The organism is Faecalibacterium prausnitzii, assembly GCF_003324185.1.
GTDB classification, from domain to species: domain Bacteria; phylum Bacillota; class Clostridia; order Oscillospirales; family Ruminococcaceae; genus Faecalibacterium; species Faecalibacterium prausnitzii.
The window spans coordinates 54612-110550 of record NZ_PXUP01000010.1; the positions used below are offsets into that span (position 1 = coordinate 54612).

A 55939-nucleotide genomic window follows, 5' to 3' on the forward strand; every position below is an offset into this window, starting at 1 on the left:
TTGACACCAAAAGAGAACCGGAAAAGTGCATTGCGCTCCGCGGGGTGACTTTTTGCTTGTTTTCAGCGTGCAAAGACGCTCCGCTGGGCCAGAGGTAGGGAGGGGTGTTCCGATTCCCCCCTCCCTACCTCTGGACTCCACCCACCCCGCAACGGGTCAAGGGCTGCACGCCCTTGACGATCCTAAAGAAGTGGGCTACACCGGAAAAAACTGAAGATTCACGCCTGTTCGGCGTGAAGATCTTTTAACCGTTTTTTCCGGCTCCGCCGATTTAAAGCCCCTCAGTCGCTGCGCGACAGCTCCCCCCGGGGGAGCGGGCACGCCCGGAAACTTTCCCGCCATGCCAAAGGCTCCCTCCCAGAGGGAGCTGTCAAAACCGACAGGTTTTGACTGAGGGAGTTCGTTCTAAACCCCTCCTGTGAAAATAGCGTTTGGAGCGCTCCGCAGAGCGCGACAAACGCGAAATTATAAATAATTCTTCCGCTGATGATGCGCAAAGCGAACGCGGAGCGCATTTTAAATCCTTAAATCGTCAAAATCAAAAGCATCCCTCAAAAGAGAAAGAGAGTATCATCCCTTATGAAAATTGCGTGTATTTCCCTTGGCTGTCCGAAAAATCAGGTGGATCTGGATGTGATGGTGCACATCCTGCTGTCTGCCGGGCACGAGACCGTGGCCGATCTGGCCGAAGCAGATGTCATTCTTGTGAACACCTGCGGCTTTATCGAGAGCGCCAAGACCGAAGCCATTGAAAACATTCTGGAAGCCTGCGCCTACAAGCAGCAGAACCCGAACCTGAAGGTCATCGTTACCGGGTGCTTGGCCGAGCGCTACCGCAGCCAGATCGAGGAAGAAATCCCCGAGGTGGACGCCGTTGTGGGCTGCGCTTCCAACAAGGCCATTGACACCATCGTGGAGCGGCTGTTCCACGGCGAGGATCATCTGGAAAGCTACGGTGCCAAAAAGGACTTCCCGCTGGGCGGCAAGCGTGTCATCGGCACGCCCGCCCACTATGCGTACTTAAAGATCGCCGAGGGCTGCAACAACCGCTGCCACTACTGCGCCATCCCGGGCATCCGCGGCCCGCTGCACAGCCGCGATATGGCCGACTGCGTTGCCGAAGCCCGCTGGCTGGCCGGTGAGGGCGTGAAGGAGCTTATTGTTGTGGCGCAGGACCCCACCGCCTACGGCGAGGACTGGGGCAAACCCGGCAGCATCTGTGAGCTGCTGGACAAGCTGAACAAGGTGCCGGGGCTGGAATGGATCCGCATCATGTACGCCTACCCGGAGCGCATCACCGATGAATTCATCGCCGCCATGAAGCGCAACGAGAAGGTGGTGCCCTACCTCGACCTGCCCATCCAGCACTGCAACGATACCATCCTCAAGAACATGAACCGCCGCTCCACCCGTGCGGAGCTGCTGGAGGTCATCGGCAAGCTGCGCCGCGAGATCCCCGGCATCACTCTGCGCACCACCCTGATCGCAGGCTTCCCCGGCGAGACCGAGGAGCAGTTCGAGGATCTGTGCAACTTTGTCAAAGAGGTGCAGTTCGACCGTCTGGGCTGCTTTGCCTACTCCGCTGAGGAGAACACCGTGGCAGCACGGATGGACGGTCAGATCGAGCAGGAAGTCAAGGACAAGCGCGCCGAGCTGGTAATGCAGATCCAGACCGGCATCATGGCGCAGAAGCAGGCCGAAAAGGTGGGCCAGACCGTGCACGTTCTGTGTGACGGCATCGACGAGGAAAACGGTCTGTACCTCTGCCGCACCACCGGCGATGCGCCGGAAGTGGACGGCTGCGTCTGCGTTTCCAGCGAGGAACCGCTGTACCCCGGCCAGTTCTATGATGTGCTGGTAGAGGACAGCGACCTTTACGATCTGTATGGTACAGTCGTAAAATAACGAATTGGAGGATAAAACCTATGAATCTGCCCAATAAACTTACCCTGACCCGCATCATTCTGGTGCCGGTGTTCATGATCTTTGTGTCCCTGACCAGTCTGGACAGCATCGTGGACGGCAATTTTAACGCCACCTTCTACCTGCTGGCCGGCATCGTGTTCGCTGCTGCCAGCTTTACCGATTATCTGGACGGCCATCTGGCACGCAAGTGGCACATGGTCACCGATTTCGGCAAGTTTGCCGACCCGCTGGCCGATAAGCTGCTGACCACCGTGGCCTTCATCTACATGCTGCGGGACGGTGTGTGCAGCCCCGTGGTACTGTGCATCATTCTGGCCCGCGAGTTTGCAGTGTCCGGTCTGCGCATGGTGGCCGCCGGCGCAAAGGACGGCAAGGTCATCGCTGCCAACATGTGGGGCAAGGTCAAGACCGTGCTGCAGATGCTGAGCATCATCTTCTACTTCTTCGGCACGGCGCTGAGCTACCGCGGTACGGTGGACAGTGTTTCCATCGTGGTGGTGGTCTCTATCGCCCTGTGCTGGCTGGTGGCCGCTGTGACCGCCATTTCCGGCATCAAGTACCTGTGGGATAACCGCAGCTTTATCAACACCGCCAAGTAAAAACGTGGAAAACCAAGGCCGCTGCACCTCACCGTGCAGCGGCCTTTTGCTTTGTAAGGAGAAAATGCAGCGGAAAATTCATCTGCAACGCCGCTGGGGGAAAGCTTCTGCTTGCTTTCAGCGTGCAAGGACGCTCCGCTGGGCCAGAGGCAGGGAGGGGTGTTCCGACTCCCCCCTCCCTACCTCTGGACTCCACCCACCCCGCAACGGGCCAAGGGCTGCACGCCCTTGACAATCCTAAAGAAGAAGTCGAAGCACAAAAAAGCTAGCGCTGCGCCAGTCGGCGCTATCGCTTTAACGCTTTTTTCGCTTCTCCATTTATAGCCCCTCAGTCGCTGCGCGACAGCTCCCCCCGGGGGAGCGGGCACGCCCGCCGCGCCGCGCTTTCGCAGAAAGCGGCGCGGCAGCTGCCGTTTTCCTCTACGCCCACTTCCGTGAAAATGCAATGCCGGAGCGTCCGCAGACGCTCCGGCATTGCTCTATTAAAAATAATTTTTCCGCTATTTATGCGCAGAGCAAAGCGGAGCGCATTGAAATCGTTCACGCCCCGGCAGGTGCATTGTCAGGAAAGCACGGCGCTTTCCTCCACCTTGTCCAGCACCGCCAACTGCAAGGCGTTCAGCATGCTGCGCTGTGCGCCGTAGGTGTCGGCGTAGGAGCTGTTAGCGCTGTCGATCTGCTCCTGTGTGGGGGTGATGTCCAGCTGCTCCGCAATGGCCTGAAAGACCAGATCCTGCTTGGCCAGATGCTCAAAGTAAGCGTCGGAATCCGCCAGCATCGCGTCGGCATCGGCGTAGCCCTTGGCCTGTGCGTAGGCGTCCAGCTCCATGCCGTACTGGGTAGCCAGCTGAGAGTGGTAGTTCAGGAACATACGGATGTAGTAGCTGGTGATCTGGGTGGGAATCTCCTTGAAGGTGGAGTTCGTGAGCAGATAGTCCATCGCGGCGTTGTCCAGATTGTTGGCGTACAGGGCGCTGTCAAAGTACTGGCGCAGGGCGTCTGCGGTGTGCAGGTCGTCGCTGGCGGCAAAATTGGTCTCCACCCACTCGTCGGTCAGGGTGGGGACAACGCTCTGGGTGATGGCGTTCAGGGTCACGCTGAACACGGCCTCCTTGCCGCTGAGGGTGATGGTGTTGCCCTCGGCATCGGTGGAGTCGCCGTAGCCCTCCGGGAAGGTGACGGTCACATCAAAGGTGTCACCGATGTTGTGGCCGATGATCTGATCCTCGAAGCCGTCAATAAAGGCGTGGCTGCCCAGCGTCAGGTCGTAGCCGGTGGCGGTGCCGCCGGTAAAGGCTACGCCATCCACCGCGCCGGAATAGTCGATGTTCACGGTGTCGCCGCTCTGGGCTGCCCGGTCGGTGATGTTCTGGGTGGTGGCGTACTGGTTCAGCAAAGTGTCGATCTGAGTCTGGATCTCTGTCTCGGTAGGCTCGATATCAGCCTTGGAAAGCGGCAGCGCGGATACATCCTCCGGCAGCGTCACATAGTCCAGTGCGCGGATGCCGGTCCAGTGGCCGTTATCGTCCAGCCCCTCAGAATAATCGAAGCTGGCGTAGTCGAAATCTGACACCTTGCCGTAGATGGACACGCTTGCGCCGGATGCGGCAGAGGATGCCGTGGTGCCGCTCTGCTTTTTGAGCAGCATAAAGCAGGCCGCAGCTACGCACAGCACAGCAGCCACCGCGCACAGCACACACAACAGGATCTTGGTAATGCGTTTCAAAAGAGATACCTCCTAAAAATAGCAGACCGTTTTCACGGAGAATGCAAATGTCATACCTTATTATTATAACGGAAAAATGCGAAAAGAAAAGATTTTTGCGAAAATTCCACAAATGCCGTCCGGCACAGGTATCACTTTTGCCCGCTTTGAGGCGGGAAATGCCGCAAAACCGGTGGAAATACCCGGACGGTTCTGTTACAATAAAACTGTATGAGCCTTTCCCTGCGGGGGAAAGCCTTTTGCTGAAATTGGAGGATAAAACCATGGATTACAATAAAGCAGCTCTGGAAATGCACGAGACCCACAAGGGAAAGGTGGGCATCGTGAGCAAGGTGGAGGTTGCCACCCGTGACGACCTGTCCACCGCCTACACCCCCGGTGTGGCAGAGCCCTGCCGCAAGATCAAGGAAAACCCCGAGGATGTGTATAAGTACACCTTCAAGGGCAACATGGTAGCCGTTGTCTCCAACGGCACCGCCGTGCTGGGCCTCGGCGACATCGGCCCGGAGGCCGGTCTGCCGGTCATGGAGGGCAAGGCCGTGCTGTTCAAGGAGTTCGGCGGCGTGGACGCCTTCCCCATCTGCATCGACGCCCACGATGCTGCCAGCGTCATCGCCGCCTGCAAGGCCATCGCACCCACCTTTGGCGGCATCAATCTGGAGGACATCAAGAGCCCGGAGTGCTTCGAGATCGAGGAGACCTTGGAGCGGGAGCTGGACATCCCTGTGTTCCACGACGACCAGCACGGCACCGCCATCGTGGTCACCGCTGCCCTCATCAACGCCCTGCGGGTGGTGAATAAAAAGATGGAGGACGTGCACATCGTCCTGAACGGCCCCGGCGCTGCCGGTACCGCCATCATCAAGATGCTCATGACCGCCGGTGCAAAGGACATCGTGGCGGTGGATCAGTTCGGCACCCTGTACAAGGGCTGCAACAGCGCCGAAGCGCACAAGAACTGGCTGGGCGAGGTGACCAACCCCCGCCAGATCAAGGGCGGCCTGAAGGAAGCGCTGGAGGGCGCTGACGTGTTCATCGGTGTGTCCCGCCCCGGCATCCTGACCACTGAGCTGTGCAAGACCATGAACAAGGACGCCATCGTCTTTGCCATGGCAAACCCCATCCCGGAGATCATGCCGGACGAGGCCAAGGCAGGCGGCGTGCGGGTGATGGCTACCGGCCGCAGCGACTTCCCCAATCAGGTCAACAATGTGCTGTGCTTCCCGGGCCTGTTCAAGGGCGCGCTCAGCGTCCGCGCCCGGGATATCAACAACGAGATGAAGCTGGCTGCTGCCTACGCCATTGCAGACCTCATCACCGATGCCGACCGCAGCGAGGAGAACATCATTCCCGGCGCGTTCGACCCCCGCGTGGCCGAGGCTGTGGCAAATGCCGTGGCAAAGGCTGCCCGCGAGACCGGCGTGGCACGGCTGTAAGCGGAGGATACAGGCATGAGAACGATCTCCGCACAGAGCATTACGGATACGGTGGCGCGGCTCTGCATTAAAGCCAACACTCAGCTGCCGCAGGACGTGCAGGCCGCGCTGGAAAAGGCCCGGGCAGAAGAGCCGTGGCCGCTGGCAAAGAACACATTAGACCTGTTGTGGTCGAACCTTGGCGCCGCAAAGGAGAAAGACCTGCCCATCTGTCAGGACACTGGCATGGCCTGCGTGTTCGTGGAGCTGGGCACGGATGTGCACATTGACGGCAGCTTTGAAGCCGCCATCCACGAGGGCGTGCGCCGGGGCTACACCGATGGCTACCTGCGCAAGAGCATCGTGGCCGACCCGCTGCGCCGGGGCAACACCGGCGATAACACCCCGGCGGCCATCACGGTGCATCTGGTGGACGGCGAGGGCTGCCGCATCACGGTAGCACCCAAGGGCTTTGGCAGCGAGAACATGAGCCGCATCCAGATGCTTAAACCCGCCGACGGCGTGGAGGGCTTTAAAAAGTTCGTGGTGGATACCGTGCGTCTGGCGGGCTCCAACCCCTGCCCGCCCATCGTGCTGGGCATCGGCGTGGGCGGCAGCTTTGACAAGGTGGCGTATCTTGCCAAAAAGGCGCTGCTGCGCCCGCTGGATGTCCCCAACCCCGACCCCTACTACGCCCAGCTGGAGCAGGAGCTGCTTACCGCCATCAATGCACTGGGCATCGGCCCGCAGGGCTTTGGCGGCAAGACCACCTGTCTTGGCCTTGCCATTGAGCAGATGCCCACCCATGTGGCGGGTCTGCCGGTGGCGGTGAACGTTTCCTGCCATGTGACCCGCCGCGCCAGCGCGGAGCTGTAAGGAGGGGAGAACGATGGAGTACAGACTGACTACCCCCTGCACTGCGCAGGAGCTTGCCCCGCTGAAAGCGGGGGATACCGTGCTGCTTTCCGGCGTGGTGTATACCGCCCGGGATCAGGCACACAAGCGGATGATGGAAGCACTGGACAAGGGCGAGACTCTGCCTTTTGATCTGGAAGGCAGCGCCATCTATTATGTAGGCCCCACCCCGGAGCGCCCGGGCGAAGTCATCGGCTCGGCAGGGCCTACCACCAGCGGGCGCATGGACGCCATGAGCCCCCGGCTGCTGGATCTTGGCAACAAGATCATGATCGGCAAGGGCAAGCGGGATGCCGCCGTCAAGGCGGCTGTGGTGCGCAACGGCGCGGTATATCTGGCGGCGCTGGGCGGTGCCGGTGCACTGATGGCCAAAAGCGTACAGACGCTGGAAGTGATCGCATGGCCGGACCTGGGCTGTGAGGCGGTGCGCCGCCTGACCGTGCAGGATATGCCCCTGACCGTTGTGCTGGACGCCCACGGCGGCGATCTGTACGAGGCAGGCCCTGCGGCCTATCTGGCCACACGGTAAGGCAAAAACGCCGAGAATTGCACCCTTTGCACAAAACAGGCGCGGTACAAAACCGGCAAAACAGCAGTTCTGTGCAGAAAAATATGGTTAGTTTAACAAAACTTGCTGCGAATTACTTGCATCAACCGCAAAAGTGTGATATCCTTTAACATACGACAGAGGGTACACATCCCCTGTCGGAAAAATCCCCCAGAGGGAATGAGGCAGGAGGCCGGACAAACCATGCAGATCCACCAATCCGCAGAAGATTATCTTGAAACGATCCTGATGCTGAGCCAGCGTATGGGCAAAGTGCGCTCCATTGACGTTGTCAATGAGCTGGGCTTTACCAAAGCCAGCGTGAGCATCGCCATGAAAAAGCTGCGGGAGAACGGCTATATCGCGGTGGACGGCGAAGGCAACCTGACCCTGCTGGAGCCCGGGCTGGAGATTGCTCAGCGCATTTACAGCCGCCACCAGCTGCTGACCCACTTCTTTGTGCAGCTGGGCGTGGACGAGCAGACCGCAGCCGAGGACGCCTGCAAGGCAGAGCACATCCTCAGCGAGCAGACGCTGGAAAAGATCCGCGAAAGCGCCCTGCGCAACGATGCCGCCCATCCGCAGGCAAAGTGATATGATTCCAAGAGACACCGGAACGCCGAAAGACGTTCCGGTGTCTTTTTTGTATGAAATTTTCGGTTTGTGTTGCATATCTGTTACGGATTTGGTACAATAAATCTGTGCGGAAAAGGAACGTTGGAAGAGCGAAAAAGGTGCGGGACGGCGCAAAGCCGCCCTAGGGTAAAGGAGAGCGTTGCGGCATGGATGCGATTGCCCATACTCAGGTCAGTGTGGTCTGTCTGGTCACGCTGGCGGTCTTGCTGCGGGCGCAGCAGAAAATGCGGGATAAAAGTCTGCCCGGGCGGCTGTTCACGGCGCTGCTGTGGTCTGCCGGGGCGCTGACGATCGTAGATCATGGCAGTGCGCTGGCGCAGCTGGGCGCGTGGCAGGATCTGGGCATCCCCCTGACCTACCGGCTGAACGCCGGGGGCAGTATTCTGTTTTATCTGCTGGCGGCGTGCTGCTGCCAGCTGGTGTTTTTGTATGTGGAGGCAGAGCTGGGGCGTACATGGATGGAGGACGGCCGCAGGCTGGCGCTCAGCGCCGCACCGGTGGCGTTGCTTTTGCTGGCGCTGCTGACAGCGCGGGACGAAAACGGCTTCTGCTATCTGGATGCAGAGGGGCTGCGGGGCAGCACCCTGTTCTGGGGGGCGAAGCTGGTGGGGCTTGCCTATCTGGCGGCGGCCTTTCTCCGCTGCAGCTGGACGCTGAGCAACTGGAAGCAGGAAACACCCAAAGAGGAACTGAAGACCCTGCTGCTGCTCGCGCTTGCGCCGGCGGCAGGCTTTTTGCTGCAAGGCTGGCTGCCCGGGCGCGGGCTGCTGTGCTGCGGCATTACGCTGGGGCTGGTGTGCGTGTATGTGCTGGTGTTGCAGACCAAGTTTACGGTGGATACCCTGACCGGCGTCAGCAACCGCATCGTGGCGCTGCGGTATCTGGAAAGCGAACTGCCCTACTACCGCCGTCACCCCAACCGCTCGCTGCACTTCCTCATGATGGACATGGATCACTTCAAGCACATCAACGATGAATACGGCCACCTGGAGGGCGATGCCGCACTGGTGCTGCTGGCGGGCATTTTAAAAAAGGTGTGCGCCAACTATAACGGCGTGCTGGCGCGCTACGGCGGCGATGAATTTTGCATCGCCTGCGGCTGCAACAGCGTGGAGGTGCGCACCCTGATCGCCTCCATCCAGCGGGAGCTGGACGCTGCCAACGCCGCCTCCGGAAAGCCCTACCAGATCGAGATCAGCATCGGCTGCGCCCGTCTTGAGCCGGACATTGCCACCGTGCACGACCTGATCGATAAAGCCGATCAGGAAATGTACCACCTCAAGACCCGCAAGCGCGGAGTTTCCTAAAACAAAGAAGGCACCTGCAACCCTTCCTGTCTGTGCATTGGCACCCGAAGGCGTTTGCGGGTGCTTTTTCTTTGACCTGTTGAGAGCCAAGAAGCAACCCCGCAGTGCGGATGTTTCCGCAGGAAACAGGCACTGCAAATGCCGTTTCCCTCTACGACCCCTCCTGTGAAAAAGCAATTTCGAAACGCCCGCAGGCGTTTCGAAATTGTAAATCAAAATAATTCTTCCGCTGAAAATGGCTAGAGCGTAGCGGAGGCCATTCAAAATCATCCCGCCCCGCGCTTTCTAAACGTTTTTTACCCTTCTGCCCTTGCATCCCGGGGTGGAACGCGGTATTCTTATAAAATAGACCGGAACCGCGACAGCACAGGGGAGGGAGACCACATGGACGCACAGGAGATCCGCACATTGCTGGGCAAGTCTATCTTTGAGCGGGCACAGAAGTACCGCAAGCGCATCCTGCAAAGCAGCTGCACCACCAACGAGGACGGGGTGCGGCACCTGACAGCGCTGGTGCAGGGCAGCGGTCCGGACTGCTATTATACGCAGGTCTGGCTGAGGGAAAACGGCAGCTTTGTCAGCGCCTCCTGCGACTGCCCCTATAACCAGAACGGCGACGGCACCTACTGTAAGCACATTGGCGCGCTGCTGCTGCAGGACGCGGAAAAGAACCCGCCTGCCCCGGAAAAAAAGCCGGAGAGCATCCCCGGGGTGCAGCGGGGCGTGGCAGGCTTGAGCACCGAGCCCCGCAAGGACAGTTACAGCGCCGGGCTGGATATGCTGTTCGGCCGCAAGTGGCGGGGCGAGGAGCCGGAGACCGACTATGAGGCCCAGCTGCTGCTGAAGCGCTACCAGCGGGAGGATGCGCAGCCCCAGCCCCAGAACGCCGCCCAGCGCACCGGCTTTGCTCTGCTGGAACCGGAGCTTACGCCGCACAATGGCCGTATCTGGCTGCGGCTGCGGGTCTCGGATGGCATCGGCAGGCGGCAGTATCTGGTAAAAAGCATCCCGCAGTTTCTGGATGCGATCGAGCGGGGCGAAAGCGTCAGCTACGGGAAATCGCTGGCCTTTGTGCACCGGTGGGACGCCTTTGCCCCGGATGCACAGCAGCTGCTGCGGCTGCTGCGCCGTCAGGTGAGCGCCCGGCAGGCGTTTGAAGCCGAGGGCACCATGCGCTCCGGCTGGGAGAAAGGCCCGGCGGGCAGTCTGCCGCTGACCGGCGAGGGGCTGGATGCCCTTGTAGAACTTTACGCCGCCGAGGGCGTCGTGGGCGGCTATACCCTTAAAGAGGGCTTGCCGGTCATCAGCCTGAAGGTGGAACGCCGCAAGGGCGGCGTGCAGCTGAGCTGCACCCCGGCGCTCAGCGGGGTGCAGGGGCTGGACTATGCCTATCTGCTGGGCGAAAGCACCCTCTGGCGGATGCAGCAGGAGGAATGCCGCCGGGTGCTGCCGGTGCTGGAGACCTTTGGCGGGCGCAGCTTGTTCTTTACCAGCGCGGACGCCGCCGCTTTTTGCAGCTATGTGCTGCCGGAGCTGGGCAACCGGGTCAACATCGTGGACCCCGACCGGCTGCTGCTGAACCAGATCCCGCTGGAACCGGTGGTGCAGTTTTATCTGGATGCCGACCGGGGGCTTACCGTCACGGCCTACCCGGTCTTTCTGTACGGAGAGGACCGGGTAGCCCCCGGCGAGCCGGTGCCGCCCGACCTTTTGCGGGATGCCCGCACCGAGAACCGGGCAAAGCGGCTGCTGGAAACCTATCTGGAACCCGAGACCGGCAAGCCGGGGCATTACAGCATTTCCGGGGAAGAAGCTCTTTTCCAGCTGCTGGAAGAGGGCATTCCCGCCCTGCTGGCCATGGGCGAGGTGTACCAGACCGATGCCTTCCGCAACTTACAAGCCGCCCCGCCTAAAATTTCGGTGGGGGTGTCGGTGCACGGCAGTGTGCTGGATCTGGAGGTGGACACCGGCGCGTTCCCGGTGGAGGAACTGCGGGAGCTTTTGCAGTCCCTGCACCAGAAAAAGCGCTACCACCGTCTGCGGGACGGCAGTCTGCTGCGGCTGGACGACAGTCTGGAAGGGCTGGACGAGCTGAACGACACGCTGGAGCTTTCCGGTGCAAAGTTGAAGGACGGCCACGCCGCCTTGCCGCTCTACCGCGCCCCCACGCTGGACTGGGCGCTTTCGGGGCAGAACGGCCTGCGGTTCGACCGGGACGATGCTTTCCGGCGCATCAGCCGCAGCTTCCACGCCGTGCGGGACAGCGAATATACCCCGCCGCTCTCGCTGCAAAAGACTCTGCGCAAATATCAGCGGGACGGCTACCGCTGGCTGCGCACGCTGGACGGCTACGGCATGGGCGGCATTCTGGCGGACGATATGGGTCTGGGCAAGACCGTGCAGGTGCTCAGCTACCTGCTGGCCATGAAGGAGGGCGGGCAGCAGCTGCCCAGCCTCATCGTCTGCCCGGCGTCGCTGGTGCTGAACTGGCAGGAGGAATGCCAGAAGTTCACCCCGCAGCTGCAAAGTGTTGCCATGGACGGTGATGCCGCCCACCGTGCCGCGCTGGTCGATGGGTGGGCGCAGGCGGACATCGTCATCACCAGCTACGACCTGCTGCGCCGGGACGAAAAACTGTATGCCGGGCAAAGCTTTTACGCCTGCATTCTGGACGAAGCGCAGGCCATCAAAAACCACACCACCCAGAAATACAAGGCGGTGTGCCGGGTGAACAGCCGGGTGCGCTTTGCCCTGACCGGCACCCCGGTGGAGAACCGCTTGGGCGAACTGTGGAGCATCTTCTCCTTTTTGATGCCGGGGTATCTGCCCCCCTACAAGACCTTCTGCGCCCGGTTTGAAAAGCCCATCGTGCAGGACGAGGATGCCAACGCCGTGCGGCGGCTGAACCAGTTCACCGGCCCCTTCATCCTGCGGCGCATGAAGTCCGAGGTGCTGCGGGAGCTGCCGCCCAAAACGGAGAATGTGCGCCGCGTTGAGTTGGAGACCGAGCAGCGCAAGCTGTATCTGGCAGCGGTGGTGGACGCCCGCGAAAAGCTGCGGGCGGCAAAGCCGGAGGACAAGATGACCGTGTTCGCCGTGCTGATGCGGCTGCGGGAGATCTGCTGTGACCCGCGCCTCGTGGCGGACGACTGGACCGGCAGCAGCGCCAAGCTGGAGGCCTGTCTGGAGCTTGTCACCGAGGCGGTGGCGGGCGGACACCGCATTCTGCTGTTCAGCCAGTTCACCTCCATGCTGGAGCTGCTGGCAAAGCGGCTGGACGAGGCCGGGGTGAGCCACTTCACCCTGCAAGGCTCTACCCCGAAGCCGGTGCGTGCCGAGCAGGTGCGCCGGTTCAATCAGGGCGAGGCAGACGTCTTTCTGATCTCGCTGCGGGCGGGCGGCACAGGTCTCAACCTGACCGCTGCCGATATCGTCATCCACTACGACCCGTGGTGGAACCTTGCCGCGCAGAATCAGGCCACCGACCGCGCCTACCGCATCGGTCAGCGCAACCCGGTGCAGGTGTACCGGCTGATCGCGCAGGACACCATTGAGGAAAAGATCGTGGAGCTGCAACAGGCCAAGCAGTCGCTGGCCGACACCGTTACCGGCGGGGCAGACGGCGCGATTTTGTCTATGAACCCCGAACAGCTGCTGCAGCTGCTGGGAGAAGAAGCATAAAGGAGTGTATCCATCATGAAGGTTTGGGATCTGCATTGCGATACCCTGTACGAACTGCGCCGCGCCGAAAAGGCGGGCGCACCCAAAAGCTTTTTGCACAACGATCTGCATATCGACCTTGAAAAATTGCAGCAGGGGGATTATCTGCTGCAATGCTTTGCGGCCTATGTGGATCTGGCCGACCCCGCTCCCGGGGCCGACCCGCTGGTAAGCGTGCTGGAAGAGATCGACATCTTCAAGCGGCTCATGGCGGCTTACCCGGAAAAGATCGCCCCGGTGTACACCGCCGCCGACCTTGAGCGCAACCGCGCCGAGGGCAAACTCAGCGCCATGCTGACGGTGGAAGAGGGCGGCTGCTGCAAGGGCAGTCTGGGCGTGCTGCGGCGGCTGCAGGAGCTGGGCGTGCGCATGATGACCCTGACATGGAACTACCCCAACGAGCTGGCAGCCCCCAACGCAAACCCCGGCGGGCCGCTGGTGGCCAACACCGAGACCGGTCTGACCGAGCGGGGCTTTGCCTTTTTGGAGGAGATGGAAAAGCTGCACATCACCGCAGACGTGAGCCACCTTTCCGATAAGGGCTTCTGGGACATCGCAAACCACAGCACCCGTCCCTTTGCGGCAAGTCATTCCAACTGCCGTGCCCTGTCGCCCCACAACCGCAACCTGACCGATGAGATGATCCGCGCACTGGCAGAAAAGGGTGGCATTGCAGGGCTGAATTACTGCGCTTCCTTTGTGGACGCAGACTCGGCACATCCGAAGCTTTGCCGCAGCACGGTGGAACGGCTGGCAAAGCACGCCGCACACTTCAAGCAGGTGGGCGGCATTGAGGTCATCAGCCTTGGCAGCGATTTTGACGGCATTGGCGGTCAGCACGAGCTGGAAACGGCGGCAGATATGCCGCTGCTGGCCGAGGCACTGCGCCGCGAGGGCTTTACCGAGGACGAGGTGGAGGCCATCTACTGGCGCAACGCATACCGCTTCTTTAAAAACAATCTGTAATAAAACGGCTTAAAATTGCAAAAAAATGCCCGGAGATGCCCTGCTGTGTGCGGGTGTCCCGGGCTGTGTATTGCCCTGCGAGGGGAGGTTTTATATGGTCTGAGGCGCGCGTCCCCTGAAAAAGAACAAACGACTTGGAAAGATAAGAGGAATTATAACAATGGGTATCACAATCTCGCCGTGGATGATGGCGTTTCTCATGCTGATGACCGGCTTTGCAGGCTTTGTGGATTCGGCAGCCGGCGGCGGCGGGCTGATCAGTCTGCCGGCCTATCTGTTTGCCGGGCTGCCGCCCCACTACACCTATGCCACCAACAAGTTCAGCGCCGCTTGCGGCACCACCTTTGCCACGGCAAACTTTTTCAAAAGCGGTGCCATGAACGTGAAGGTGGGTGTTCTTGCAGCCATCGGCAGCTTTGCGGGCAGTGCGCTGGGCGCGCACATCGTGCTGCTGCTCAGCGATGAGATGCTGCGCACCATGATGTTCATCATCCTGCCGGTGGCGGCGGTCATCATTCTGTGGCAGCGCAACCTGCCGGACGAGAACCGGGACGACGGCACGCTGGACCTGAAAAAGATTTTACTGGCGCTGGCCATCGGCTTTGGCATCGGTCTGTACGACGGCGTCATGGGCCCGGGCACCGGCACCTTTGCCATCATTGCCTTTACCACCCTGATGGGCTTTGACCTGCGCACTGCCAACGGCAACGGCAAGGTGCTCAATCTGGCCAGCAACTACGCCAGCCTGTTCACCTACCTGATGAACGGTCTGGTGGTGTTCCACATCGGCATCCCCTGCGCCGTCAGCAACATTCTGGGCAACCTGCTGGGCTCCCATTTTGCCCTGAAAAAGGGTGCCCGCTTTATCCGCCCCATGATGCTGGTGGTGCTGGTGCTGCTGCTGGGCAAGCTGATCTCGGACGCGGTGCTGTAAGGGCAAGGCGGGACGATTTGGAATGGTCTCCGCTTTGCTCTGGCCATAATCAGCGGAAAGAATATTTTATTTGTAGTTCCGAAACGCCTGCGGGCGTTTCGGAACTACTTTTTCACGGGTAAAAATAAAGTCGGGCAGCCCGCGGGCTGTCCGACTTGTTTTTGCGAATAGGTTTTATTCCAGCGTCAGCTCTTTATCAAAGAACGCGATGCCGAATGCGCCGGGGCCGGTGTGGGTGCCGATGACGCAGCCGATCTGGCGCACCAGCGGTGCGTCCAGATGCAGGTTGTCCTGCAGGTAGGTCAGCAGCGGCTGCAGCTCCCGGTGGTTGACGGTGTAGCCCAGCAGCGGGGTGTAGTCCGGGTGGATGCCGCCCATCTCGTCGATCTTTTTGAACAGCGCCACATACACGCCGGGCAGACCGCGTGCTTTACCGGCCAGCGCCACCTTGCCCTCTATGACGGCGAGGATGGGCTTGATGCCCAGCATACCGCCCGCCACAGCGGCGGCGGCGGACAGTCTGCCGCCCTTGCGCAGGTACTTCAGATCGTCCACGGCAGCTACCAGATGCAGGTGCTGCTTGGCCTTTTCCAGATCGGCGGCGATCTGGGTGATCGTCTTACCGGCGTCCCGCAGCTGCACAGCCAGCCGCACCAGCAAGGACTGCCCCAGACAGACGTTCTCGGTGTTCACGAACACCACATTATCCACGTTGGCAAGGTCGGCAGCAAGTCTGGCGCACTGACCGGTGCCGGACAGCGCATCGGACAAAAAGATGCCCAGCACCTCGTCCCCGGCGGCAGCAGCGTCCAGATACAGCCGCTCGAACTGCTCCGGGCTGGGCTGGCTGGTGGTGGGCAGCTTGCGGCAGGCTGCCAGATGGGTATAGTATTCGCTGGGGGTCATGTCGATGCCGTCCCGCAGGACGGTGCCGTCCTCCAGCGTCACGTTCAGGGGGATCACGGTCACGCCCAGCTGCTGCGCCTCGGCGGGCAGGATGTCGCAGGCGGAATCGGTGAGGATACGGATCATAATAATACCTCCGGTCTACCGGTAAAATACAGTATACGCAACGCTTTTATCAAAAAGGTTGGAAATTATTATACCACCATTTAGGGCGATGTGTCAATGATTTGCATAAATTTGCCGCGACAGAACGCCCAAACCTTGCGCACCCGGCGGCAGATATGGTACTATAACCGGGAACGAATCACAGCAGGAGGAGGGAGACCGACCATGCACAAGCTGAACCCCCGCACCGCCGCGCTGCTTTCGGCCTTTGGCTGGGCGGTGGGGTATCTGCTGGCGGGCAAGGTGCTGGCGGTGTTGCTGCCCGTGCCGCCCGGCGGCGCGGCGCGTTTCTGCCGGGTCTGCCTGCTGGCTCCGCTGGCGGAGGAAGGGGTGTTCCGGGGCGCAGTGCAGCGCCGGGCGCAGCCGCTGGGCAGGGGACAGGCTATTCTTTTGCAGGCGGTGCTGTTCGCCTTGCAGCACGGCAGCGCTGCCGCCATGGCCTATGCGCTGGTGTGCGGGCTGGGTCTGGGGTGGCTGGCCGACCGCACCGGGCATCTCTGGCCGGGGGTGCTGCTGCACAGCGCAAACAATCTGCTGGTGCTGGCGATGGGATGAGAGGATGGAATACATGACCGATTTTGAACTGATGGGTCTTGCGCTGGAAGAAGCCGCCAAAGCCGCCGCCTTGGGCGAGGTGCCGGTGGGCGCGGTGGTGGCGCGGCACGGCGAGGTGATCGCCACGGCGCACAACACCCGGGAGACCGAGAAAAACGCCCTGCACCACGCGGAGCTGCTGGCCATCGACGCTGCCTGCAAGGCGCTGGGCGGCTGGCGGCTGTGGGAGTGCGAGCTGTTCGTCACCTTAGAGCCCTGCCCTATGTGCGCGGGCGGCATCATCAACAGCCGTCTGCGCCGGGTGGTGTACGGTGCTGCCGACACCAAAGCCGGGTGCTGCGGCTCGGTGACCGACCTGTTTGCGCTGCCATTCAACCACCATCCGGTGGTGGAAAAGGGGCTGCGGGAGGCCGAGGCGCAGCAGCTTTTGCAGGCATTTTTTGTTTCCCTGCGGGAAAAGCGGGCGGGCAGACCCCGCTGGAAGCCCCCGGTGCCCGAAAACAGGGGAAAATAAGGAAAAATAGTGGGAACTGCGTAAAAAATTGCAGTTCCCACTTTCTTTTTGGGCTGGATTGTGGTATATTATTCAATGGAATCTTGTCGAAACCCATCGCAACTGCAGGCAGGCACGCCAAAGCACCGGACCTTTGCCGGACACATAAACGGAACGCTGCACTGTCTGGGGATGGGCACAGGGTTTTTCCGGTTTGGGCACTGCGCCCGGCCGAGAATACCGAACAGGAGGGATACACTCTTGTACGAGGACGAGTTTGAACTGACCTTTCAGGTGCCGGAGGAAGAGAGCGCACCGGAGCCCCTTGCCGCACCGGCCGCAAAGCCGGCAGCGCCGGTGGAGCCGGTCGCGGACGAGCCTACCCGCATCATGACGCTGGGAAAAACGGCAGCGCCTGCGGTGGACGAGCCCACCCGGGTGATCACGCTGGAAAAGCCTGCAGAGCCGCCTGCGGTGGAGCTGCCCGAAGAGCCTGCGCCGGAGCCTGTAAAAGAGCGGCCTGCCCCTGCCGCACCCGCTACGGCGCGCCGGGTACTGATCTCCGGCGGCGACCGGGGCATCGGTGCTGCCGCTGCCCGCGCCTTTGCGGCAGCAGGGTATCAGGTGGCGGTGCTCTACCATCAGAACGCCGCCGCTGCCGCTGCGCTGGAACAGCAGCTGCCCGGGTGCATCGCCATCCAGTGCGATGTAGCCAGCCGCGCCAGCTGTGAGCTGGCGTTCCATGCAGTGGAGCAGGCCATGGGCAGGGTGGATGTGCTGGTGTGCAACGCCGGCATCGCGCAGCAGAAGCTGTTTACCGACATCACCCCGGAGGAGTGGCAGCGGATGCTGGACGTGAACCTGAGCGGTGCGTTCTATTTGTGCCAGCTGGCACTGCCCGGCATGATCCGCCGCAAGCAGGGCCGCATTCTGACCGTGAGCAGTATGTGGGGCCAGACCGGCGGCAGCTGCGAGGTGCACTATTCCGCCGCGAAGGCCGGGCTCATTGGCCTGACCAAGGCACTGGCGAAGGAAGAGGGCCCCAGCGGCATTACCGTGAACTGCGTAGCGCCCGGGGTCATCGAGACTGACATGATGGCGGCTTTTACCGCCGAGGACAAGGCGGCGCTGGCCGAGGAGACCCCTGTGGGGCGACTGGGCACCCCGGAAGAAGTTGCAAAGCTGCTGGTCTTTTTGGCCGGCGAGGATGCCGGATACATCACCGGACAGGTGTTCGGGGTGAACGGCGGCCTTGTGATCTGATGCACAGGGCAATATTACAGGAAATTCCCCGGAGCGGGAAGGAGAGAAAAAATGGGCATGACTTTGAAGGAACTGTTGACTAAGGGCGAGGGCACCCTCTCTGCACAGGAGGCCAAGGCGCTGGCGGCACAATGCCGCATGGATGTAGACACCCTCTACACCCTGCTGGAGGAGCGCGGCATTAAGGTCCTGGAGGAAGAGAACGAGCCGAGTCTGGACGTGGACAGCATCATTGCTGAGGTGGAGAATGCCGAGAACAACAACGATGACATGGGCCTTGCCGATGAAAACGAAGAGGATGCCGAGGAGAACCCGGCAGACCTGAAGGCTGCCATGGACGAGCTGCTGGACGACCCGGTGAAGAACTACCTCAAGCAGATCGGTCAGATCCCGCTGCTGAGCGCCGAGCAGGAGGTGGAGCTGAGCCGCCGCATCCATGCCGGTGCCGAGGCTGCACACATTTTGCAGGCAGACCGCCAGAAGTATGGCGCACCGGAGTACATCAAGAAGAACAGCGCCCGCTTCTCCTTTGAGGAGGACGAGAACAGCCGCAGCTACACCGAGGATCTGGACGAGGACGGCGAAAAGTCTGCCGAGGATGCCGAGGAAAAGGCAGACGAGGAAAAGGCCATGGAGGCCGTGGAGAACGGCCCCCTGAGCGAGGAACGCCGTCAGGAGCTGCTCAAGACCCGCCGCGACGGCCTGAACGCCCGCCGCAGCCTGAGCGAGGCAAACCTGCGTCTGGTGGTGTCCATCGCCAAGAAGCATGTCGGCCATAATCTGGCCTTCCTTGATCTCATTCAGGAGGGCAACATCGGCCTGATCAAGGCCGCCGAGAAGTTCGACTGCGACCGCGGCTTCCGCTTCTCCACCTATGCTACCTGGTGGATCCGTCAGGCCATCACCCGCGCTATCGCGGATCAGGCCCGCACCATCCGCATCCCGGTGCACATGGTGGAGACCATCAACCGGATGCGTCAGGCCACCAACCAGCTGGTGTACCAGAACGGTCACGAGCCCACCCCGGAGGAGCTGGCAAAGGCCATGGATATGAGCGTGGAGCGCGTGCGCGAGATCCAGCGCATGGCACAGGAGCCTGCAAGCCTGGAAAGCCCCGTGGGTGAGGAAGAGGATTCCTCTCTGGGCGATTTCGTCGCGGACGAAAACGCCGAGGCACCCGGCAAGGCAGCCGACCGCGCCATGGTGGCACAGCAGATCAATCTGGCACTCAAGAGCCTGACCCCCCGCGAGGAAAAGGTCATCCGCCTGCGCTTTGGTCTGGATGACGGCCGCCCCCGCACGCTGGAAGAGGTCGGCCGCGACTTCGGCGTCACCCGTGAGCGTGTGCGCCAGATCGAAGCCAAGGCCATCCGCAAGCTGCACAGCCGCAAGTGCCTGACCCTGCTCAATGGCCTGATCGAGTAATACTAAAAAATAGAGACACCGGAGCGTCTGTGGACGCTCCGGTGTCTCTGCTTTATAAATGAATTTTCAGTACGAGCTCAGCCCAAGGCTTACGTCCAGTGCCTGATCCACCCGCTTCTGGTCGGCGGCGGTGATCTGCCCGGCGCGCTCCCGCAGGCGGTGCTTATCCAGCGTGCGGATCTGTTCCAGCAGCACCACGCTGTCCTTGGCAAGGCCGGTGTCTGCCGCCCGGATGTTGATGTGGGTGGGCAGGCGGGTCTTGTCCAGCCGGGATGTAATGGCTGCCGCGATCACAGTAGGGCTGTGCCGGTTGCCGATCTCGTTCTGTACGATCAGCACCGGGCGCACACCGCCCTGCTCCGAGCCCACCACCGGCGAAAGATCGGCGTAGAAAACTTCTCCTCTGTGTACCTCCATGGAATCTCCCTCCTGTTTGTCTGGAGGATGTGCCCCGCTATGTGATGCGTCCGGCGCATCCTGTCTGCTCTCAGTATGCGCAGGCGGGGTGCGGCTTATGCAGTGCGGGGGCGATATTCCATTGTATGCACAAAGGGTGGTCAGCTTTCCTCTTCCAGCATGCAGAAGGCCAGCGCCATGCCGCCCTCGTGGCTCAGGGAGAGCCGGGCGCGCAGCCGGTGCTGCGCCACCCATGCGGCGGTCTGCCCGCTGAAGCGGTAGGCCGGGGCACCGTTTTCCTGCCGGACGGCCTCGATCTCACATAGAGAAAAGGGTTCCCGCAGGCCGGTGCCCGCCGCTTTGAGAAAGGCCTCCTTGGCGGCAAAATCTGCGGCGGCGCTGGCAAGACGATGGGCATTCAGCGGCGTAGGGGAGGCCTCCAAAAGCCCCAATGCCGCCTGCTCGGCCGGGCCGTACACCCGGCGCACAAAGGCCGCCGCGTGGGCAGAGGAAAGGCTTTTTTCCAGATGGGAAAGGCTGCACAGGTCGCAGCCGATGCCGTAAAGCATACAAAGGCTCCTTTCGCGGGCAGAATGCCGCCCGGACATCGTTCATCTTGCCGGAACAATGCTGGAAATTTTGTGCAGGATGTGCAAATCCAGCGTAATTATCTTGAAGTTTCGGCGCATTTCGTGTACAATGGGACTAGTTTCAACCGAAGGGGGTGTATTGCGTGGGAGACGCAACCGCGATTTTCTCCATCCACGATAAAAAGGACTATGAGATCCACGAGATCGTACAACAGGTGTATGATGCTTTGAAGGAAAAAGGCTATAACCCGGTCAATCAGCTGGTGGGCTACATTTTGTCCGAAGACCCTACCTACATTACGACCTATAAGAATGCCCGTGCCATGATCCGCAAGGTGGATCGTGACGATCTGCTGCAGGCTATGCTGCGCAGCTACCTCAACGTGTAATACGGTCCTTTTCAGCCCCGCTGTCTTGCAAGACGGCGGGCTTTTTTGTGTGACCATTTTAATCGTTTTCCACCAGCGGCAGGGTGAAGATCTGGTTCACCACCACCTCGTACTCCCACGGCTCCCGCAGCTTTTTCAGCTGCTTTTCCAGCTTTTCCGCCCCGGCAAAGCAGTGGATGAGGTAGAACCAATGCCCCTTCATCCGGCTGATGGCGCAGCCTGCGCTGCCAAACAGTTCGGTGTAGCCGTGGTACAGGTCGGTCAGGTAGCCCCGCAGCTCCTCCTTGGCGGCGGGTGCACCGCCACGCGCCCTGCGGAAGAGTGCAGGGTCTGCGATGAGCCCGCGCCCTACCATGATGCCGGACAGGGCGGGAAACTCCTCTTCCAGCGCGTGAAGCTGGGCGGCGGTGGTCACATCGCCGTTGTAGCACACCGGCATGGTGCACCGGGGCAGCGCAGTCGCAAAGGCGGCGCGGTCGGCCTGCCCGCGGTACTGCTGCCGCATCACCCGGGGATGGATGGTCAGCTCCGAGATAGGGTAGCGGTTATAAATTTCCAGAATGGCGGCAAACTCCTCCGGTTTCTCCACGCCCAGCCGGGTCTTGACCGAAACAGGCCCCTCGGCGTGGGAGAACACCCCGTCCAGAAAGGCGTCCACCTTGGCCGGGTCCCGCAGCATCCCGGAGCCCTTGCCCTTGGCAGTTACCGTCCCGGCGGGGCAGCCCAGATTCAGGTTCACCTCGGTATAGCCCAGCGCCCGCAGCTGACCGATCATCCATGCAGCCAGCTCGCCGTCCTTCGCCAGCAATTGCGGGATGACCGGCGCACCGGGGTTTGCCGCCGGGGCAAGCTCTGCCATCTTCTTTTTAATGAGCACCCGGTTCTCCGGCGGGGAGATAAACGGCGCATAATAGCGGTCGGCAGCGCCTTGTGCGCCGAACCATTTCTGATGGGTCTGCCGCCAGACCCGGTCTGTAAACCCCTCCATGGGGGCAGCATAATAAAGCATGGGCGTTTCTCCAAACGTTTTTGTTACTGGTATTGTAGCATAAAATTGCGTGAGGGGAAAGGGGAGGAATTACCCCGTAAGCGTCCTCGCCCTCTCCGTCACGGCTTGCGCCGTGCCACCTCTCCCAAAGGGAGAGGCTCTGGCGTAACCGCAAACTCTGCACTTTAACCGGAAACTTTTCCGCCATGCCAAGGGCTCTCCCTTTGGGAGAGCTGGCGCGTAAGCGCCTGAGAGGGCGAGCCCGCTACCCGACGCGCATTCAAATCGTCCTGTTCCCAAACAAAAACTCCCGCCCTGCGGGGTGCAGAGCGGGAGAGGAGAGTTTTTTGAGATTATTCCGCAAACAGCGGGGTGGACAGGTAGCGGTCGCCGGTATCGGGCAGCAGAACAACGATGTTCTTGCCGGCGTTTTCCGGGCGCTTTGCCAGCTGGATAGCAGCCCAGACGGCAGCACCGGAGGAGATGCCCACCAGCACGCCTTCCTTGTGACCGATCAGACGGCCGGTGGCAAAGGCGTCGTCGTTCTCCACGGCGATGATCTCGTCATAGACGGTGGTGTCCAGTACGTCCGGCACAAAGCCGGCGCCGATGCCCTGAATTTTGTGTGCACCGGCAGTGCCCTTGCTCAGCACGGGGGAGGAAGCGGGCTCTACGGCCACCACCTTGACATCGGGGTTCTTGCTCTTGAGGTACTTGCCAACGCCGGTCACGGTGCCGCCGGTGCCAACGCCTGCCACAAAGATATCCACCTTACCATCGGTATCCTCCCAGATCTCGGGGCCGGTGGTCTCGATGTGTGCCTGCGGGTTGGCAGGGTTCACGAACTGGCCGGGGATAAAGGAATTGGGAATCTCCTTTGCCAGCTCATCGGCCTTGGCAATGGCACCCTTCATGCCCTTGGCACCCTCGCTCAGCACCAGCTCTGCACCGTAGGCCTTCATCAGCTGACGGCGCTCCACGCTCATGGTTTCGGGCATCACGATGATGATGCGGTAGCCCTTGGCAGCTGCCACGGCAGCCAGACCGATGCCGGTGTTGCCGGAGGTGGGCTCAATGATGACGGAGCCTTCCTTCAGCAGACCCTTGGCCTCGGCGTCGTCGATCATCTTTTTGGCAATGCGGTCCTTCACAGAACCGGCGGGGTTGAAGTACTCCAGCTTGGCGATAACGTGGGCGGGCAGCTGCTCTTCCTTTTCAATATGGCTGAGCTCCAGCAGCGGGGTGTGACCGATCAACTGATCTGCGGCGGTATAGATCTTGCTCATAATACTTGTCCCTCTTTCTGATATCGTTACGGGGTGTGTAGCCCTGTCTTGTGCCGGGGTGCCCGGCTGTGATTCCCTCTAAACCTTTTAACCAACATTGTTTGTGGGTTTGATGGCATTATAGCCCTGTTTTCCATGCTTGTCAAGGGGTTTTTTGAAAAAAGTGGGATTGAAAAGTGACTTACCCTGTTGTATAATGGGTTATAATAAAATTTAACCGGAAGGAAGTACGGATCATGATCGTTTCGACCAAAGGACGCTATGCGCTGCGGGTGATGATCGACCTCGCGGAGCATCAGTCTGAAAAATATGTTCCCTTAAAGGAAGTAGCAACTCGGCAGGAGATCTCGGAAAAGTATCTGGAGAACATCCTCAAGGTACTGGTGCAAAACGGCTTTCTGGAGGGGCTGCGCGGCAAGGGCGGCGGCTACCGGCTGACCCGCAGCCCGGATCAGTACACCGTAAGCGAGATCCTGATGCTCACCGAGGGCAGTCTTGCCCCGGTAAGCTGCCTGACCCCCGGGGCTTCTGCCTGCGCCCGGATGGCCAACTGCCGCACCTACGAGATGTGGAAGGGGCTCAACGATTTGATCTCGGACTACTTCGGCAAGATCACGCTGGCAGACCTTGCCCTGCCGGATCAGGCTGGCAACGATTATGTGATCTGAACCTTGCGCACCGGAACTGCACCGGTGCGTTTTTTTGTACAGTTCTGCGCAAAAGGTGCAGAACTTCTTGGCAAGATTTACGGTTGATGGAGCGGGCAGTCCGCGGTATACTTTTACTTTGTGTGAGACAAAAAATTCCGGGCGAAAAGCCCGTTGTCTGTTCGTTATAAGACCATAAGACCAGAAAGGGGAGTTCTGACACGAAGTATATTTTTCAGTTCGGGCGCATTCTCGCGTTTTGTTTTCTGGGCGAGGTGCTGCACGCGGTACTGCCGCTGCCGGTGCCTGCCAGTGTGTACGGTCTGGTGCTGCTGCTGGCAGCCCTGACCACCGGGTTTGTAAAGCTGGAGCAGGTCAAGGAGACCGGCACCTACCTGACCGGTATTTTTCCGCTGCTGTTCGTGCCCGCCGCTGCGGGCATTATGGAACTGTGGGCAGAGATGGGACAGCTGCTGCTGCCCATCCTGATCGCCATTCTGCCGGTGACGGTGCTGGTAATGGCGGCGGCAGGCCGCACCACGCAGGCGCTGACCGCCCGCAATAAAAAAGAGGAGGCCGACCATGACTGAGCTGCTGAACGACTTTCTGACCGGCTCTGTGGCATGGGGCGTGCTGCTTACGCTGGCAGCCTTTGGGCTGGGTGTGCTCATCAACCGGGTGACCGGCAAGGCCATCTTTAACCCGCTGCTGCTGGGCAGTATTTTTGTCATCATTTTTCTGTCGGTGTGCAATATCCCCTATGGGGACTACAAGACCAGCGCCGCGCCGGTAAGCTACCTGCTGCTGCCCGCTACGGTGGCGCTGGCTATCCCGCTGTATGAAAAGCTGGACCTGCTCAAAAAGAACGCGCCCGCCATCATCGCGGGCATCTCGGTGGGCACGCTGGTCAGTCTGGGCAGCGCCTTTGCACTGGCGTTGGCAATGGACCTGACCCAGGAGCAGTACGCTACTCTGCTGCCGAAGTCGGTGACCACCGCCATCAGCATGGACGTGGCAGCTGAGCTGGGCGGCATTGCCGCCCTGACCGGTGCCATCGTCATCGTGACCGGCATCGTGGGTGCACTGCTGGCCGAGACCGTGTGCAAGCTGTTCCACATCACCGACCCCATCGCCAAGGGCGTGGGCATCGGCACGGCAGCCCATGCCGTGGGCACCAGCAAGGCGCTGCAGATGGGTGATGTGGAAGGTGCCATGAGCGGCCTTTCCATTGCCGTAGCCGGTGTGCTGACCGCCGTGCTCTGCCCGGTGTTCGTGGGCTTTGTCCACTAAAGCCGAGTGCAAATCTAAAGATACAAGAAACACCCCCGGCAACCGCAACGGCTGCCGGGGGTGTTTCTCTGTGGGTGGAAAACAAAAAAGAGGTGAAAAGAAGAATGGTTGGTAGAGATCAGTATTGCACCTTATTTTTGTCGATAAGGCTGAACACGGGGGACATATCACTTTTTGAAAAAGGAGAACAGCCCCTTCTTTTCATACGGTGCGCTGTGGATGGTGCCCACATGGTACCCGGTGGCTTCGATGGCGGCGCGGAGCGCGTTTTCGTCCAGCGGCTCCTTGGAAAGGATCACGGTCTTGCCCTTGGCGTGAGAGGACGAGACCTTATCCACAGGGAACGCATTGCGCACGGTATCGTTGATATGGGCTTCGCACATGGAACACGCCATGCCGTCTACTTCTACGGTCGTCTGGATCATTTTTATACCTTCTTTCAGGAATATCTTATAAAATAATAGTTTGAATTGACTAACTTTTCACTCCGGGAAAAGCCGCCCGAAAGCGGCTCTTCTGCCCAAATAATACGCCATACAGCCGCAGCTGTCAAGCGCTTTGCTTATTTTTTCCGGTAGTCCCGGGGGGTCATGCCGAAATGCGCCTTGAACGCCCGGTTAAAATAGGATAGATTCTCAAACCCGCACCGGGAGGCGATGGTCAGCACGGTCTCATCGGTGGTTCGCAGCGTCTCGGCGGCGGTGTTCAGCCGGTACTCGTTCAGAAAGGCAATAAAGCTCTGCCCGGTCATCTGCCGGAACCAGCGCATAAAATGGCTGGCGCTGAAGGAGCAGACCCCGGCGGCATCGGCTACCCGGAGCGGCTCGGCATAATGGGCGGAGAGCCATTGCAGCACGGTTTTCAGCCGCTGGGTGTCGGCAGTTTCGGTGGAGAGACACTGCCTGCCCTGCGCAATGAGCAGGGCAAGAAAGCGCAGCAGCGCCCCTTTTACCAGCAGCTCATAGCCGGGGCGCTTGGCGCGGTTGGCATCCTCCAGCTCCCGCAGGCAGGCGGCGGCCTGCAGATAGCACAAATCGTTCGGGGTCAGACGCACCGGCAGCGACAGCCGCCCGCTTTGCAGCGGCAGCAGATATTTCTCGGCGCAAAGGTCCTCCGCACCGCCCAGAAGCTCTGGCTCAAAGATGATATTTTCGTATTCCATGCGCTGTCCCTCTGCCTGCCGCAGCGCGTGGAGCGTGCCCGGGGCAAAAATAAAGATATCCCCCCGGTAGGCCGGGTAGGTCACCACGCCCACCTGTACCAGCCCCATGCCCTGCTTAACAAAGACCAGCTCCATGCTCTCGTGCCAGTGGAGTGCCACCTGCTGGAAATCCCCCGGAATGGTGCAGGGGTACAGGTTGAACGGAAAGCGCACCGCACCATGCTGTTTTGTCTCCTGCAAAGAAGCCTGATTTTGCATTGTTCCACCCCCCTGATGATAGGATTGTACCATAGTTTGCACTGTTTAGGCAAGATTTTGAACGTTTTATGTGGTATATCTTGAGGTACAGATGTCAAACCTGTTTTCCGTAGCAAAGGAGGATGCTTTTATGAGCTTTACCGAAACGTTACAGAGTATCACCGGCAAGCTGCTGGCAGACTGCACCGATCAGGAACTGTATCTTGCACTGCTGGAACTTGTGCGGCAGAAGAGCGCCGACCGCGTGCAGCCGGTTACCGGGCGCAAGCTGTACTATATCAGCGCCGAATTCCTTATTGGCAAGCTGCTGTCCAACAACCTCATCAATCTGGGGCTGTACGATGAAGCCCGGTCTGCGCTGGCTGCTGCCGGAAAGCGCCTTTCCGATATTGAAGAGGTAGAGCCGGAGCCCTCTCTGGGCAACGGCGGCTTGGGGCGCCTGGCTGCCTGCTTCCTTGACTCTCTGGCAACGCTGAACCTGCCCGGCGACGGCGTGGGTCTGCGGTACCATTTTGGTCTGTTCCGTCAGTCCTTTGAGGACGGCGTGCAGAACGAAAAGCCCGACCCGTGGCTGACTGCCCACAGCTGGGCGGAAAAGACCGACACCACCTACCCGGTGGAGCTGGCGGGCAAGGAGTACACCGCCCGGCTGTACAAGCTGGCGGTTACCGGCTACGAGGGGCGCACCAACACCCTGAACCTGTTCGATCTGGACACCATCGACGAGAGCATCGTCCATGACGGCATTGCCTTCGACAAGACCGCTATTGATAAGAACCTGACCCTCTTCCTCTACCCGGACGATTCCGACGAGGCGGGCCGCCGTCTGCGGGTGTACCAGCAGTACCTGATGGTTTCTGCCGGTGCACAGCTCATTCTGGCCGAGTGCGCCGCCCGGGGCTGCAACTTCCATGATCTGGCGGACTACGCCGCTATCCAGATCAACGACACCCACCCCAGCATGGTCATCCCGGAGCTGATCCGTCTGCTGGGCGAGCGCGGCATCGAATTTGAAGAGGCCGTGGAGATCGTCACCAAGACCTGCGCCTACACCAACCACACCATTCTGGCCGAAGCACTGGAAAAGTGGCCCCGCGCTTATCTGGATGCCGTGGTGCCGCAGCTGATGCCCATCATTGAAAAGCTGGATGCGCTGGCACGCACCCGCACCGAGGACGAGAGCCTTGCCATCATCGACAAGGACGACCGGGTGCACATGGCACACATGGACATCCACTTTACCCACTCCACCAACGGTGTGGCAACGCTGCATACCGAGATTTTGAAAAATTCCGAGCTGCACGGCTTCTACGAGCTGTACCCGGAGAAGTTCAATAACAAGACCAACGGCATCACCTTCCGCCGCTGGCTGCTGGAATGCGACCCGCGCCTGACCGCCACGCTGGAAAAGCATATCGGTTCCGGCTTCCGCAAGGATGCCGCCGAGCTGGAAAAGCTGCTGGCCTTTGTCGATGACGATGCGGTGCTCAGCGAGCTGACCGCCGTGAAAAAGGCCAACAAGGAAGCGCTTGCCGACTGGCTGCTGCACACCCAGAAGGTGACTGTGAACACCGATGCAGTGTTCGATATCCAGTCCAAGCGCCTGCACGAGTATAAGCGCCAGCAGCTCAACCTGTTGTACCTCATCCACCAGTACTACGAGATCAAGGCAGGGCACCTGCCCGCTGTGCCGCTGGTGAGCATCTTCGGCGCGAAAGCCGCTCCCGCCTACACCATTGCAAAGGACATCATCCATGCGCTGCTGACCCTCTCCAAGGTCATTGCCGCAGACCCGGAGGTGTCCAAGTGGCTGCAGGTGGTGTTCGTGGAAAACTACAACGTCACCGCCGCCGAAAAGCTGATCCCGGCCTGCGACCTGTCTGAGCAGATCAGCCTTGCCTCCAAGGAAGCCTCCGGCACCGGCAACATGAAGTTTATGCTGAACGGCGCGCTGACGCTGGGCACCATGGACGGTGCCAACGTGGAGATCAGCCAGCAGGTGGGCGAGGAGAACATTTATATCTTCGGCCAGACCTCCGATCAGGTCATCCACCGCTACGCCGTGGGCGATTACGACCCCGCCCAGTGGGTGGAGGGCGATGCCAACATCCGCCGCGCCATCAGCTTCCTCACCGGGCCGGAGATGCTGGCCGCCGGCCATGCCGAAAACCTGACCCGCCTGCATGATGAGCTGATCCACAAGGACTGGTTCCAGACCCTGCCGGACTTCAATGCCTACGTTGTGCGCAAGGGACAGGCGCTCAGCGATTACGCCTGCGACCCCACGGGCTGGCGGCGTAAGTGCCTTGTGAACATTGCCAAGGCTGGCATGTTCTCCTCTGACCGCACCATTGCCGAGTACGACCGCGATATCTGGCATCTGGGCAAATAATCGTTTTTGAACCTGCGTTTCTCCTTTATTTTCTCATAGGCTGCTGCACAAAGCTGTGCGGCAGCTTTTTTGTTTCCGTGCCAACAAGAAACGCCGCTGCACGGCTGTGCAGCGGCGTTTGATTCAGTTGATGAAAACCGGAACGGAAGCGGGATCAGTCCTCGCTCTCCTCTTCTTCCTCGTCATCCTCATCCGTATCACGCGGCTTATAGAAGATGCCGCTCAGGAAGATGCTGACGAAATACAGCAGCACCATGGGGAAAGCCACCATGCACTGGGACACGATGTCCGGCGGGGTGACCACAGCGGCGATGAAGAAGATGACCACGATGGCTACGCCGCGCACCTGCTTGAGGATCTGCGGGTTGATGATGCCCATCTTGGAAAGGATGATGGTGATCAGCGGCATCTCGAACACGCAGCCAAAGATGATGAACATGGTCAGGCAGAGGTTGACGTAGCTCTCGATACTGGTGGTGGTCTGGATGTACTCTGCACCCTCGATGCCGGTGCTGAGGAACCGCAGCATGAACGGCATCATGAGCTTATAGGCGAACAGCACGCCCACGCAGAACAGGATCAGACCCAGCAGCATGACCAGCTTGAAAAAGGTGCTCTCGCTCTTTTTCAGACCCGGCTTTGCAAAGGCGTAGATGTTGTAAAAGGCCACAGGCACCGTTACTACCACACCGGCCAGAATGGACACCCGGAAATACTGCATCAGTTTTTCCTGCGGGGCAATGGACACGAACTGGTAATAGTCGCGGCCCATGGCGGTAAGCAGATCGATCAGACGATCTGCATACGCCAGCGAGACCACTACGCCCACCACAAACACCACCGCGCAGATGATGAGCCGGTTCCGCAGTTCTTTCAGATGGCCGGTCAGCGTCATGCTGCCGTCCTCTGCCATGACTTCGGCTTTCTTTTTGCGCTTTTTGTTTGTAGCCACAATTACTCCTCGTCTTCGTCCTTCTTATCAGCCTTCTTTACAGTCTCCTCGGACTGCTCGGCGTCCTCGTCCTCCATGCCCTTCTTGAAGCCGTTGATGGTCTTACCGAACATCTTGCCCAGCTTCGGCAGGTTCTTGGGTCCAAAGATCAGCAGAACGACAACCAGAATGATCAGCAGTTCATTAGTACCAATACGCATAATAAATATCTCCTTTTTCTTGCCGCGCCGCGTGGCGGGCGTATTACAGAATGTATCTGGCAACCGCGGGCGCGGGTGCATCCATCAATAAGTAGGGGCGCTTACACCTTTGCTTCCTCAGCGGGTGCAGCTTCGGCAGCCGCTTCGGCTGCGGCATGGGCTTCCTGCACAGGTTCAGCCACCGGCTCAGCGGCGGGCTGCTCGGGCTTTTCGGCGGGAGCCTCCACAGTTTCAGCCGGGGCTTCGGCGGGCTGCTCGGGCAGTTCCTCCACGGTGTCCTCGGTCAGGTCGGTGACCTCCTCGGTCTCAGCCAGCTTCTTGGCGGCTTCCTCTTTGCTGGTCTTGCCAATGCCGGTAAAGCTCTTGGTCACGTCCCGCATGCTGCTGTCGATATCCTTTTTGATATCGGTCAGGGGGGCAACAGCCTCTTTCAGGGGAGCCTGAATTTCATTCAGCGGCTCCACCACGTTCTTCTGGATCTCTTCAGAAGCAGCGCCGGTGTATTTCTTCAGCTCGCGGAGCATCTTGCCGATCTTCTTTGCGTAGACAGGCAGCTGGTCCGGGCCGATGAACACAAACGCCACGATGACGATGACGATAAGTTCCCAAAAACCAATTTTCATAAGTAACGTTTCCTTTCCTGTACCAAGGGCATTTCCAAGACCCGCTGCACACCACAGCAGTCTGCGCGTTTTTGCCCTTTTTGGCGGGGGTTCGGCGCACTGCGCGCCTTTGTTGCCCTATGTATACCGAAAAGTGGTGTACTGAATGTTAATATATTATTAACATTTTATGAACGAGTGCCCGTTCAGCCTGTTTTAATCAACAAAACGAATTTTCGCTGCTTGTTATTACAGGCTGGATAGGATACAACAGCACTCTCAGGTCTGCACGCCCTCGAACTGGCTGTTGTAGAGCTTGGCGTAGAAGCCGCCCTGTGCCAGCAGCTGGTCGTGGCTGCCCTGCTCCACGATGTGGCCGTCCTTCATGACAAGGATGACGTCTGCTTCCCGGATGGTGGAAAGGCGGTGCGCCACAATAAAGCTGGTGCGTCCCTGCATCATGCGGGCAAAAGCCTTCTGGATGCGTACCTCAGTGCGGGTATCAATAGAAGAGGTGGCTTCGTCCAGAATCAGCATGGGCGGCAGGCAGAGCATCACGCGGGCGATGCAGAGCAGCTGCTTTTGTCCCTGACTGATGTTGCCGCCGTCCTCTGCAATGACGGTATCGTAGCCCTCGGGCAGGCGGCGGATAAAGCTGTGGGCATGGGCGGCCTTGGCGGCGGCGATCACCTCGTCCATGGTGGCGTCCGGCTTGCCGTAGGCAATGTTCTCCCGCACCGTACCGGCACGCAGCCATGTGTCCTGCAGCACCATGCCGTAGCTGCCGCGCAGGGAGGCGCGGGTCACATCTCGGATATCGGTGCCGGACACCTTGATGCTGCCGCTGTTCACATCATAGAACCGCATCAGCAGGTTGATCAGGGTGGTCTTGCCGCAGCCGGTGGGGCCTACGATGGCGATGCGCTGGCCGGGCTGCACATCCAGCGAGAGCCCCTCGATGAGCGGACGGTCGGGCAGATAGCGGAAGGAAACATCCTGTAACTGCACATGGCCGTCCGGCTGCAACGCGGCGGCGTTTTCAGCCTCCGGTACCTGATCCTCGGCGTCCAGCAGTTCAAACACCCGGGCGGCGCAGGCCAGTGCGTTTTGCAGCTCGGTGACAACGCCCGAGATCTCGTTGAAGGGTTTGGTGTACTGGTTGGCGTAGCTCAGAAAAACGCTGAGCTGACCGATGGTGATGCCGCCGCGCACGGCGTACAGCGCACCCACAAGACCCACGCCCGCATACACGATGTTGTTCACAAAGCGGGTGGCGGGGTTGGTCAGGCTGGAGAAGAAGATGGCCTTCAGGCTCACCTCCTGTAATTGTCCGTTCACTTCGTCAAAGGCGGCAAGGCTCTCGGCTTCATGGCCAAAGGCCTGCACCACCTTCTGGCCTTCGATCATCTCGTTGACCAGCGCGGTCTGTTTGCCGCGGACGGTGCTCTGGCTCTGGAAGTAGCCGTAGCTGCGCTTTGCCAGAAAGCCCGCCACCACAAGGCTCAGCGGGGTGATGCACACCACCACCAGCGTGATGGGCACGTTCTCCCGCAGCATGAACAGCAACGTGCCAAAAATGGTCAGGATACCGGAGAACAGCTGAGTAAAGCCCATCAGCAGACCGTCCGCAAAGGTGTCCACATCTGCCACCATGCGGCTGACGATATCGCCGGAGGGGTGGCTGTCCAGATAGGACAGCGGCAGGGTCTGGATCTTACGCAGCGCCTCGTTGCGCAGGTCGCGGCTGACCGAGAAGGTGATGCGGTTGTTGCACACGCTCAAAAGCCACTGGGCAAAGGCAGCCACAGCGGCTACCACCAGAATGCTCACCGCAATGCGCAGCACCCCGGCAAGGTCTACATTGCCCTTGCCCAGCATCTTATCAATGGCATCGCCGCACAGGATGGGGATATACAGCTGGGCGGCTACGCTGACCGCTGCCACCAACAAGCTGCACACCACAAAAGCGCTGTACGGACGTATTTTGTGCAGTACCCGGTTCAGGGTGGCCTTGCGCTGCTGCGGGGTCAGCTTGTTTTTTGCTTTTGCACTCATGCTTCTGCCTCCCCTTTCTTGAACTGGCTCTCGTAGATCTCCTCGTACACCGGGCAGCTGCTGCGCAGTGCGCTGTGGGTGCCGATGCCCACCAGATGACCGTCATCCAGCACCAGAATCTGGTCGGCGTGCTGCAAGCTGGCGGCACGCTGGCTGACGATGAACACGGTCAGCGCCCCGGGCAGCGCCGCCAGTGCCTTGCGCAGGGCGGCGTCGGTGGCGTAGTCCAGCGCACTGGCGCTGTCATCCAAAATCAAAATGTCCGGTTTGCCCACCAGCGCACGGGCGATGGTGAGCCGCTGCTTCTGTCCGCCGGAAAGATTGCGTCCGCCCTGCTCCACCGGCTCGTCCAGCCCAAGGGGCTTTGCACGCACAAAGTCTGCGGCCTGTGCCGTTTCCAGCGCCGCCCACAGGTCGGCATCGGTGGCATCCTTGTTGCCCCACAGCAGATTGGAGCGGATAGTGCCGCCGAAGAGCTGCGCCTTCTGCATGACCACCGCCACCCTGCCGCGCAAGGCGTCCCGGGGGTAGCTGGCCACCGGGCAGCCAAAGATCTCCACGCTGCCCTCGGTGGCATCGTAAAAGCGCGGGATGAGGTTCACCAAGCTGGATTTACCACTGCCGGTGCCGCCGATGACGCCGATGGTCTGGCCCTTTTTGGCGGTAAAGCTGATATCGGTCAGGCTGGGTGCGCCCGCCCCGGCGTAGGTCAGGCCTACATGGTCAAAGCGCACGGCATCGCCGGTCTTGTCCTCAGCCACTTCGCCCAGAAGCTTTGCCGGGAAGGTCATGCCGGGCTTGGTATCCAGCACCACCTGCACACGGCCTGCACAGGCCAGCGCCTTGCTGATCTGCACGATGAGGTTAGCAAGCTTTACCAGCTCCACAAGGATCTGGTTCATGTAGTTTACCAGCGCGATGACATCACCGGAGGCCATGCCGCCTACGTTGATCTCGATGCTGCCCACATACAGCAGCGCTACGATGGCAAGGTTGATGAGCACATAGGTCAGCGGGTTCATCAGCGCCGAAAGGTGGCCGACATGCAGCTGCATCCCGGTCAGCAGGGCGTTGGCGTCCTCAAAGCGGTCGATCTCGCTCTGCTCCTTATCAAAGGCACGCACCACGCGCACGCCGGTCAGGTTCTCGCGGGTCAGGCCAAGCACCCGATCCAGCCGGGTCTGCACGGTCTTGTACAGCGGTCGGGTGATCACCATCACGCCGAACACCACCACGCTGAGCAGCGGGATGGTGACCACAAAGATCATCGCCGCCCGGGCGTTGACCGTAAAGGCCATGACCATAGCGCCCAGCACCACAAAGGGGCTGCGCAGGAACAGGCGCAAAAACAGGTTGAGCCCGCTTTGCACCTGATTGACATCGCTGGTCATGCGGGTGATGAGGGTGCTGGTGCCCAGCGTATCCATCTCTGAAAAGCTCAGTCTCTGGATATGGGCAAACAAGGCGTGCCGCAGCGCGGTGGAATAGCCCACCGCCGCCTTGGCGGAAAAGTACTGCGCGGTCAGGCTGCAGGTAAGGCCGATGAAAGCCAGCAGCAGCAAAAGGCCGCACCGCACCAGAATATAATGCAGGTCATGTGCTGCAATGCCCACATTGACGATATCGGCCATGACCAGCGGCACGAACAGGTCAAAGGTGGCTTCCAGCATCTTAAAGAGCGGTGCAAGCACACTTTCGCGCTCGTAGCCCTTCAGGTAGCCAAGCATCCGGTTCAAAAAAATTCCTCCTTCGGGGTCAAAATACACCTTATTATAACGCGATGTATACTGAAAATCCAGTGCCGCAGCTGTGTTTTGCATTGTACAAGCTGCCAAATCCTGTTATACTAGAGCTGAGATTGATAGGGAAGTATGGTGAACACAATGGCAAGACGAACAGACGGCGGGGTACGCTTCCGCCCGGTGGGCAGCCGCCGCAGCCGCACCGCACCGGTGTACAGCCCGCGCGGCACCGGCTGCCCGGCCATCGAGCAGGCGGTGCAGGGGCTGTACAAGGGGCAGAACGAGGAGAGCTTCTGGGCCCTGATGAGCGCTTTGAACTATGCGCTGGAACTGGAGACCCATGTGCTGGTGCCGCTGCAGACGGCGCTTTCGGCGCAGGGTGCGCCCGCCCCGTGGATGGAGCACCCCATCCCGGCGGAAAAGGCCGACGGCCTTGCCTTGTGGACGCTGCGCAACGATAAAGGGCGCTGCTGGCTGCCGCTGTTCACCTCGGTGGCAGCGGCCGGTGCGGACCGCAGTACCGGCAGCCGCCCCATGGCTGACCGCACCTTGGAGCAGGCCATGCAGCTGGCGCTGGACACCCCGGGCATCGACGGCGTGGTGCTGGACCCGTGGAGCAATTCCGCCTCGCTGGACGGTGCGCTGCTCAACGGTCTGCTGCACGCAGGCCACACCCCGGAGGGTCCCGGCGCAGAGGAGGCCGAAGCCGGTAAAGAAGCTGCCCGCGCCGGACACTGGGCGGCAGCGGCAGAGTGCTACCAGAAAGCCGCCGAGCAGGGCAGTTCTGCCGGGCTATCGCTGCTGGGCGAGTGCCTGTATCAGGGGCGCGGCGTGCCAAAAAGTGCTGCGCAGGCGCGCAAGCTGTGGAAAGCCGCTGCCGAAAGCGGAGAGCCCATCGCCCTTTTGAACCTTGGCGACGACTGCGCCGCCCGGGGCGACAACGGCAAGGCACTGCTGTGGTACCGCCGGGCGCGGCAGAACGCGGCAGCGGTGCCGGATATCGAGTATACGCCCCGGATCTGCCTGCGGCTGGCGCAGTTTGAAACGCGCTACACCTCCCGCAAAAAGGCGCTGGCGCAGGCGGCAGAGGCAAAGCAGGCCTTTACCATTTTGCAGCGGGAGCACGAGCCGGACGCCGACCGCTGGTTACAGGAGGCCGAGCAGCTGCTCTATGCGCTGACCCACGAGCCGCCCACGGCTCCGGCAGCATATAACATAGAATCTTTACAATTGGACTAAAAAATGGTCACAGCCGTCCGGTAAGATAGACTGGAGAAAAATCAGCCCGCAGACACGGCGGACAAGAAACAGAGGAAACAGTATGAGCAAAGTGATCGGCATTGATCTTGGTACGACCAATTCCTGTGTGGCGGTGGTGGAGGGCGGCAAGCCCGTGGTCATCACCAACGCAGAGGGCGAGCGCACCACCCCCAGCGTGGTGGCCTTTACCAAGGACGGCGAGCGTCTGGTGGGCGGCGCGGCCAAGCGCCAGATCGCCACGAATTCCGGGCGCACGATCTCCAGCATCAAGCGGTACATGGGTTCGGACTACCGGGCGCATATTGACGGCAAGGACCTTGCCCCGCAGGAGATCAGCGCCATGATCCTTGCCAAGATCCGCCGGGACGCCGAGAGCTATCTGGGCGAGCCTGTCACCGAAGCCGTCATCACCGTGCCCGCCTATTTTGATGACAGCCAGCGCAAGGCCACGCAGGATGCAGGCCGCATTGCGGGGCTGAACGTGCTGCGCATCATCAACGAGCCCACCGCCGCCGCGGTAGCCTACGGTCTGGACAACGAAGCCGCGCAGAAGATCCTTGTCTACGACCTTGGCGGCGGCACCTTTGACGTGTCCATCATCGAGATCGAGGACGGCACCTTTACGGTGCTGGCCACCGGCGGCGACACCCATCTGGGCGGCGACGACTTTGACCAGCGCATCGTGGAGTACGCGGTGGCAGAGTTCAAAAAGTCTGACCGCATCGACCTGACCCGCGACCCTGCCGCCATGGGACGGCTGAAGGAGGAAGCGGAAAAGGCCAAGAAGGAGCTTTCCAGTGCGCCCTCTGCCCAGCTGAACCTGCCCTTTATCGCGGTGGGCAAGGACGGGCCGCACCACTTGGATATCGCGTTGTCCCGCCCGCAATTCGAGATGATGACCGGCGATCTGCTGTCCCGCACCGTGCCCCCGGTGCAGAACGCCTTGCGGGATGCCGGCATCTCTGCCAGCCAGCTGGGCAAGGTGCTGCTGGTGGGCGGCAGCACCCGGATGCCCGCCGTGGAGCGGCAGGTGCGGGAGCTGCTGGGTAAGGAGCCCAGCCACAGCCTGAACCCGGACGAGTGCGTCGCCATGGGTGCAGCGGTGCAGGGTGCACTGCTGCAGGGCGGCGGCAAGTTGGCGGGTGCCACCGGCGCGGCAGCGCAGGGGCTGGTGCTGATGGACGTGACCCCGCTGACCTTGTCCATCGAGACGCTGGGCGGCGTGGCCACCCCGCTGATCACCCGCAACAGCATGATCCCCACCCGCAAGAGCCAGATCTTTACCACCGCCCGTCCCATGCAGACCAGCGTGGAGATCAACGTTCTGCAGGGTGAGCGCCATTTTGCGCGGGATAACAAGTCTTTGGGTAAGTTCAAGCTGAACGGCATCCGGGCAAGCTTTTCGTCCAAGCCCCAGATCGAGGTCACCTTTGATATCGATGTGAACGGCGTGGTGAAGGTATCTGCAAAAGACCTTGCCACCGGGCGGGAGCAGAACATCACCATCACCGGCAGCACCAACCTTTCCGAAAACGAGATCCAGCGCGCCATGGCAGACGCCGCCGCTTACGAGGCTGAGGACAGCCGCCGCAAGGAGCGCTTGGACCTGCACAATCAGGCCGAGGTGCTGGCCTACAAGGTAGACGAGGCGCTTTCCAAGTGCAAAAAGGAGTTGGACAAGGACGAAAAGGCCCGCGTGAAGGCCGACCTTGCCAACCTGCGCCACTGCCTGCGCAAGGATAAACCCGAAAAGATGAACGAGACCGAGGAAGCCGCCCTGCGGCAGGCCAAGAGCCAGCTGGAAGCCTCGGCCAACCACCTGATGCTGTTGTACTCTGCCGAGCAGACCCCCGGCGATGGAACGGACAGCACACTGTAATATTTATAACATAAGGTTTGTGGGCTGCTGCACCCGCCCGGCGCAGCAGCCCTTTTTTGAAGAAAGAGAAGGAAACAGTTATGAAGGAACTGCAATATCCGGTGCGCCCCGGGCGCTACCGCCACTTTAAAGGCAACGAATATCAGGTGCTGGGCGTGGCACGCCACAGCGAGACCGAGGAGGAAATGGTGGTGTACCGCGCCCTGTACGGCGAGGGCGGGCTGTGGGTGCGCCCCGCCGCCATGTGGCTGGAAACCGTGACCCGGGACGGCGTTACCCAGCCCCGCTTTACCTATATCGGGGAGTGATGCGCCCGGCTTGAATCCCGTTATTGACCCTAGGATTATTTTGCGGTAAAATGTGAGTATGATACCAAATAACAAAGGAGGTTTTCGTATGAAGGCCAAACGATGGATCTCGCTCCTGCTCGCAGTCAGCATGATGCTTGGTGTACTGGCAATGCCTGCTTCGGCGGCAGCTCAGCAGCCGGAAAGCACCGCTGTTGTCAGCGAGGAACTGCCCGATGCCGCAGCGCTGAGCGCGGCAGAGGATGAAAATGATATTGTCAACATCCGCATCCGGGCGACCGGAAACCTTGTCTATGGTTCCGATTATAAGCTGGAGGTGGAGACCCGGCCCGAAAACACCCAGTATATTGCCGTGGTGCTGGGCACCAGCGGCGAAGCCTACGGCTATGTGACCCTGATGATCTCGGATAAGCTGCGCACTTTGCTCAAGCTGATCCCCCTGCCCAAAAAGATGTCCCAGACCCCGGACCAGGCCGAGGAATTCAATGTATACAGCTACCTCAAGCAGCTGATCGACGGCAACGATGTCGGCGTGCTGCTGCGGGTGGCGGACGAAGTAGTGTCGGTGATGGACACCGTCAGCTTCTTTGTCCCGGCCAGCTACCTGACCACGGTGAAGAATGTTTCCAACGGCATGAAGCTGGCGCTGAGCCTGATCCGCAAGTATCTGCCCGAGGGTGCGCTGAGCCGCATCTATCTGGACGAGCAGCCCAAGGACAGCGGCAAGTACTTTGCCGGTGCCATCGCGCTGGAAAGCAGCGATATCAACGCCGCCGGGTTTGCCATGTTCAAGATCAAGCCCAAGACCGAAAACGTCAGCCTGAGCTGGGCAGCCGATGCCCCGGCCAGCATGACCGTCTCTCAGCTGCAAAGCGCTGATCTGACCGCCAAGGTGATCTCGGACGGACAGGTGGCTGAAAACGGCAAGGTGAGCTACACCTACAAGAAAAAGACCTTCCTGTGCTTCAGCAGCAAAATAAACGGCGTGCCCACCGAGCCCGGCACCTACACCCAGACCGCCAAGGCGGGGGGCAACTACTCCTGCAGTACCATCAGCCGCACCATTACGGTGACTGCTGACCCGCAGCCTGCTGCCGCAGAGCAGCCCGCGGCATAAGCATCTTTATAGCACATAAACCGGCAGAAAATTATTTTTGAATTGGACGATCCCGGAAAGTCTGCGGACTTTCCGGGATCGTTTTTTCACGAGAGAGGCTACTTTTTATTTTCTATAAAAGGGGTTGCTTTACTCTTGCAAATCGCCGCACGATACGCTATTATAAAAATAAAAGAACCCCTTGCGGTAAAAAAAGGGGATAAGAAGGAGCGGTTTATCTATGGAAGAGAAAAAAAGCGGCATCAAAAAGTTCTTTGAAGAGTTCAAAGCGTTTGCCATGCGCGGCAACGTGCTGGACATGGCAGTGGGCGTTGTCATCGGCGGTGCCTTCACCGCCATCGTCACCGCGCTGGTGGAGGACATCATCAACCCGCTGATCGGCCTGTTCTTCAAGGCGGATTTTTCCGATGTGGTCATCGGACTGGGCGGCTCCAGCATCAAGATCGGCGAGTTCGTCAACTCCGTCATCAACTTCCTCATCGTGGCCTTTGTGCTGTTCGTTGTGATCAAGTTTGTCAACTCCCTGCATAAAAAGCCCGAGGCACCCGTCGCACCGGAGGAGCCCACCACCAAGGTGTGCCCCTACTGCCAGAGCGAGATCTCCATCAAGGCTGTGCGCTGCCCCCACTGCACCTCCAAGCTGGAGGGCTTTCCCGAAATGAAGGCCTGAAGCATTCAGCATTGACATTACAACAAAACCCTCCCCGTCGGGCGCAGTCTTTGCGCTTGCGGCAGGGAGGGTTTTGCACATTTTGCGGCTTGGTTGTGGAAAAGTGGAACAGGAAGTGAGGTGGGAAAATCAGGGGTTCTTACTTACTGTCTTACTGAACCTTGGTCAGCTCAGCCAGCTTGTGGTAGATCTCGGTGTTGTCGTATACACCGCCGAACTTCTCGGCACCGACACCCATGGCGTACACGTTGACCATGGCACCGGTGTGGGCGTAGGTGGTGTGGTCCATACCTGACTTGTGGTTGATGGTGTGGCAGACAGCCATGCTGAAGGGGATGTAGGTACCGTACAGCTCGTAATCCTGCTGGCTCATCTTGCTCTGGCTGGAGGAACCCACCTGCAGGGTGCGCTCGTAGGCCTTGCGCAGGTTCTCCACCTCGTAGTCGGTCAGCAGCAGCTTGCCTGCGCTGGCGGCAGCGGGGTCGGTGGGCAGGGTCAGGCCAAAGACGTTCTTCACGTCCTGCATGGCAGTCTCAAAGGGGGTCTTGTTGGCAATGTAGCCCTGCACATAGGTGGAATCGAACTTTGCGTAGGACATCTTCTGGTGTGCCAGATTGGTCAGGAAGGTGTCGTAGTTGGTGGTCTTGTAGCCGATGGCCATGCCGCCGGTCTCGTGGTCGGCGGTGACAAGGATCAAAGTCTCGTTGGGGTGGGCATTGTAGAAGTCCACCGCAGCCTGCACCGCGTTGCTCATCTCCAGCACATCGTGGATGGAAGCAGCGGCATCGTTGGCGTGGCAGGCCCAGTCGATCTTGCCGGACTCGGTCATCAGGAAGAAGCCCTTCTTGTTGTTCAGCAGTTCAATGCCCTTTTTGACATAGTCGGTCAGCTGCCACTCGCCGTTGGCAGCGTCCATGGCGTAGTTCATGGCCTTGCCATCGCCCAGATTCTCGGCAATGATCAGGGTCTTGCCAGCACCGGCGGTCAGGGCAGCGGCACCGGCCTGCGTGGTGACCACGTTGTAACCGGCGTTGGCAGCCACGGTATGGTTGTCGGGGCCGGTGCCATCGCCGTTCACCTTCTGGAACTCGCCGCCGGCAAAGTACTCAAAGCCGGAGTTTGCCAGCTCCACGCCGATCTCGTAGTAGTTCTTGCGGGTCTTCTGGTGGGCATAGAAGGCAGCGGGGGTGGCGTGGTCGATGTTCACGGTGGAGATGACGCCCACCTTATAGCCCTTCTGGGCGTGCAGCTTTTCGGCAATGGTTTCGTAGGGCACATCGCGGGTCCAGGGGCACATATTGATGACGCCGCTCTCGGTCTTGTGGCCGGTGGCGATGGAGGTTGCGGTGGAAGCAGAGTCCGGGCAGAAGGAGGTGCTGTCGTAGGTGGTCACGCTGCCCACCTGCGGGAAGCTGGTAAAGCTCAGGTCAGCCTCGGTCACAGCGCCGTTGTTGTCCACAGTGCCCTTGTAGAAGCGTGCGGACTGGATCTGGGCAGTGCCCATGCCATCGCCGATGAACAGGAAAACGTACTTGGGCTTTTTGAACACGTCCAGCAGACCGTTCTCTTCGTCTGCTGCGGCAGAAGCATCCGTCTCGGCGGCGTGAACGGCTACGGGTGCAGCCGACAGCATCCCCACTGCCGATGCCACGGCACCGGCTTTCAGGAAGCTGCGGCGGGAAATTTTCGCATTCTTCATAACAGATATCCTCTCTTTTTTCAGCCCGGCTTGGGGCGGTTCTACTATTTCTTGTGGGAACACCTGTATTGTAGCGCACCGCCCGCAGCGGCGAAACCAGCCCCGTGTAACACTTAGGTAAACCTTTGGCGCACGGAAGAGCGGCGGTGTAAAATGCGGGCAAAACAGGTAAAATCTGCCTGTAACGCCCGCCGCCGAGGCACTTTTTGCACCGAACCGCCCTGCAAGGGTTGCAAGCAGGGGGCTTTTCATTGTACAATAGAAAGAGCAAGCTGAGATATACTTCTATAATGAGAGGATCTTTTAAATATGTCTGATATCAAAGTGCTGGCGCTGGATCTGGATGGCACCCTGACCAACGACCAGAAACTCGTCACCCCGCGCACCCGCGCCGCGCTGGACGCCGCCATTGAAAAAGGCGTTACCATCGTGCTGGCGTCCGGTCGGCCCACCGCCGGCATCCAGCCGCTTGCTGAGGAGCTGGGGTTGGACAAAAAGGGCGGCTGCATCCTGTCCTACAACGGCGGCAAGATCGTGGACTGCCGCACCGGCGAGACGCTGGTGGAAAAGACGCTGGACCCCGCCCTTGTACCCGAGCTGTGCGCCTTTGCCGCCGCGCAGGATATTGCCATCCTGACCTATAACCGCGAGGGCATCGTCTGTGAGCGGGACAAGGACGAGTGGGCCAACAAGGAGTGCTTTACCACCAAGCTGCCCATGATCCATGTGGACGATCTGGCATCCTATGTGAACTACCCCGTGTGCAAGATGCTTATCACGCTGGACCCCGCCCGCCGGGACGCGGTGTGCGCCGCCGGACAGCAGCAGTTTGCGGGCCGCGCCGACCTGTACCCCTCCAGCCCCTTCTTTATCGAGGCGGTGCCGCTGGGCGTAGCCAAGGACGGCAGTCTGGCAGAGCTTCTGCGCCGCATGGGGTTGACCCGCGAGAACCTGATGGCCTGCGGCGATGGCCTGAACGACCGCTCCATGATCGCCTACGCCGGGGTGGGCGTGGCCATGCAGAACGCCGAGCAGCCGGTAAAGGACTGCGCCGACTATGTGACCACCGCCGACAACAACCACGACGGCGTGGCCGAGGCCGTGGAGAAGTTTATTTTACGAGAGGACTAACAAAGCAATGCCGCGTAACTTGGTTTTATTTGATCTGGAATGGAACATCGGCTACCAGCCGTATACCTTTAACTACCATGGGGTGCAGCAGACCCTGCGGGGCGAGATCGTGGAGATCGGCGCTGTAAAGATCGACGAGGATGCCAATGTGCTGGACACCTTTTCCATCCATCTGCGTCCCCGCATCTTCCGCAAATTGCAGCACCATATCGCCAAGGTGACCGGCCTGACGCAGGCCGATCTGGACAAGGGCGAGCCCATCGTGCAGGGACTGCGCCGCTTTATGCAGTGGTGCGGCCCGGATGCCGAGTTTGCCGAGTGGGGTCTGGATGACGTGCCGGTGCTCAAGCAGAATCTGTTCCTGTGCAACCTGGACGAGTCTAGGCCCACCGTCTGGTACGATTTGCAGCAGGTCTTTCTGCGGGAGCATCCCCGCAAGGAGGGCGAGGGCATGACGCTGGAAAGCGTGGTCACCCGCATGGGCATCCCCATGGAGCGCCCTTTCCACGATGCGCTTTCCGATACTCTGTACACCGCCGACGTCTGCCGCCTGCTGGATCTGCGCGCCGGGCTTGCCGCCTACCCCACTGAGGACGAGGCGCTGCGCCAGAGCCTGTGCCAGAACCCCGGCGACTACCGGGACTTTACGGTGTTCCACGGCTATGTGGAGCAGTACGCATGGCGGGCTGAGCCAAAGATCAGCCAGATGCCCTGCCCGGAGTGCGGCACCACCCTGCAGCCGGACGAGATTTGGCTGAAAAAGGGCAGCAACAGCTGGTATACCCTGTGCCAGTGCCCCAGCTGCACCGGCAGCGGCAACGCCGCCGGGCAGGGCGTGTTCCAGCGGTACAAGCTGTCCCGCCGGGACGGCCTGCACTGGAGCTTTGCCCGCTGCGCCCAGATGCCGGATGCCGAAAGCCTTGCCCGCTGGGAAAAACTGCGCACCGCCCAGCTGGAGCGGATGCGCGCCAAGGCTGAAAAGCAGGCTGCGGAAAAATAAAGGCAGGAAAATCCTCTTCCGTTTCGTAGTATAGATAACAGAGCACAGAACGTGTCGAAAAATGCACACTCTGTTCATGGCTCTGTCATAGAGAATGGATATACTAAGCATGATGCAGCCTGCCCGGGAACGTCCCGGCACCGCTGCACAGAAAGGGATCGGACACAGGATGCAAACCGCACTGATGGGCTGGGTGCACCAGCTTGGAACACTGGAATATTGGGAGGCGCTGCTGGTGGGCTTTGAGGGGCTGGGCCCCCTTGTGCCCATTTTGCTGGCGATGGTGGAGTCCTTTTTTCCGCCGCTGCCGCTGATTGCCATTGTGGCGCTGAACGTAGCCGCACACGGCGGTCTGCTGGGCTTTTTGTACAGCTGGGCAGGCGTAGCGCTGGGCGGCATCATCATGTTTTTATTCTGGCGGCGGCTCATCAAGCGCTTTTTCTGGAAAGTAGCCAGCCGCTCCCCTAAGCTGGAAAAGGCACAGCAGTGGGTGAACCGCTTCGATACCTCGTCCCTGTTCATGCTGTCGCTGCTGCCCTTCACCCCCACCTCCTTCATGCACTTTGCCTTCGGGATGTCGGACTTTGACGAAAGGCGCTACCTGCGCGCTGTCCTTTTGGGCAAGGGGCTGATGGTGGCCATGATGGCTGTCTTTGGGCAGTCGCTGGTCAGCGCTCTGAAAAACCCGGTCTACCTTGTGCTCGCAGTCCTGCTGTGGGGCGGGATGTACTGGGTGAGCAAAAGATTCTGCCGGAAGCATCATCTGGAATAAAAGAATAACATTCGGGACAGCGGAAGTACCTGCGGGTGCGCCGCTGTCTCTTTTTTTGCAGAAAAAAGCCATGGCGGGCAGTCTGCAGACTGCCCGCCATGGCATGAGAACCATCATTTTTATTTTGCTTCCGGTTCCTGCACAAGGGGTTCGGACGGCGGTGGGGTGAGGGTGGAATGCGCCACCACAAAGGCCGCAGCCTTTGCCCGGGCAAGGCGCTGGCGCACCTTGCGGGTGTCGTTGGCGGGGAAGGTGCGCTCTCCGTCCAGCTTTTCGTTCCAGTGCGCAAGAGCAGCGTTCACCTCGGCTTCGGTGGGCTGTAAGCCCTCCCGCTCAGCCACCAGCAAAAGCCCCAGCCAGCTGCGCAGCTTGCGCTCTGCCTGCCGGTGCAGCCACTGCCGGAACTGTTCTACCGTCTGCCCGCGCACGGCTAAGAACTGGTCAAAGTTGACGCCGTTAGCCTGTAAGCTCAGATTGAACTGCCGCTGCTCGGCAAAGTAGTTGCCCGCTTCCAGCCGCTTTGGCACCGGGCCGGTCACCTCATCGCCCAGCTGCCAGACCAGCTCCTTCTCTGCCCTGTCCTTGGCCTGTGCGCAGCGCTTTGCGTAGAGCTCCCGGGTCACCCGGTCGCGCAGCGCGGCCTTGCCTGCGGCATCGGCGGCGCGCTCTTCATCACCGTAGCTGCGGTTGATCTCCAGTTCAATGGTCAACCGGCGCAGCGGGTGGGGTTCGATAGCTTGCACAAAGCCGGTGTCCCGTCCCAGCTCCAGCGGCGGCAGGGTGTAAAACTGTGCCCCCGCCCGGAAGCCCTCGGCCTTGTTGACCGCCAGCAGCTCAAAATCCGGGTCGGTCACCGGTACAAGCTGCTGCTCCTGCACCAGCTGCCGGTAAAGGGGGTCAAAGCCCTCCAGAATGGTGCGGTTCACCGCTGCCGTCAGCAGTTCTTCCTCGTCCTGCGGGGCGTCCGGGGCGGCCTGCTCCTTTGCAAGCGCAGCGGCCAGCTCCTCCGCGCTTGCCGTGAATACCAACCGGCAGTCCCCCGGCTCAGCCATGCCGAAATGTTCCAGTTTCATGTGGTGTCCCTCCTTCTCAGCGGTTCATGATGCCGACCATCAGCACCAGCAGCGCCACGCCGATGCCAGCGTACAGCAGCTCGGCACCCAGCACGGACTTGTCGCCCTCTACGAACATCTTCTCCGGGGCATCGGGGTCGTAGTACAGGGTGACCACGCTGCCCTCGGCAAAGGGCTTGCCTTTGGCGGGCTTGGGGTACTGCAGCCGGTGGCTGCCGCCTGCGGTGGTAAACTCCAGCACATAGGCAGCGCCGTCCCGGTTCTGCACCGTGCCGCTTACCGTTGCCTGCACGCAGACGCCTTTGGTGCGCAGCTGCTGCCGCGCCCGCACGCTGCGCAGCGCCATGTAAAACATGATCAGCGCGCCCACCAGAAAAATAATCACATTCAGCATCGTTTTCCCTCGTTTTTCCGTAATCGCCGGGCGGTGCCCGGACGTATAGACAGTATCGCATAATTCTAAGTGCCGATACGGCGCGCGAGGTGCGGCAGATGCTAAGCCAAAAGCGCAGATAATACTTTGTGTATTATTGAGCATTTTGGCAACGCAGATGCCGTGCCGCAGCCGCCGGAACGGTGCTTAAGCCGTCAGGCGGGAATTGTGCGGTACTGTCTATCGTTTATTGTACCATAATCTGCCCTAAAAAGCGCCCCGCAGCCGCTATCCAGAGTGCACCAACTTTGCTGCAAAAATTTGTCGAATAATTTTGAAATTAAGCCTTGACATTTCCTTTGTATCTGGTATAATAACTATCGTTCCCGGCGCTACGGCGCAGGAACACAACAGAATATGCGGATATGGCGGAATTGGCAGACGCGTTAGATTCAGGTTCTAATCGGGGCAACTCGGTGGAGGTTCAAGTCCTCTTATCCGCACCATGGCGAGTGTTCTTATAGCATTTGAAAGGCTGTAAGAACACTCGCTTTTTATACAGCGAGTTCACAGGGGGCGTAGTTGACGACTACGCCTTTTCTTGTATTTACGGACACTTCCGGGATCGGCAGGGGCAGCACCGTTGGAATCTCAATCGTTCCGACGCAGTTATAGTGGATGCGAAGCCGCTGCTCCCATACGCCGTCGATCTTCTCAGCATTGAATACTTCAATCTTCTCAATCAGTTCATTCAGCATCCTGGGCGTCAGTTTTCTCGCTCTGGTGTACTTGCGGACAAGACCGATAAACATATCCGTTGTCATGGAACGGCTGCTCTGCTTCTCTATTTCGGAGCGGAGCTTTTTTATTTTCTCCGACAGTTCCTTTTGCTCGTCCTCATACCGCCGGGACATTTTTGCGAAGCGGTCATCGGAGAGCTTGCCGGAAACATTGTCCTCATAGATGCGCTCAAAAAGGCCGTCCAATTCTTCATCACGGGCAAGGAGCGTTCTTAGCTCTTTTTCCTTCAGCTTGCGGTCTGTCTGTTCCGCCTGCTTGGAATGACCGATCACAGCTTTTACAAATTCGTCCTCATAGAGGCTGGCGAATTTCATTAAGCGCCGTATCTCTCCCAGCACTACTTCCTCCAGGAAGTCTACGCGGACATAATGGGTAGAGGTGCAGGTGCCGCGATTGCCCTTGTAGTTGGAGCAGTTGAAATACTTGATCTCCGGATTGCCCTGATTGAAGTGAAAGTGAAGGTTACTGCCGCAATCGGCGCAGACCAACAGGCCGGAAAACATATTGTGTTCTCCATTGTTGGTGCGGCGCTTACGGATTTTGCCCCGCTTCTGCTGCACCTGCGCATACACAGCACGCTCGATGATCGCCTCATGGACGTCCTGGAACACCACCCAATTCTCACGGTCATTGTCGATTCGCTTCTTATTCTTGTAGGATTTGGAATAAGTTTTGAAATTGAGAATGTCACCACAGTATTCCTGCAGGGAGAGAATTTTGGTTATTGTGGAGCTGTTCCACTTGGTAGGAGGCTGCTGTTTGCCCTTGCCGGGGCGTTTGATGCCCTTCGTGAGCCAGTAGGCCCGCGGGGTCAGGACATCGTCCTTTTCAAGCTGGGCGGCAATCTGCTCTGTTCCGAACCCCTCCAAAGTCATGCTGTAAACGCGGCGCACAACCTGGGCTGCCTCGTCATCCACGATCCAATGCTTCGGATCATTCGGGTCCTTGATGTAACCATAGGGAGGCTGGCCCATCGGCTCACCGGCATTGCCCTTGATCTTATTGCTGATGCGCCGCTTTTTGCTGATATCGCGGGCATACCACTCGTTGAACAGGTTGCGGATCGGGGCAAGCTCATTTTCGCCCTCTGCCGTGTCGATGTTATCCGAAACGGCCACCAAGCGGATATCATGGTTCGGGAAAAATTCTTCCGTCAGCCGTCCGACCTCAATGTAGTTTCGCCCCAGGCGGGAAAGGTCTTTGACAAAGACGGCGGCGGCTTTTCCCTGTTCCAACTGGCAGATCATTTCTACAAAACCAGGGCGATCCATCGTCACGCCGGAAATGCCGTCATCCAGAAAATGAACCAGATTTGTGTAGCCCTTTTCCTTTGCGACTTTGGCAAGCAGTTTCTTTTGATTGCCGATGCTGTAGCTTTCGCCTTCAAGATTATCGTCACGGGAAAGCCTTTCATAGAGAAAGGCGGTCACGTCACGGGATTTTTTGTTATTCGACTGTTTCATAAGTCCTCCTTCCGTCAAGGCAGTCGAATAGCAAATATACTTGTACGAACACATTATACCGCCATTTGCTGCCTCTGTCAGCCGGGTTTGAAAGCTATTTACAGCTTTTCACTCTCGGACTTCATCAGGCGAAGGAGAACGCTACCCAGGGTATCCGGGCTTTCTTCTTTGAAAACCGGCTCAACAACGAACGACCGATTGCCAATGTGATAGGTCGTTTTTGCATCCAGAGGATTTTTCTCTGGTCTGCTGGTCTTGCCGGGATTTGTAGCTTTATCTTGCATGATAAAATCCCCTTTCATAAAGCATAAAGATAGCAATGAAAGAGGCAAAACGGACGGCTGCTGGCACAGCTCCACGGGAGTCTAACCCCGGCCCATGCTGATGGGTGCGGCGCACAATGCTTTTTGGGCGTTCAATGCGCGAGTATCTTTGACCCTGCCCGTGTGTCATCGCCCGCAAGCTGCCACGCTTGCTTTGCGGTCTGGTGTTTCTCGCTCTCTCCGCATGGAGGTCATGGCGCACCGACCGTATGGCTCGGCACAAACAGGAATGTATCCGTTTGCCTTATACTGCGGCGCTGGCCTCCCAACGGGCTTTCTTTGTCAAGGTGCGGAACACACCATGCGGAAAGGGGAACGCACGGCGGTCATCTGAATCAGGTCAGGTCAAAATCCAGAATCGCAATAATCAGCTTCGTTTCCAGTCTGCGGCGCAGATCATCGTCCACCTGAGAATGAGGACAGCCCTGAGGATCATAGCTTGTCCTTGTGGAAAGCGCCGCTATGTAGCCGGAGTAGTGGCCGATCACACGGTTTACCGCGTCAGGGTCGCCCTGGACAGCGGCGGTAATGACCGGATAAGGAAGAAGATTATTCCGGGAAGCTGCGGTGTCACGCATCCGTATCACCTCCCATCAGCTCTTTCAGCAGCCGATAGGATTTCAGCCTGCGGTTGTTGATCGTCCTGCGGGCCAGGTTCATACGCTCCGCGATCTCACGGTCCGCCATTTCCAGGAACCAGTACATCAGAAGGATATCCCGGTTGTCCTGAGGCAAGGCGTTCAGCGCATCGGCCAGCAGATCGTTTTCGATCAGGATCACATCACCGCCAAGAATGAAGGTGTTGTACTCCCAGGGATAACGGTCATAGGCCGCAAGCTGCTCCATTGCGTCCTCCGGCAGTTCGCTGAAAGGGATGCTGTGCTTCTTCCTGCGGCTGATCTCTCGATAGCCATTGCAGGCCTCGCACTTCAAGACCTTTTTGCAAAAGCTGTCAAAGGCGTGCTGCTTGTGTTCGGCGTGGCGATCAGGTTTCATGTTCTCACCTCCCTTCGTGCCGGGAGGCAGTTCTTTTCTTCCCCTTTCGCCCACTACTCGTTCTGCGGAAGGCTGTTTTGGCCAGCTCTGCCGGGAAAAATCAAAATTATTTTTTCTGTCGCTCATTTGTGCGCTCCTTTCGTCCTGATCGGGTGGGTGGCCGGATCAGGCAAAGGGCGGAGCGCGGGGACAGTAGAAACATCCCCGATAACGACAAAAAGCGCCTGTCTGCAAAACGCAGACAGGCGCAGAAGAATTATAAAATCTATTTACATGATTTCTGTGTTCATACTCATAGCCGGAATAGTCCGATGGAGGGGCTACGCTTTTTTTAACTGGTGCAGATCATGGACGTTGCGAAAAAGCAAAAAGGACACGGCAATACCTCCCAGATACCGCCGTGTCCTTAAAAAAGGGCGACTTTAACACACCCCCCGTATTCTTATTTTTCGAAAAGAAAACGGCGGCTTTGATTTCGTATTAAAGCCGCCGTTTTTTATTTCGCGCAAATCTGCTGTTAGCGGCTCTGTGCGAATGATTTATAAAACTTGATGCTTTGCAAATACACGGCGAGAGATACCTGCACCAACTCCCAAAAAGAGCAGTGCTGCCGGGATTGCCCATATCGCATACAGCATCCCGTTACTCATTTGTTCCACCGACAGGAGCGAAATGGCCAGTACATGATAGATCGGAAGAAGTCCAACCAATCGGAACAATGGATTTACTTCGGTGATCGGCAGCAAAACGGGAAAAAGAAAAATTGCCATCGCCGCAACCAAAGCTACAATCTGATTTTTACTGATTGCAGATAGGAACAGTGTAATTCCCGTAACGCTAAGCGTACAGGTAAATGCCAGCAGAATTTGATATTTGAGCAGCGTACCGCAGGTGATATTAAAAGGGATAAACGCTTCCACATAGTCACTGGGGGCAAATAGAATACTGCAATCCAACCCTTCTGTTCCATAAAAAACAAAAGCAAGAAGCAGGTTAAATGCTGCAATCAGCGTGGTAGTGAGAATGGCGGTGATAATACCTGCAACCACCTTTGCAGTAGCGCATTTGGTTTTACCGTACTTGCTTGTCAATATGATATTATCAACACCTTCATACTCGCCGGAGAAAATCGGAGCAAGCATGATGATAACCGCAAGAGCAAGCGCGACAAAAACCCGCACCATGTTTCGGCTGGTGGAAAGCCAACCGTCCACATAGCCAATTTTGATTTCTTCATTGCCAAATACATCAGAAACACTTAATCCGTTCCAATTTCCCTCTTTATCAGAAAACCGTGAAAAGGCTGCCGATTGCATGGCGTTTTGATAAACATAGATTGCACTCAATCCATGTAAATCTGATGTCGGTGCAAAATCAGACATCATTTGCTGCACTTTTTTGTCTGTCAGGATTCCTTCATATTTCGCTGCAATTTCCTTGTCGATTTCTACTGCTGTTTTGCCAGTACCTTTACCGATATTTTGGTCAAACGCATATTTGTTTTGAAAGGTGGAAAAGGATAGCAAGGCAGAAAACAGGATAATTCCAATTAGAGCGATGAGCGCCAAACGCTTTGAAAACACTTTCCGCAGTTCAAAAAGAATCAGTTTTTTCATTCTTCACAGCCCCCTTTGAAATAGAACAGGTACAAATCTTCCAAAGTAGGCTGCACCCTTACTGCATTTTCCATCGGCGGACGATCTCCAATGATCCGTAAAATTGTCTGGTTTTCGCTGGTGTTTCGCAAGTTGCTTGTGTTGTAGGCAGCCGCGTATTTTTCCGCATAGGCAGTCGGAACCGTACATTCCCACACTTGGCCGTCGATTTCAGAAGTGATCTCCTGCGGATTTCCAAAGTGAATGATTTGCCCGGATTTCATCATGATGATTTCCTCCGCAATAAACTCCACATCGGAAACAATATGCGTAGACAGGATCACAATGCGGTCTTTGGAAAAGGCGCTGATCAAATTGCGGAAACGGACGCGTTCTTTCGGGTCAAGCCCCGCCGTCGGCTCGTCTAAAATCAAAATATGGGGGTCATTGAGCATGGCCTGTGCAATCCCCAAACGCTGCTTCATGCCCCCGGAAAAGGTTTTGATTTTGTGCTTACTTTCTCTCGATAAGTCTACTGCTTCCAGCAGCTCCTTTGACTTCTTCCGCGCCGCCTTCTCGTCCAATCCTTTTAGGGCAGAAACATAGAGCAGAAAGTCAAACGCTGAAAAATCCGGGTAATATCCGAAGTGCTGGGGCAAGTAGCCCAAAAGATTGCGATAGCGTTCACCCAGCCCCACAATGTTTTTCCCGTTCAGCAGAATTTTCCCGGAAGTAGGATTTTGGATATTGCAGAGCAGACGCATAAGCGTTGTTTTCCCTGCGCCATTTGCACCCAGTAAGCCGTAGACGCCATTTGTTAAGGTAATATTCAAATTGTCCACGGCGGTTTTGGAACCGAACTTTTTTGTCAGTCCGATCGTTTTTAATTCCATAAAAAGCCCCTTTCTCCATAGGGAGCAAAAAAATACTCTCCATGTGTTTTCATGGAGAGTATAGAGGGAAAATATCTACTTTTTATCTACAAGGCAGGAGATTTGAAGTAGGCGGATACCTTTGCCCCGGATGCAGTATTTTCGATCTTCAAATAGCCGTTGTGGTGTTCACAAAGCAGCTTGCAAATATACAGCCCAAGTCCAAAGTGCTCGGAATGGTTGCTTTCCTCTGTGTAATATGGACTGGTGGCTTTTTGCAGACCGTTTTTGTCAAACCCCTTTCCATCATCCGATACGGAAAGCAGCAGACCATTGTCACGCAAGGCAAAAGAGATTGTCACCGCAGTCCGGGCATACCGAACCGCGTTGGAGATCAGGTTATTGCTGACCTGTGAAACAAAGGCCCCATCAAGGGATAACTGCGAAACAGGCATGTCATTTTGTAAAATCAATTCTTTTCCGTTTTTCGCACATACGATTTTTGCGCTGTCATACAAAGAAGATGCCACTGTCTGCAAGTCTATCAACTTGTACTCCGGCTGCGCATCTTCCATGCGCCTAAGATTGCTCATACTGCTCACATAGCTTTCCATACGGGAGATATGTTTGCCCATTATGGCGGCGGTTTCTTGTGTTTGAGGATTTTCGCTGGCTTGCAGCATTTCATTATAGCCTTTTAGTACTGTTAGAGGGGTACGCAAATCGTGAGCAAAAGCGGCGTTGAGTGCTTTTCGTTCTTCAACTTGCCGCCACATTTTAGAGAAATTGTCCGCAAGGGTTGTCCGCATGATTTCAAAGGACGCGCAAAGCTGCCCCAATTCATCGTTGTTATCATAGTCGATTGAAAAGTCCAAGTCATTGTTCGCTATTTTTTCAGAAGCAGTCCGCAGTTCCACAAGCGGCTTTTTCAGCCTGTTTCTGTAAAACAGCAGCGCAGCAGCGATAATACAGAATGCAGAATAGATAGGAGTTGCAACAATGGGAAGTTTCTCCAGTAGCGCAATGGTACGCTCGTCCTCTTTAGACATCGGGACGGGCACTGTCCCGATGTAAGCGCCGTCGCCCAACTGTTCCCCCTGTTCATTTGTCAAATAATATTTTTCGCCGGACGGGGGATAAGATGCTCTGATACCTTCGGCAGCATTACCACAGATTGAAAAAGTCGTTACGGATAGAAAGACTGCGAGTACAACAAAGGCAATTATATAGAGAACAAGGCTTTTTCGGAGAGATAAATAGTGCTTGCGGCAATTTACTTGACCCATTTGTATCCACACCCCCAAACCGTTTCAATATATATGCGGTCGGTATATGCCGCGATTTTGGATCGTATTCTGCGGATATGCTCTGCCACAACGCTGCTGTCGCCCTCGCTGTCATAACCCCAAATACGCTCATATATCCGTTCTTTATCAAAGATCTGTCCTGGATTTTGAGAAAGCAGTTCCACAATATCAAATTCCTTTTTTGCAAGACCGACACGCTTATCGCCAAAGAACAAGCAACGTTCTGAATAGTCAATCGTCAAATCACCGGAAAACTTGACTTGTGCTTCAAAATTGTGTCGTGCTTCCCGGCGCAGATGAGCGCGCACCCGCGCGTCAAGTTCCATAAGTGAAAAGGGCTTCACAATGTAATCATCGCCGCCAACAGTAAAGCCTTTTACCTTATCTGTATCTTCGATTCGAGCAGTCAGAAAAAGGATCGGGCAGGATATGTGATCGCGGATACGCTTGCAAACTTCTAACCCGTCTTTTCCGGGCATATTGATGTCAAGCAAAATAATATCCGGTTGTTTTTCCACTTGCTTTAGTGCTTCTGCACCATTGAAAGCGGGCAGGACACGAAAGCCCTTGCTTTCAAAAAAGCTGCCGAGCATAGAAACAATGTCGCTTTCATCGTCAGCGATTAAGATTTTTGCTCCCACTTTACACACCTCCTAACAATTAAGTGTAGTGCTCATTTTTCAACTATTTATCAATTATCTTACTGTCTATTCTTCTCCCGTCAACAGGCTTTTCCGCGTCTTTGGGTATCAACCAAATGCGGCTGAACTTTACCGCGCCGGGTATGCGCTCACCCTCGCAAAGTTTCTGCACCCGTCTTTCGGAAATGCCCCATTTTGCCGCCACTTCCGCACAAGATACATATTCCATACAAGCACCCGTCCTTTCTGTTCAAAACCTACCATGATATATTATATACGGTCAAACGAATAATAGCAATAGACCGAATGTGAATAATAGGAAGTATTTAAGCTAACACAATGAACTAATAAGGCATATCCTTGAAAACGAGGTGAACAGTAGAATGTAGTAGGGTGAATGGATATGTCTAAAAGAACGAAGAAAGATAAGCGGCCTGTTGCGAAAATCGACTTCAAGCCGTATGGCGCAGCAATCAAAGCCGGGCGCACAAAGCAGAAAGAATCCCGGAATAAGGCAGCTGATGCGCTGTTTATTTCGCCGCGCTATCTCGCCAACATCGAGAATAAGGGACAGCATCCCAGCGTACAGGTATTCTTAGAGCTGATGTCCCGGTATCATATCTCCGTGGATCAGATTCTTCATGGCGAAGCTATGGAGGGCAAGTCTACGGAGCGTATGCAGTTTGAAACGCTGTTGGACGAGCTGACGGATGCGGAAATCAAAATCCTTACGGCAACGGCGCAAGCGCTACTGGATGCAAGAGCAGACAGCGAGGGAGAAAATTGAATACGGTGTAAGGAACGCTATGAACAGGTAGTTCATGGCGTTTTTCTTTTGCAAAATCCGCAGATGTGGCCAAAAGGCCCCATTCAGATTGTAGTATGGGTAGCGGAAGGAATACGGGGGTACGAAGTAGTCAGCAAGCACAGCAAGTGTAGCCACACTTGCGGATTTTTCTTCTTTTCAGGTCCCTTGCCCGAAAAGAGAAAACTGCTTGTTGGGATATCCCAAACCCTTATGAGAAACGGAGGTATCCGCTATGGCGAACAGGAAACGGCCCATCGTTCTTCGCTGCCCGGTGACGGCGGAGGAACGGGCTTTGATTGAACAGAAGATGGCTCAGCTCCCCACCCAGCGGATCGGTGCCTATCTCCGCAAGATGGCGATTGACGGGTATATCATCTATACAGATACCGCAGATATCAAGGCGTTCACCAAAGAGCTTTCCGCCATCGGCCGGAACATCAATCAGATCGCCAAGCGGATCAACGCCGGAGGTCCTGCGTATCAGGCCGACATGGACGAGATACGGGAAAGGCTGGACGAGATATGGCAGTTACAAAGACACATCCTATCAAGTCAACGCTGAAAGCAGCCATTGACTATATCTGCAACCCGGAGAAAACAGACGGGAAGCTCCTGGTATCCGCCTATGGCTGCTCCGTCGAAACTGCGGATATCGAATTTGCCTGGACCCGCCGCCATGCCATCGACAAGGGAACGAACCTGGGCCGACACCTGATCCAAGCCTTTCAGCCTGGGGAGGTTACGCCGGAACAGGCCCATGAAATAGGCATGGAACTTGCAAAAGAAATCTTGGGCGGCAAGTATGAATTTGTACTTACCACCCACATAGACAAAGATCATGTTCATAACCACTTGATTTTCAATGCGGTCAGCTTTCAGGATCACAAGCACTATCACTCCAATAAGCGGAGCTATCACTTCATCCGCCGCACTTCGGACAGGCTTTGCAAAGAACACGGTCTGTCCGTCATCATCCCCGGACAGGACAAGGGCAAAAGCTATATTGAACATCAGACCACGCAAAACGGCACCAGTTATAAGGCGAAGCTGAAAGCTGCTATTGACCGGCTCCTGCCAGCCTGTTCCAACCTGGAAGAACTGCTTCGCCGCCTGCAGAGAGAAGGCTATGAGATCAAGCGTGGCAAATATATCTCCGCCAGAGCGCCGGATCAGGAACGGTTTACCCGTCTGAAAACCTTGGGGATGGACTACACCGAAGAAGCCCTTGCCGCCCGGATTGCCGGACGCGCCAGACCTTCCCGCCAACCGAAACAGCAGAATGGAAAGATCAGTCTGCTCATTGATATCCAGAACAACATCAAGGCGCAGCAGAGTGCAGGCTATCGCCGCTGGGCGACCATCGAAAATCTGAAACGGATCGCGGATACCTCCAACTTTTTGACG

56 protein-coding genes and 1 tRNA gene (1 of these 57 running past the window's edge) are annotated in these 55939 nt (G+C 58.2%); 32 read left to right on the forward strand and 25 right to left on the reverse strand.

Translation table 11 applies throughout. The features are described from left to right. The first annotated feature begins 579 nt into the window (after positions 1 to 579). Both rimO and pgsA read left to right on the forward strand, forming a co-directional pair. Positions 580 to 1905 (forward strand): 30S ribosomal protein S12 methylthiotransferase RimO, encoded by a 1326-nt coding sequence (gene rimO, locus C7J97_RS08300; RefSeq protein ID WP_005921803.1) that lies wholly within the window; start codon positions 580 to 582, stop codon positions 1903 to 1905. Positions 1906 to 1925: 20 nt separating this feature from the next. Then, positions 1926 to 2525, forward strand: coding sequence for a CDP-diacylglycerol--glycerol-3-phosphate 3-phosphatidyltransferase (gene pgsA, locus C7J97_RS08305; protein WP_015537256.1), 600 nt, complete (start codon positions 1926 to 1928; stop codon positions 2523 to 2525). 562 nt (positions 2526 to 3087) lie between these two features. Here the strand turns inward: pgsA and C7J97_RS08320 are convergent. After that, the gene (locus C7J97_RS08320; RefSeq protein WP_242983472.1) at positions 3088 to 4251 is read right to left on the reverse strand and encodes a trigger factor; all 1164 of its coding nucleotides are present in this window, start codon (positions 4249 to 4251) and stop codon (positions 3088 to 3090) included. A gap of 76 nt (positions 4252 to 4327) precedes the next feature. Between C7J97_RS08320 and C7J97_RS15215 the strand changes: the two genes are divergently transcribed. From C7J97_RS15215 to C7J97_RS08360, 9 genes are all read left to right on the forward strand, one after another. Next, positions 4328 to 4465, forward strand: coding sequence for a hypothetical protein (locus C7J97_RS15215; RefSeq protein WP_207657566.1), 138 nt, complete (start codon positions 4328 to 4330; stop codon positions 4463 to 4465). 49 nt (positions 4466 to 4514) lie between these two features. Next, positions 4515 to 5687 carry an NAD(P)-dependent malic enzyme gene (locus C7J97_RS08325; RefSeq protein ID WP_113992649.1) on the forward strand — a complete coding sequence of 391 codons (1173 nt, stop codon included), beginning with the start codon at positions 4515 to 4517 and terminating at the stop codon, positions 5685 to 5687. Between the two features lie 15 nt (positions 5688 to 5702). Then, a complete protein-coding gene (locus C7J97_RS08330) occupies positions 5703 to 6542 on the forward strand; it encodes a fumarate hydratase (protein ID WP_113992648.1) in 840 nt (279 codons plus the stop codon). Positions 6543 to 6555: 13 nt separating this feature from the next. Continuing rightward, entirely contained in the window at positions 6556 to 7110 is a 555-nt protein-coding gene (locus tag C7J97_RS08335) for a Fe-S-containing hydro-lyase (protein WP_113992647.1), read from the forward strand. A 222-nt stretch (positions 7111 to 7332) separates the two neighbouring features. Next, on the forward strand, positions 7333 to 7722 hold the full coding sequence (locus tag C7J97_RS08340) for a metal-dependent transcriptional regulator (RefSeq protein ID WP_015537258.1): 390 nt from the start codon (positions 7333 to 7335) through the stop codon (positions 7720 to 7722). Between the two features lie 188 nt (positions 7723 to 7910). After that, positions 7911 to 9071, forward strand: coding sequence for a GGDEF domain-containing protein (locus C7J97_RS08345; RefSeq protein WP_113992646.1), 1161 nt, complete (start codon positions 7911 to 7913; stop codon positions 9069 to 9071). Between the two features lie 384 nt (positions 9072 to 9455). Then, positions 9456 to 12752, forward strand: a complete 3297-nt coding sequence (locus C7J97_RS08350; protein WP_113992645.1) for a DEAD/DEAH box helicase — start codon at positions 9456 to 9458, stop codon at positions 12750 to 12752. 15 nt (positions 12753 to 12767) lie between these two features. Then, entirely contained in the window at positions 12768 to 13757 is a 990-nt protein-coding gene (locus C7J97_RS08355; RefSeq protein WP_097785340.1) for a dipeptidase, read from the forward strand. A 160-nt stretch (positions 13758 to 13917) separates the two neighbouring features. Next, the gene (locus C7J97_RS08360; protein WP_113992644.1) at positions 13918 to 14691 is read left to right on the forward strand and encodes a TSUP family transporter; all 774 of its coding nucleotides are present in this window, start codon (positions 13918 to 13920) and stop codon (positions 14689 to 14691) included. A gap of 174 nt (positions 14692 to 14865) precedes the next feature. On the opposite strand, the gene C7J97_RS08365 is transcribed toward C7J97_RS08360, so the two are convergent. Then, entirely contained in the window at positions 14866 to 15723 is an 858-nt protein-coding gene (locus C7J97_RS08365; RefSeq protein ID WP_113992643.1) for a DegV family protein, read from the reverse strand. A gap of 204 nt (positions 15724 to 15927) precedes the next feature. On the opposite strand from C7J97_RS08365, the gene C7J97_RS08370 reads away from it, so the two are divergent. From C7J97_RS08370 to C7J97_RS08385, 4 genes are all read left to right on the forward strand, one after another. Continuing rightward, a complete protein-coding gene (locus C7J97_RS08370) occupies positions 15928 to 16317 on the forward strand; it encodes a CPBP family intramembrane glutamic endopeptidase (protein WP_015537264.1) in 390 nt (129 codons plus the stop codon). A gap of 13 nt (positions 16318 to 16330) precedes the next feature. Next, positions 16331 to 16831, forward strand: a complete 501-nt coding sequence (locus tag C7J97_RS08375; RefSeq protein ID WP_015537265.1) for a nucleoside deaminase — start codon at positions 16331 to 16333, stop codon at positions 16829 to 16831. Positions 16832 to 17365: 534 nt separating this feature from the next. After that, complete coding sequence (ymfI, locus tag C7J97_RS08380; RefSeq protein ID WP_113992678.1) at positions 17366 to 18073, forward strand: elongation factor P 5-aminopentanone reductase; 708 nt, start codon at positions 17366 to 17368, stop codon at positions 18071 to 18073. A gap of 51 nt (positions 18074 to 18124) precedes the next feature. Then, positions 18125 to 19498: a sigma-70 family RNA polymerase sigma factor gene (locus C7J97_RS08385; protein ID WP_015537266.1), complete on the forward strand. Its 1374-nt coding sequence runs from the start codon at positions 18125 to 18127 to the stop codon at positions 19496 to 19498. Between the two features lie 66 nt (positions 19499 to 19564). On the opposite strand, the gene C7J97_RS08390 is transcribed toward C7J97_RS08385, so the two are convergent. Together C7J97_RS08390 and C7J97_RS08395 are read right to left on the reverse strand one after the other, a co-directional pair. Beyond that, positions 19565 to 19915, reverse strand: a complete 351-nt coding sequence (locus C7J97_RS08390) for a type II toxin-antitoxin system PemK/MazF family toxin (protein WP_005921241.1) — start codon at positions 19913 to 19915, stop codon at positions 19565 to 19567. Between the two features lie 140 nt (positions 19916 to 20055). After that, the gene (locus C7J97_RS08395; protein WP_113992642.1) at positions 20056 to 20463 is read right to left on the reverse strand and encodes a holo-ACP synthase; all 408 of its coding nucleotides are present in this window, start codon (positions 20461 to 20463) and stop codon (positions 20056 to 20058) included. Between the two features lie 164 nt (positions 20464 to 20627). Between C7J97_RS08395 and C7J97_RS08400 the strand changes: the two genes are divergently transcribed. Next, positions 20628 to 20873: an IreB family regulatory phosphoprotein gene (locus C7J97_RS08400; RefSeq protein WP_005921243.1), complete on the forward strand. Its 246-nt coding sequence runs from the start codon at positions 20628 to 20630 to the stop codon at positions 20871 to 20873. A 58-nt stretch (positions 20874 to 20931) separates the two neighbouring features. On the opposite strand, the gene C7J97_RS08405 is transcribed toward C7J97_RS08400, so the two are convergent. Together C7J97_RS08405 and cysK are read right to left on the reverse strand one after the other, a co-directional pair. Then, on the reverse strand, positions 20932 to 21882 hold the full coding sequence (locus tag C7J97_RS08405; protein ID WP_113992641.1) for a tRNA dihydrouridine synthase: 951 nt from the start codon (positions 21880 to 21882) through the stop codon (positions 20932 to 20934). A gap of 332 nt (positions 21883 to 22214) precedes the next feature. Next, entirely contained in the window at positions 22215 to 23147 is a 933-nt protein-coding gene (gene cysK / locus C7J97_RS08410) for a cysteine synthase A (RefSeq protein WP_005922795.1), read from the reverse strand. A 236-nt stretch (positions 23148 to 23383) separates the two neighbouring features. Here cysK and C7J97_RS08415 point away from each other — a divergent pair, with 236 nt between their 5' ends. The 3 genes from C7J97_RS08415 to C7J97_RS08425 all read left to right on the forward strand — a co-directional run bounded on the left by C7J97_RS08415 (position 23384) and on the right by C7J97_RS08425 (position 25084). After that, positions 23384 to 23815 (forward strand): RrF2 family transcriptional regulator, encoded by a 432-nt coding sequence (locus C7J97_RS08415; RefSeq protein WP_113992640.1) that lies wholly within the window; start codon positions 23384 to 23386, stop codon positions 23813 to 23815. A gap of 227 nt (positions 23816 to 24042) precedes the next feature. Beyond that, positions 24043 to 24384: a CidA/LrgA family protein gene (locus C7J97_RS08420; RefSeq protein WP_275539369.1), complete on the forward strand. Its 342-nt coding sequence runs from the start codon at positions 24043 to 24045 to the stop codon at positions 24382 to 24384. Beyond that, complete coding sequence (locus tag C7J97_RS08425; protein WP_113992639.1) at positions 24377 to 25084, forward strand: LrgB family protein; 708 nt, start codon at positions 24377 to 24379, stop codon at positions 25082 to 25084. The genes C7J97_RS08420 and C7J97_RS08425 overlap by 8 nt, the downstream gene beginning before the upstream one ends. Before the next feature lie 167 nt (positions 25085 to 25251). Here the strand turns inward: C7J97_RS08425 and C7J97_RS08430 are convergent, their stop codons facing one another. Then, positions 25252 to 25509, reverse strand: coding sequence for a heavy-metal-associated domain-containing protein (locus C7J97_RS08430; protein ID WP_113992638.1), 258 nt, complete (start codon positions 25507 to 25509; stop codon positions 25252 to 25254). Between the two features lie 137 nt (positions 25510 to 25646). Further along, positions 25647 to 26504: an AraC family transcriptional regulator gene (locus tag C7J97_RS08435; RefSeq protein WP_113992637.1), complete on the reverse strand. Its 858-nt coding sequence runs from the start codon at positions 26502 to 26504 to the stop codon at positions 25647 to 25649. A gap of 130 nt (positions 26505 to 26634) precedes the next feature. Here C7J97_RS08435 and C7J97_RS08440 point away from each other — a divergent pair, with 130 nt between their 5' ends. After that, entirely contained in the window at positions 26635 to 28896 is a 2262-nt protein-coding gene (locus C7J97_RS08440; protein ID WP_113992636.1) for a glycogen/starch/alpha-glucan phosphorylase, read from the forward strand. Between the two features lie 154 nt (positions 28897 to 29050). Here C7J97_RS08440 and tatC read toward each other — a convergent pair whose 3' ends face one another. The 5 genes from tatC to C7J97_RS08465 all read right to left on the reverse strand — a co-directional run bounded on the left by tatC (position 29051) and on the right by C7J97_RS08465 (position 34441). Then, the gene (tatC, locus tag C7J97_RS08445; RefSeq protein ID WP_005922805.1) at positions 29051 to 29848 is read right to left on the reverse strand and encodes a twin-arginine translocase subunit TatC; all 798 of its coding nucleotides are present in this window, start codon (positions 29846 to 29848) and stop codon (positions 29051 to 29053) included. A gap of 2 nt (positions 29849 to 29850) precedes the next feature. Next, positions 29851 to 30048, reverse strand: a complete 198-nt coding sequence (gene tatA / locus C7J97_RS08450) for a twin-arginine translocase TatA/TatE family subunit (protein ID WP_015537270.1) — start codon at positions 30046 to 30048, stop codon at positions 29851 to 29853. A gap of 101 nt (positions 30049 to 30149) precedes the next feature. Further along, entirely contained in the window at positions 30150 to 30671 is a 522-nt protein-coding gene (locus C7J97_RS08455; protein WP_113992635.1) for a twin-arginine translocase TatA/TatE family subunit, read from the reverse strand. A 258-nt stretch (positions 30672 to 30929) separates the two neighbouring features. Beyond that, on the reverse strand, positions 30930 to 32705 hold the full coding sequence (locus tag C7J97_RS08460; RefSeq protein WP_113992634.1) for an ABC transporter ATP-binding protein: 1776 nt from the start codon (positions 32703 to 32705) through the stop codon (positions 30930 to 30932). Next, the gene (locus C7J97_RS08465) at positions 32702 to 34441 is read right to left on the reverse strand and encodes an ABC transporter ATP-binding protein (protein ID WP_316543968.1); all 1740 of its coding nucleotides are present in this window, start codon (positions 34439 to 34441) and stop codon (positions 32702 to 32704) included. The genes C7J97_RS08460 and C7J97_RS08465 overlap by 4 nt, the downstream gene beginning before the upstream one ends. A 147-nt stretch (positions 34442 to 34588) precedes the next feature. Here C7J97_RS08465 and C7J97_RS08470 point away from each other — a divergent pair, with 147 nt between their 5' ends. From C7J97_RS08470 to mscL, 5 genes are all read left to right on the forward strand, one after another. Further along, on the forward strand, positions 34589 to 35686 hold the full coding sequence (locus tag C7J97_RS08470; RefSeq protein WP_113992633.1) for an SseB family protein: 1098 nt from the start codon (positions 34589 to 34591) through the stop codon (positions 35684 to 35686). Between the two features lie 82 nt (positions 35687 to 35768). After that, positions 35769 to 37586 (forward strand): molecular chaperone DnaK, encoded by a 1818-nt coding sequence (gene dnaK, locus C7J97_RS08475; RefSeq protein ID WP_005922816.1) that lies wholly within the window; start codon positions 35769 to 35771, stop codon positions 37584 to 37586. A gap of 80 nt (positions 37587 to 37666) precedes the next feature. After that, positions 37667 to 37894, forward strand: a complete 228-nt coding sequence (locus C7J97_RS08480) for a DUF1653 domain-containing protein (protein ID WP_044960207.1) — start codon at positions 37667 to 37669, stop codon at positions 37892 to 37894. A gap of 88 nt (positions 37895 to 37982) precedes the next feature. Next, positions 37983 to 39011, forward strand: a complete 1029-nt coding sequence (locus C7J97_RS08485) for a hypothetical protein (protein ID WP_113992632.1) — start codon at positions 37983 to 37985, stop codon at positions 39009 to 39011. A 220-nt stretch (positions 39012 to 39231) separates the two neighbouring features. Beyond that, positions 39232 to 39681 carry a large conductance mechanosensitive channel protein MscL gene (gene mscL / locus C7J97_RS08490; RefSeq protein WP_113992631.1) on the forward strand — a complete coding sequence of 150 codons (450 nt, stop codon included), beginning with the start codon at positions 39232 to 39234 and terminating at the stop codon, positions 39679 to 39681. Positions 39682 to 39832: 151 nt separating this feature from the next. On the opposite strand, the gene C7J97_RS08495 is transcribed toward mscL, so the two are convergent. After that, a complete protein-coding gene (locus C7J97_RS08495; protein ID WP_113992630.1) occupies positions 39833 to 41380 on the reverse strand; it encodes an alkaline phosphatase in 1548 nt (515 codons plus the stop codon). A 309-nt stretch (positions 41381 to 41689) separates the two neighbouring features. On the opposite strand from C7J97_RS08495, the gene C7J97_RS08500 reads away from it, so the two are divergent. The 3 genes from C7J97_RS08500 (at position 41690) to C7J97_RS08510 (ending at position 44283) form a co-directional block, all read left to right on the forward strand. Continuing rightward, a complete protein-coding gene (locus C7J97_RS08500) occupies positions 41690 to 42511 on the forward strand; it encodes a Cof-type HAD-IIB family hydrolase (RefSeq protein WP_005922828.1) in 822 nt (273 codons plus the stop codon). Positions 42512 to 42530: 19 nt separating this feature from the next. Beyond that, positions 42531 to 43511, forward strand: coding sequence for a 3'-5' exonuclease (locus tag C7J97_RS08505; RefSeq protein ID WP_242983474.1), 981 nt, complete (start codon positions 42531 to 42533; stop codon positions 43509 to 43511). A gap of 94 nt (positions 43512 to 43605) precedes the next feature. Beyond that, positions 43606 to 44283 carry a TVP38/TMEM64 family protein gene (locus tag C7J97_RS08510; protein ID WP_242983475.1) on the forward strand — a complete coding sequence of 226 codons (678 nt, stop codon included), beginning with the start codon at positions 43606 to 43608 and terminating at the stop codon, positions 44281 to 44283. Between the two features lie 119 nt (positions 44284 to 44402). Here C7J97_RS08510 and C7J97_RS08515 read toward each other — a convergent pair whose 3' ends face one another. Together C7J97_RS08515 and C7J97_RS08520 are read right to left on the reverse strand one after the other, a co-directional pair. Beyond that, on the reverse strand, positions 44403 to 45356 hold the full coding sequence (locus C7J97_RS08515; RefSeq protein WP_113992627.1) for a SurA N-terminal domain-containing protein: 954 nt from the start codon (positions 45354 to 45356) through the stop codon (positions 44403 to 44405). A 16-nt stretch (positions 45357 to 45372) separates the two neighbouring features. Continuing rightward, positions 45373 to 45750 (reverse strand): DUF3592 domain-containing protein, encoded by a 378-nt coding sequence (locus C7J97_RS08520; protein WP_113992626.1) that lies wholly within the window; start codon positions 45748 to 45750, stop codon positions 45373 to 45375. Positions 45751 to 46148: 398 nt separating this feature from the next. Here C7J97_RS08520 and C7J97_RS08525 point away from each other — a divergent pair. Further along, positions 46149 to 46235: transfer RNA gene (locus C7J97_RS08525), tRNA-Leu, on the forward strand. A 48-nt stretch (positions 46236 to 46283) separates the two neighbouring features. On the opposite strand, the gene C7J97_RS08530 is transcribed toward C7J97_RS08525, so the two are convergent. The 9 genes from C7J97_RS08530 to C7J97_RS15365 form a co-directional block, all read right to left on the reverse strand. Next, positions 46284 to 47993, reverse strand: a complete 1710-nt coding sequence (locus C7J97_RS08530) for a recombinase family protein (RefSeq protein WP_113992625.1) — start codon at positions 47991 to 47993, stop codon at positions 46284 to 46286. A 98-nt stretch (positions 47994 to 48091) separates the two neighbouring features. After that, positions 48092 to 48277 (reverse strand): hypothetical protein, encoded by a 186-nt coding sequence (locus C7J97_RS08535; RefSeq protein WP_113992624.1) that lies wholly within the window; start codon positions 48275 to 48277, stop codon positions 48092 to 48094. Between the two features lie 374 nt (positions 48278 to 48651). Beyond that, entirely contained in the window at positions 48652 to 48894 is a 243-nt protein-coding gene (locus tag C7J97_RS08540; protein WP_113992623.1) for a helix-turn-helix domain-containing protein, read from the reverse strand. Then, positions 48887 to 49438: a sigma factor-like helix-turn-helix DNA-binding protein gene (locus tag C7J97_RS08545; RefSeq protein ID WP_113992622.1), complete on the reverse strand. Its 552-nt coding sequence runs from the start codon at positions 49436 to 49438 to the stop codon at positions 48887 to 48889. The genes C7J97_RS08540 and C7J97_RS08545 overlap by 8 nt, the downstream gene beginning before the upstream one ends. 413 nt (positions 49439 to 49851) lie before the next feature. Beyond that, entirely contained in the window at positions 49852 to 50928 is a 1077-nt protein-coding gene (locus C7J97_RS08550; protein WP_113992621.1) for an ABC transporter permease, read from the reverse strand. Further along, positions 50925 to 51800: an ABC transporter ATP-binding protein gene (locus C7J97_RS08555; RefSeq protein WP_097782607.1), complete on the reverse strand. Its 876-nt coding sequence runs from the start codon at positions 51798 to 51800 to the stop codon at positions 50925 to 50927. Before C7J97_RS08555 ends, C7J97_RS08550 begins: the two co-directional genes overlap by 4 nt. Positions 51801 to 51886: 86 nt before the next feature. Then, positions 51887 to 53065: a sensor histidine kinase gene (locus C7J97_RS08560; protein WP_113992620.1), complete on the reverse strand. Its 1179-nt coding sequence runs from the start codon at positions 53063 to 53065 to the stop codon at positions 51887 to 51889. Beyond that, the gene (locus tag C7J97_RS08565) at positions 53053 to 53727 is read right to left on the reverse strand and encodes a response regulator transcription factor (RefSeq protein WP_113992619.1); all 675 of its coding nucleotides are present in this window, start codon (positions 53725 to 53727) and stop codon (positions 53053 to 53055) included. Before C7J97_RS08565 ends, C7J97_RS08560 begins: the two co-directional genes overlap by 13 nt. A 43-nt stretch (positions 53728 to 53770) precedes the next feature. Beyond that, positions 53771 to 53956 carry a MerR family transcriptional regulator gene (locus tag C7J97_RS15365; RefSeq protein WP_097782604.1) on the reverse strand — a complete coding sequence of 62 codons (186 nt, stop codon included), beginning with the start codon at positions 53954 to 53956 and terminating at the stop codon, positions 53771 to 53773. A gap of 174 nt (positions 53957 to 54130) precedes the next feature. Between C7J97_RS15365 and C7J97_RS08575 the strand changes: the two genes are divergently transcribed. The 3 genes from C7J97_RS08575 to C7J97_RS08585 form a co-directional block, all read left to right on the forward strand. Next, complete coding sequence (locus C7J97_RS08575) at positions 54131 to 54514, forward strand: helix-turn-helix transcriptional regulator (protein WP_113992676.1); 384 nt, start codon at positions 54131 to 54133, stop codon at positions 54512 to 54514. A gap of 253 nt (positions 54515 to 54767) precedes the next feature. Then, entirely contained in the window at positions 54768 to 55097 is a 330-nt protein-coding gene (locus C7J97_RS08580; protein WP_113992618.1) for a plasmid mobilization protein, read from the forward strand. After that, on the forward strand, positions 55058 to 55939 hold the 5' portion of the coding sequence (locus C7J97_RS08585) for a relaxase/mobilization nuclease domain-containing protein (protein ID WP_113992617.1). It continues 465 nt past the right edge of the window; the window shows 882 of its 1347 coding nt (coding positions 1-882); the start codon lies at positions 55058 to 55060; its stop codon lies off the right edge, out of view. Before C7J97_RS08580 ends, C7J97_RS08585 begins: the two co-directional genes overlap by 40 nt.

What these genes read in the sequence shown, in the direction of transcription:
- C7J97_RS08555 (WP_097782607.1), bottom strand. Translation starts at nt 51,800, where the DNA reads ATGGAATTAAAAACGATCGGACTGACAAAAAAGTTCGGTTCCAAAACC.
- C7J97_RS08580 (WP_113992618.1), top strand. Translation starts at nt 54,768, where the DNA reads ATGGCGAACAGGAAACGGCCCATCGTTCTTCGCTGCCCGGTGACGGCG.
- C7J97_RS08360 (WP_113992644.1), top strand. Translation starts at nt 13,918, where the DNA reads ATGGGTATCACAATCTCGCCGTGGATGATGGCGTTTCTCATGCTGATG.
- C7J97_RS08395 (WP_113992642.1), bottom strand. Translation starts at nt 20,463, where the DNA reads ATGCTTTACGGCATCGGCTGCGACCTGTGCAGCCTTTCCCATCTGGAA.
- C7J97_RS08370 (WP_015537264.1), top strand. Translation starts at nt 15,928, where the DNA reads ATGCACAAGCTGAACCCCCGCACCGCCGCGCTGCTTTCGGCCTTTGGC.
- C7J97_RS08550 (WP_113992621.1), bottom strand. Translation starts at nt 50,928, where the DNA reads ATGAAAAAACTGATTCTTTTTGAACTGCGGAAAGTGTTTTCAAAGCGT.
- C7J97_RS08330 (WP_113992648.1), top strand. Translation starts at nt 5,703, where the DNA reads ATGAGAACGATCTCCGCACAGAGCATTACGGATACGGTGGCGCGGCTC.
- C7J97_RS15215 (WP_207657566.1), top strand. Translation starts at nt 4,328, where the DNA reads ATGCGAAAAGAAAAGATTTTTGCGAAAATTCCACAAATGCCGTCCGGC.
- tatA (WP_015537270.1), bottom strand. Translation starts at nt 30,048, where the DNA reads ATGCGTATTGGTACTAATGAACTGCTGATCATTCTGGTTGTCGTTCTG.
- C7J97_RS15365 (WP_097782604.1), bottom strand. Translation starts at nt 53,956, where the DNA reads ATGGAATATGTATCTTGTGCGGAAGTGGCGGCAAAATGGGGCATTTCC.
- C7J97_RS08540 (WP_113992623.1), bottom strand. Translation starts at nt 48,894, where the DNA reads ATGCGTGACACCGCAGCTTCCCGGAATAATCTTCTTCCTTATCCGGTC.
- C7J97_RS08455 (WP_113992635.1), bottom strand. Translation starts at nt 30,671, where the DNA reads ATGAAAATTGGTTTTTGGGAACTTATCGTCATCGTCATCGTGGCGTTT.
- C7J97_RS08385 (WP_015537266.1), top strand. Translation starts at nt 18,125, where the DNA reads ATGGGCATGACTTTGAAGGAACTGTTGACTAAGGGCGAGGGCACCCTC.
- C7J97_RS08430 (WP_113992638.1), bottom strand. Translation starts at nt 25,509, where the DNA reads ATGATCCAGACGACCGTAGAAGTAGACGGCATGGCGTGTTCCATGTGC.
- C7J97_RS08560 (WP_113992620.1), bottom strand. Translation starts at nt 53,065, where the DNA reads ATGGGTCAAGTAAATTGCCGCAAGCACTATTTATCTCTCCGAAAAAGC.
- dnaK (WP_005922816.1), top strand. Translation starts at nt 35,769, where the DNA reads ATGAGCAAAGTGATCGGCATTGATCTTGGTACGACCAATTCCTGTGTG.
- C7J97_RS08425 (WP_113992639.1), top strand. Translation starts at nt 24,377, where the DNA reads ATGACTGAGCTGCTGAACGACTTTCTGACCGGCTCTGTGGCATGGGGC.
- cysK (WP_005922795.1), bottom strand. Translation starts at nt 23,147, where the DNA reads ATGAGCAAGATCTATACCGCCGCAGATCAGTTGATCGGTCACACCCCG.
- C7J97_RS08340 (WP_015537258.1), top strand. Translation starts at nt 7,333, where the DNA reads ATGCAGATCCACCAATCCGCAGAAGATTATCTTGAAACGATCCTGATG.
- C7J97_RS08480 (WP_044960207.1), top strand. Translation starts at nt 37,667, where the DNA reads ATGAAGGAACTGCAATATCCGGTGCGCCCCGGGCGCTACCGCCACTTT.
- C7J97_RS08545 (WP_113992622.1), bottom strand. Translation starts at nt 49,438, where the DNA reads ATGAGCGACAGAAAAAATAATTTTGATTTTTCCCGGCAGAGCTGGCCA.
- mscL (WP_113992631.1), top strand. Translation starts at nt 39,232, where the DNA reads ATGGAAGAGAAAAAAAGCGGCATCAAAAAGTTCTTTGAAGAGTTCAAA.
- C7J97_RS08520 (WP_113992626.1), bottom strand. Translation starts at nt 45,750, where the DNA reads ATGCTGAATGTGATTATTTTTCTGGTGGGCGCGCTGATCATGTTTTAC.
- C7J97_RS08405 (WP_113992641.1), bottom strand. Translation starts at nt 21,882, where the DNA reads ATGCTTTATTATGCTGCCCCCATGGAGGGGTTTACAGACCGGGTCTGG.
- C7J97_RS08500 (WP_005922828.1), top strand. Translation starts at nt 41,690, where the DNA reads ATGTCTGATATCAAAGTGCTGGCGCTGGATCTGGATGGCACCCTGACC.
- C7J97_RS08335 (WP_113992647.1), top strand. Translation starts at nt 6,556, where the DNA reads ATGGAGTACAGACTGACTACCCCCTGCACTGCGCAGGAGCTTGCCCCG.
- rimO (WP_005921803.1), top strand. Translation starts at nt 580, where the DNA reads ATGAAAATTGCGTGTATTTCCCTTGGCTGTCCGAAAAATCAGGTGGAT.
- C7J97_RS08495 (WP_113992630.1), bottom strand. Translation starts at nt 41,380, where the DNA reads ATGAAGAATGCGAAAATTTCCCGCCGCAGCTTCCTGAAAGCCGGTGCC.
- pgsA (WP_015537256.1), top strand. Translation starts at nt 1,926, where the DNA reads ATGAATCTGCCCAATAAACTTACCCTGACCCGCATCATTCTGGTGCCG.
- C7J97_RS08440 (WP_113992636.1), top strand. Translation starts at nt 26,635, where the DNA reads ATGAGCTTTACCGAAACGTTACAGAGTATCACCGGCAAGCTGCTGGCA.
- C7J97_RS08515 (WP_113992627.1), bottom strand. Translation starts at nt 45,356, where the DNA reads ATGAAACTGGAACATTTCGGCATGGCTGAGCCGGGGGACTGCCGGTTG.
- C7J97_RS08435 (WP_113992637.1), bottom strand. Translation starts at nt 26,504, where the DNA reads ATGCAAAATCAGGCTTCTTTGCAGGAGACAAAACAGCATGGTGCGGTG.
- C7J97_RS08485 (WP_113992632.1), top strand. Translation starts at nt 37,983, where the DNA reads ATGAAGGCCAAACGATGGATCTCGCTCCTGCTCGCAGTCAGCATGATG.
- C7J97_RS08575 (WP_113992676.1), top strand. Translation starts at nt 54,131, where the DNA reads ATGTCTAAAAGAACGAAGAAAGATAAGCGGCCTGTTGCGAAAATCGAC.
- C7J97_RS08390 (WP_005921241.1), bottom strand. Translation starts at nt 19,915, where the DNA reads ATGGAGGTACACAGAGGAGAAGTTTTCTACGCCGATCTTTCGCCGGTG.
- C7J97_RS08350 (WP_113992645.1), top strand. Translation starts at nt 9,456, where the DNA reads ATGGACGCACAGGAGATCCGCACATTGCTGGGCAAGTCTATCTTTGAG.
- C7J97_RS08345 (WP_113992646.1), top strand. Translation starts at nt 7,911, where the DNA reads ATGGATGCGATTGCCCATACTCAGGTCAGTGTGGTCTGTCTGGTCACG.
- C7J97_RS08365 (WP_113992643.1), bottom strand. Translation starts at nt 15,723, where the DNA reads ATGATCCGTATCCTCACCGATTCCGCCTGCGACATCCTGCCCGCCGAG.
- C7J97_RS08325 (WP_113992649.1), top strand. Translation starts at nt 4,515, where the DNA reads ATGGATTACAATAAAGCAGCTCTGGAAATGCACGAGACCCACAAGGGA.
- C7J97_RS08530 (WP_113992625.1), bottom strand. Translation starts at nt 47,993, where the DNA reads ATGAAACAGTCGAATAACAAAAAATCCCGTGACGTGACCGCCTTTCTC.
- C7J97_RS08460 (WP_113992634.1), bottom strand. Translation starts at nt 32,705, where the DNA reads ATGAGTGCAAAAGCAAAAAACAAGCTGACCCCGCAGCAGCGCAAGGCC.
- C7J97_RS08535 (WP_113992624.1), bottom strand. Translation starts at nt 48,277, where the DNA reads ATGCAAGATAAAGCTACAAATCCCGGCAAGACCAGCAGACCAGAGAAA.
- C7J97_RS08355 (WP_097785340.1), top strand. Translation starts at nt 12,768, where the DNA reads ATGAAGGTTTGGGATCTGCATTGCGATACCCTGTACGAACTGCGCCGC.
- C7J97_RS08470 (WP_113992633.1), top strand. Translation starts at nt 34,589, where the DNA reads ATGGCAAGACGAACAGACGGCGGGGTACGCTTCCGCCCGGTGGGCAGC.
- C7J97_RS08510 (WP_242983475.1), top strand. Translation starts at nt 43,606, where the DNA reads ATGGATATACTAAGCATGATGCAGCCTGCCCGGGAACGTCCCGGCACC.
- C7J97_RS08415 (WP_113992640.1), top strand. Translation starts at nt 23,384, where the DNA reads ATGATCGTTTCGACCAAAGGACGCTATGCGCTGCGGGTGATGATCGAC.
- C7J97_RS08375 (WP_015537265.1), top strand. Translation starts at nt 16,331, where the DNA reads ATGACCGATTTTGAACTGATGGGTCTTGCGCTGGAAGAAGCCGCCAAA.